The organism is Paenarthrobacter aromaticivorans, assembly GCF_019038615.1.
Lineage (GTDB): Bacteria > Actinomycetota > Actinomycetes > Actinomycetales > Micrococcaceae > Arthrobacter > Arthrobacter aromaticivorans.
On sequence record NZ_JAHOPC010000005.1, the window covers coordinates 1 to 56,474 of the forward strand.

Annotated in this window: 56 protein-coding genes and 1 pseudogene; 35 read left to right on the top strand and 22 right to left on the bottom strand. The window is 60.4% G+C overall.

Annotation, left to right across the window (positions count from 1 at the left end):
• From KSW38_RS09765 to KSW38_RS09780, 4 genes and pseudogenes are all read right to left on the bottom strand, one after another.
• A pseudogene (locus tag KSW38_RS09765) lies at positions 1 to 519 on the bottom strand (HNH endonuclease signature motif containing protein); the annotation flags it as partial.
• A 75-nt stretch (positions 520 to 594) separates the two neighbouring features.
• Positions 595 to 1,092 (bottom strand): DinB family protein, encoded by a 498-nt coding sequence (locus tag KSW38_RS09770; RefSeq protein ID WP_216924671.1) that lies wholly within the window; start codon positions 1,090 to 1,092, stop codon positions 595 to 597.
• Complete coding sequence (locus KSW38_RS09775) at positions 1,089 to 1,538, bottom strand: VOC family protein (RefSeq protein ID WP_216924673.1); 450 nt, start codon at positions 1,536 to 1,538, stop codon at positions 1,089 to 1,091. The genes KSW38_RS09770 and KSW38_RS09775 overlap by 4 nt, the downstream gene beginning before the upstream one ends.
• 35 nt (positions 1,539 to 1,573) lie before the next feature.
• On the bottom strand, positions 1,574 to 2,341 hold the full coding sequence (locus KSW38_RS09780) for an SDR family oxidoreductase (protein ID WP_216924674.1): 768 nt from the start codon (positions 2,339 to 2,341) through the stop codon (positions 1,574 to 1,576).
• A 164-nt stretch (positions 2,342 to 2,505) separates the two neighbouring features.
• On the opposite strand from KSW38_RS09780, the gene KSW38_RS09785 reads away from it, so the two are divergent.
• Positions 2,506 to 3,195, top strand: coding sequence for a hypothetical protein (locus KSW38_RS09785; RefSeq protein ID WP_216924676.1), 690 nt, complete (start codon positions 2,506 to 2,508; stop codon positions 3,193 to 3,195).
• Positions 3,196 to 3,291: 96 nt separating this feature from the next.
• On the opposite strand, the gene KSW38_RS09790 is transcribed toward KSW38_RS09785, so the two are convergent.
• Positions 3,292 to 3,765: a GNAT family N-acetyltransferase gene (locus KSW38_RS09790; RefSeq protein ID WP_254186318.1), complete on the bottom strand. Its 474-nt coding sequence runs from the start codon at positions 3,763 to 3,765 to the stop codon at positions 3,292 to 3,294.
• Positions 3,766 to 3,826: 61 nt separating this feature from the next.
• Positions 3,827 to 6,172, bottom strand: a complete 2,346-nt coding sequence (locus tag KSW38_RS09795; protein ID WP_216924684.1) for a glycoside hydrolase family 3 N-terminal domain-containing protein — start codon at positions 6,170 to 6,172, stop codon at positions 3,827 to 3,829.
• A gap of 200 nt (positions 6,173 to 6,372) precedes the next feature.
• Between KSW38_RS09795 and KSW38_RS09800 the strand changes: the two genes are divergently transcribed.
• From KSW38_RS09800 to KSW38_RS09815, 4 genes are read left to right on the top strand one after another with little or no spacing between them, the layout of a single operon-like run.
• Positions 6,373 to 7,479, top strand: a complete 1,107-nt coding sequence (locus KSW38_RS09800; protein WP_216924686.1) for a Gfo/Idh/MocA family protein — start codon at positions 6,373 to 6,375, stop codon at positions 7,477 to 7,479.
• A gap of 26 nt (positions 7,480 to 7,505) precedes the next feature.
• Positions 7,506 to 8,468, top strand: coding sequence for a DUF6807 domain-containing protein (locus KSW38_RS09805; RefSeq protein ID WP_216924688.1), 963 nt, complete (start codon positions 7,506 to 7,508; stop codon positions 8,466 to 8,468).
• Between the two features lie 38 nt (positions 8,469 to 8,506).
• The gene (locus tag KSW38_RS09810) at positions 8,507 to 9,214 is read left to right on the top strand and encodes a cupin domain-containing protein (protein ID WP_308169323.1); all 708 of its coding nucleotides are present in this window, start codon (positions 8,507 to 8,509) and stop codon (positions 9,212 to 9,214) included.
• A 24-nt stretch (positions 9,215 to 9,238) separates the two neighbouring features.
• Entirely contained in the window at positions 9,239 to 10,261 is a 1,023-nt protein-coding gene (locus KSW38_RS09815) for a LacI family DNA-binding transcriptional regulator (protein WP_216924692.1), read from the top strand.
• A gap of 133 nt (positions 10,262 to 10,394) precedes the next feature.
• On the opposite strand, the gene KSW38_RS09820 is transcribed toward KSW38_RS09815, so the two are convergent.
• Positions 10,395 to 10,808: a hypothetical protein gene (locus KSW38_RS09820; RefSeq protein ID WP_216924990.1), complete on the bottom strand. Its 414-nt coding sequence runs from the start codon at positions 10,806 to 10,808 to the stop codon at positions 10,395 to 10,397.
• Positions 10,809 to 11,078: 270 nt separating this feature from the next.
• On the opposite strand from KSW38_RS09820, the gene KSW38_RS09825 reads away from it, so the two are divergent.
• The 3 genes from KSW38_RS09825 (at position 11,079) to KSW38_RS09835 (ending at position 13,587) form a co-directional block, all read left to right on the top strand.
• Positions 11,079 to 11,816: an ANTAR domain-containing protein gene (locus tag KSW38_RS09825; protein ID WP_216924694.1), complete on the top strand. Its 738-nt coding sequence runs from the start codon at positions 11,079 to 11,081 to the stop codon at positions 11,814 to 11,816.
• 71 nt (positions 11,817 to 11,887) lie between these two features.
• Positions 11,888 to 13,261, top strand: coding sequence for an MFS transporter (locus KSW38_RS09830; RefSeq protein WP_216924696.1), 1,374 nt, complete (start codon positions 11,888 to 11,890; stop codon positions 13,259 to 13,261).
• Positions 13,262 to 13,359: 98 nt separating this feature from the next.
• Positions 13,360 to 13,587 carry a hypothetical protein gene (locus tag KSW38_RS09835; protein ID WP_216924698.1) on the top strand — a complete coding sequence of 76 codons (228 nt, stop codon included), beginning with the start codon at positions 13,360 to 13,362 and terminating at the stop codon, positions 13,585 to 13,587.
• 277 nt (positions 13,588 to 13,864) lie between these two features.
• Here the strand turns inward: KSW38_RS09835 and KSW38_RS09840 are convergent, their stop codons facing one another.
• Entirely contained in the window at positions 13,865 to 14,122 is a 258-nt protein-coding gene (locus KSW38_RS09840; protein WP_216924700.1) for a metal-sensitive transcriptional regulator, read from the bottom strand.
• Between the two features lie 130 nt (positions 14,123 to 14,252).
• On the opposite strand from KSW38_RS09840, the gene KSW38_RS09845 reads away from it, so the two are divergent.
• The 7 genes from KSW38_RS09845 (at position 14,253) to KSW38_RS09875 (ending at position 19,491) form a co-directional block, all read left to right on the top strand.
• Positions 14,253 to 14,870: a rhodanese-like domain-containing protein gene (locus tag KSW38_RS09845; protein WP_216924702.1), complete on the top strand. Its 618-nt coding sequence runs from the start codon at positions 14,253 to 14,255 to the stop codon at positions 14,868 to 14,870.
• On the top strand, positions 14,867 to 15,625 hold the full coding sequence (locus KSW38_RS09850; RefSeq protein ID WP_216924707.1) for a sulfite exporter TauE/SafE family protein: 759 nt from the start codon (positions 14,867 to 14,869) through the stop codon (positions 15,623 to 15,625). Before KSW38_RS09845 ends, KSW38_RS09850 begins: the two co-directional genes overlap by 4 nt.
• A 22-nt stretch (positions 15,626 to 15,647) precedes the next feature.
• Positions 15,648 to 15,989 carry a rhodanese-like domain-containing protein gene (locus tag KSW38_RS09855; protein ID WP_216924709.1) on the top strand — a complete coding sequence of 114 codons (342 nt, stop codon included), beginning with the start codon at positions 15,648 to 15,650 and terminating at the stop codon, positions 15,987 to 15,989.
• Positions 15,990 to 16,152: 163 nt separating this feature from the next.
• Positions 16,153 to 17,553, top strand: a complete 1,401-nt coding sequence (locus KSW38_RS09860) for an MBL fold metallo-hydrolase (RefSeq protein ID WP_216924711.1) — start codon at positions 16,153 to 16,155, stop codon at positions 17,551 to 17,553.
• Between the two features lie 195 nt (positions 17,554 to 17,748).
• Positions 17,749 to 18,105 (top strand): ArsR/SmtB family transcription factor, encoded by a 357-nt coding sequence (locus KSW38_RS09865; protein ID WP_308169324.1) that lies wholly within the window; start codon positions 17,749 to 17,751, stop codon positions 18,103 to 18,105.
• 23 nt (positions 18,106 to 18,128) lie between these two features.
• The gene (locus tag KSW38_RS09870; protein ID WP_216924714.1) at positions 18,129 to 19,109 is read left to right on the top strand and encodes a TIGR03086 family metal-binding protein; all 981 of its coding nucleotides are present in this window, start codon (positions 18,129 to 18,131) and stop codon (positions 19,107 to 19,109) included.
• A gap of 43 nt (positions 19,110 to 19,152) precedes the next feature.
• Positions 19,153 to 19,491, top strand: a complete 339-nt coding sequence (locus KSW38_RS09875; RefSeq protein ID WP_216924715.1) for a YciI family protein — start codon at positions 19,153 to 19,155, stop codon at positions 19,489 to 19,491.
• A 10-nt stretch (positions 19,492 to 19,501) separates the two neighbouring features.
• Here KSW38_RS09875 and helR read toward each other — a convergent pair whose 3' ends face one another.
• The gene (gene helR / locus KSW38_RS09880; RefSeq protein WP_216924717.1) at positions 19,502 to 21,694 is read right to left on the bottom strand and encodes an RNA polymerase recycling motor ATPase HelR; all 2,193 of its coding nucleotides are present in this window, start codon (positions 21,692 to 21,694) and stop codon (positions 19,502 to 19,504) included.
• Positions 21,695 to 21,985: 291 nt separating this feature from the next.
• On the opposite strand from helR, the gene KSW38_RS09885 reads away from it, so the two are divergent.
• The 3 genes from KSW38_RS09885 to KSW38_RS09895 are packed head-to-tail and all read left to right on the top strand — an operon-like array spanning position 21,986 to position 24,486.
• Complete coding sequence (locus KSW38_RS09885) at positions 21,986 to 22,978, top strand: NADP-dependent oxidoreductase (RefSeq protein WP_216924719.1); 993 nt, start codon at positions 21,986 to 21,988, stop codon at positions 22,976 to 22,978.
• Between the two features lie 41 nt (positions 22,979 to 23,019).
• Positions 23,020 to 23,865 (top strand): alpha/beta fold hydrolase, encoded by an 846-nt coding sequence (locus KSW38_RS09890; protein WP_216924720.1) that lies wholly within the window; start codon positions 23,020 to 23,022, stop codon positions 23,863 to 23,865.
• A 12-nt stretch (positions 23,866 to 23,877) separates the two neighbouring features.
• Positions 23,878 to 24,486 (top strand): TetR/AcrR family transcriptional regulator, encoded by a 609-nt coding sequence (locus KSW38_RS09895; RefSeq protein ID WP_216924722.1) that lies wholly within the window; start codon positions 23,878 to 23,880, stop codon positions 24,484 to 24,486.
• A gap of 18 nt (positions 24,487 to 24,504) precedes the next feature.
• Here the strand turns inward: KSW38_RS09895 and KSW38_RS09900 are convergent, their stop codons facing one another.
• Positions 24,505 to 24,912, bottom strand: coding sequence for a hypothetical protein (locus KSW38_RS09900; protein WP_216924724.1), 408 nt, complete (start codon positions 24,910 to 24,912; stop codon positions 24,505 to 24,507).
• Positions 24,913 to 25,165: 253 nt separating this feature from the next.
• On the opposite strand from KSW38_RS09900, the gene KSW38_RS09905 reads away from it, so the two are divergent.
• From KSW38_RS09905 to KSW38_RS09930, 6 genes are all read left to right on the top strand, one after another.
• Entirely contained in the window at positions 25,166 to 25,468 is a 303-nt protein-coding gene (locus KSW38_RS09905) for a heavy-metal-associated domain-containing protein (RefSeq protein WP_216924726.1), read from the top strand.
• A 65-nt stretch (positions 25,469 to 25,533) separates the two neighbouring features.
• Positions 25,534 to 27,717 (top strand): copper-translocating P-type ATPase, encoded by a 2,184-nt coding sequence (locus KSW38_RS09910; protein WP_216924728.1) that lies wholly within the window; start codon positions 25,534 to 25,536, stop codon positions 27,715 to 27,717.
• A 116-nt stretch (positions 27,718 to 27,833) separates the two neighbouring features.
• Entirely contained in the window at positions 27,834 to 28,295 is a 462-nt protein-coding gene (locus KSW38_RS09915) for a hypothetical protein (protein ID WP_216924730.1), read from the top strand.
• Positions 28,296 to 28,467: 172 nt separating this feature from the next.
• Positions 28,468 to 29,094: a DUF305 domain-containing protein gene (locus KSW38_RS09920; protein WP_216924733.1), complete on the top strand. Its 627-nt coding sequence runs from the start codon at positions 28,468 to 28,470 to the stop codon at positions 29,092 to 29,094.
• Positions 29,095 to 29,358: 264 nt separating this feature from the next.
• Positions 29,359 to 30,537 carry a serine hydrolase domain-containing protein gene (locus KSW38_RS09925; protein WP_216924735.1) on the top strand — a complete coding sequence of 393 codons (1,179 nt, stop codon included), beginning with the start codon at positions 29,359 to 29,361 and terminating at the stop codon, positions 30,535 to 30,537.
• 141 nt (positions 30,538 to 30,678) lie between these two features.
• Positions 30,679 to 30,951, top strand: a complete 273-nt coding sequence (locus KSW38_RS09930; protein ID WP_216924737.1) for a hypothetical protein — start codon at positions 30,679 to 30,681, stop codon at positions 30,949 to 30,951.
• A gap of 28 nt (positions 30,952 to 30,979) precedes the next feature.
• Here the strand turns inward: KSW38_RS09930 and KSW38_RS09935 are convergent, their stop codons facing one another.
• The 4 genes from KSW38_RS09935 to KSW38_RS09950 form a co-directional block, all read right to left on the bottom strand.
• Positions 30,980 to 31,345, bottom strand: a complete 366-nt coding sequence (locus KSW38_RS09935) for a hypothetical protein (RefSeq protein WP_216924739.1) — start codon at positions 31,343 to 31,345, stop codon at positions 30,980 to 30,982.
• A gap of 89 nt (positions 31,346 to 31,434) precedes the next feature.
• Positions 31,435 to 31,842, bottom strand: a complete 408-nt coding sequence (locus tag KSW38_RS09940) for an SRPBCC family protein (RefSeq protein ID WP_216924740.1) — start codon at positions 31,840 to 31,842, stop codon at positions 31,435 to 31,437.
• Positions 31,839 to 32,153 carry an ArsR/SmtB family transcription factor gene (locus KSW38_RS09945; protein ID WP_216924748.1) on the bottom strand — a complete coding sequence of 105 codons (315 nt, stop codon included), beginning with the start codon at positions 32,151 to 32,153 and terminating at the stop codon, positions 31,839 to 31,841. The genes KSW38_RS09940 and KSW38_RS09945 overlap by 4 nt, the downstream gene beginning before the upstream one ends.
• Positions 32,154 to 32,225: 72 nt before the next feature.
• Positions 32,226 to 33,086 carry an FG-GAP repeat domain-containing protein gene (locus KSW38_RS09950; RefSeq protein ID WP_216924750.1) on the bottom strand — a complete coding sequence of 287 codons (861 nt, stop codon included), beginning with the start codon at positions 33,084 to 33,086 and terminating at the stop codon, positions 32,226 to 32,228.
• A 226-nt stretch (positions 33,087 to 33,312) separates the two neighbouring features.
• Between KSW38_RS09950 and KSW38_RS09955 the strand changes: the two genes are divergently transcribed.
• Positions 33,313 to 34,653: a hypothetical protein gene (locus KSW38_RS09955; protein ID WP_254186320.1), complete on the top strand. Its 1,341-nt coding sequence runs from the start codon at positions 33,313 to 33,315 to the stop codon at positions 34,651 to 34,653.
• A 100-nt stretch (positions 34,654 to 34,753) separates the two neighbouring features.
• A complete protein-coding gene (locus KSW38_RS09960) occupies positions 34,754 to 37,654 on the top strand; it encodes an NPCBM/NEW2 domain-containing protein (RefSeq protein ID WP_216924752.1) in 2,901 nt (966 codons plus the stop codon).
• 74 nt (positions 37,655 to 37,728) lie between these two features.
• Here the strand turns inward: KSW38_RS09960 and KSW38_RS09965 are convergent, their stop codons facing one another.
• Positions 37,729 to 38,130: a hypothetical protein gene (locus KSW38_RS09965; protein WP_216924991.1), complete on the bottom strand. Its 402-nt coding sequence runs from the start codon at positions 38,128 to 38,130 to the stop codon at positions 37,729 to 37,731.
• A gap of 550 nt (positions 38,131 to 38,680) precedes the next feature.
• Between KSW38_RS09965 and KSW38_RS09970 the strand changes: the two genes are divergently transcribed.
• Entirely contained in the window at positions 38,681 to 39,649 is a 969-nt protein-coding gene (locus tag KSW38_RS09970; protein WP_256449712.1) for a TM2 domain-containing protein, read from the top strand.
• A gap of 276 nt (positions 39,650 to 39,925) precedes the next feature.
• A complete protein-coding gene (locus KSW38_RS09975; protein ID WP_216924753.1) occupies positions 39,926 to 40,897 on the top strand; it encodes a hypothetical protein in 972 nt (323 codons plus the stop codon).
• A 383-nt stretch (positions 40,898 to 41,280) separates the two neighbouring features.
• Here KSW38_RS09975 and KSW38_RS09980 read toward each other — a convergent pair whose 3' ends face one another.
• Together KSW38_RS09980 and KSW38_RS09985 are read right to left on the bottom strand one after the other, a co-directional pair.
• Positions 41,281 to 41,775: a hypothetical protein gene (locus KSW38_RS09980; RefSeq protein WP_216924755.1), complete on the bottom strand. Its 495-nt coding sequence runs from the start codon at positions 41,773 to 41,775 to the stop codon at positions 41,281 to 41,283.
• Between the two features lie 269 nt (positions 41,776 to 42,044).
• The gene (locus tag KSW38_RS09985; protein WP_216924757.1) at positions 42,045 to 42,623 is read right to left on the bottom strand and encodes a hypothetical protein; all 579 of its coding nucleotides are present in this window, start codon (positions 42,621 to 42,623) and stop codon (positions 42,045 to 42,047) included.
• A gap of 259 nt (positions 42,624 to 42,882) precedes the next feature.
• Between KSW38_RS09985 and KSW38_RS09990 the strand changes: the two genes are divergently transcribed.
• Positions 42,883 to 43,338, top strand: a complete 456-nt coding sequence (locus KSW38_RS09990; protein WP_216924759.1) for a hypothetical protein — start codon at positions 42,883 to 42,885, stop codon at positions 43,336 to 43,338.
• A 72-nt stretch (positions 43,339 to 43,410) separates the two neighbouring features.
• Here KSW38_RS09990 and KSW38_RS09995 read toward each other — a convergent pair whose 3' ends face one another.
• Entirely contained in the window at positions 43,411 to 43,914 is a 504-nt protein-coding gene (locus tag KSW38_RS09995) for a MarR family winged helix-turn-helix transcriptional regulator (RefSeq protein WP_216924761.1), read from the bottom strand.
• 87 nt (positions 43,915 to 44,001) lie between these two features.
• Here KSW38_RS09995 and KSW38_RS10000 point away from each other — a divergent pair, with 87 nt between their 5' ends.
• Positions 44,002 to 44,901: an EamA family transporter gene (locus KSW38_RS10000; RefSeq protein WP_216924763.1), complete on the top strand. Its 900-nt coding sequence runs from the start codon at positions 44,002 to 44,004 to the stop codon at positions 44,899 to 44,901.
• A 33-nt stretch (positions 44,902 to 44,934) separates the two neighbouring features.
• Here the strand turns inward: KSW38_RS10000 and KSW38_RS23815 are convergent, their stop codons facing one another.
• From KSW38_RS23815 to KSW38_RS10010, 3 genes are read right to left on the bottom strand one after another with little or no spacing between them, the layout of a single operon-like run.
• Complete coding sequence (locus tag KSW38_RS23815) at positions 44,935 to 45,282, bottom strand: DUF6308 family protein (RefSeq protein WP_428982378.1); 348 nt, start codon at positions 45,280 to 45,282, stop codon at positions 44,935 to 44,937.
• Complete coding sequence (locus KSW38_RS10005; RefSeq protein WP_216924765.1) at positions 45,245 to 46,861, bottom strand: SIR2 family protein; 1,617 nt, start codon at positions 46,859 to 46,861, stop codon at positions 45,245 to 45,247. Before KSW38_RS10005 ends, KSW38_RS23815 begins: the two co-directional genes overlap by 38 nt.
• Before the next feature lie 49 nt (positions 46,862 to 46,910).
• On the bottom strand, positions 46,911 to 47,489 hold the full coding sequence (locus tag KSW38_RS10010) for a DUF7255 family protein (RefSeq protein ID WP_216924767.1): 579 nt from the start codon (positions 47,487 to 47,489) through the stop codon (positions 46,911 to 46,913).
• Positions 47,490 to 47,727: 238 nt separating this feature from the next.
• Here KSW38_RS10010 and KSW38_RS10015 point away from each other — a divergent pair, with 238 nt between their 5' ends.
• Genes KSW38_RS10015 through KSW38_RS10035 form a run of 5 tightly spaced genes read left to right on the top strand, consistent with a single transcriptional unit; the run spans position 47,728 to position 54,877 of the window.
• Positions 47,728 to 50,400, top strand: coding sequence for a Z1 domain-containing protein (locus KSW38_RS10015; RefSeq protein ID WP_216924769.1), 2,673 nt, complete (start codon positions 47,728 to 47,730; stop codon positions 50,398 to 50,400).
• A complete protein-coding gene (locus KSW38_RS10020) occupies positions 50,397 to 51,389 on the top strand; it encodes a PD-(D/E)XK motif protein (RefSeq protein ID WP_216924770.1) in 993 nt (330 codons plus the stop codon). Before KSW38_RS10015 ends, KSW38_RS10020 begins: the two co-directional genes overlap by 4 nt.
• Complete coding sequence (locus KSW38_RS10025) at positions 51,386 to 53,227, top strand: hypothetical protein (RefSeq protein ID WP_216924772.1); 1,842 nt, start codon at positions 51,386 to 51,388, stop codon at positions 53,225 to 53,227. Before KSW38_RS10020 ends, KSW38_RS10025 begins: the two co-directional genes overlap by 4 nt.
• 55 nt (positions 53,228 to 53,282) lie before the next feature.
• Positions 53,283 to 54,101, top strand: a complete 819-nt coding sequence (locus KSW38_RS10030; protein ID WP_216924774.1) for a hypothetical protein — start codon at positions 53,283 to 53,285, stop codon at positions 54,099 to 54,101.
• Positions 54,098 to 54,877 (top strand): DUF6339 family protein, encoded by a 780-nt coding sequence (locus tag KSW38_RS10035; RefSeq protein ID WP_216924775.1) that lies wholly within the window; start codon positions 54,098 to 54,100, stop codon positions 54,875 to 54,877. Before KSW38_RS10030 ends, KSW38_RS10035 begins: the two co-directional genes overlap by 4 nt.
• 21 nt (positions 54,878 to 54,898) lie before the next feature.
• On the opposite strand, the gene KSW38_RS10040 is transcribed toward KSW38_RS10035, so the two are convergent.
• Complete coding sequence (locus tag KSW38_RS10040) at positions 54,899 to 56,383, bottom strand: DNA cytosine methyltransferase (RefSeq protein WP_308169328.1); 1,485 nt, start codon at positions 56,381 to 56,383, stop codon at positions 54,899 to 54,901.
• Between the last annotated feature and the right edge of the window lie 91 nt (positions 56,384 to 56,474).

A 56,474-nucleotide genomic window follows, 5' to 3' on the forward strand; every position in this document is an offset into this window, starting at 1 on the left:
CGTGGAGGGCCGTGCCTGCTGGGCTTGGGTACGGGTCCGTTCCACGGCGTGCGCCGCGATGACCTGCAGGTATTCCACGGTGCGGGAGATCTCCTCCACCCGCCCGGCGAACCCCGCGGCTTCGGCAAACCCGAACGACAGGGCACCGGCCACGGTGCAGGAACGCAGGCTTTCCAACGCCTCAACGCTGTCAGCCAGCGCTCCCTCAATTCCGAGAGAACCATCAATTCCCCGTGCATCCTCAAGTCCCCGCGCGTCCTCAAGCCCGTGGGAAACGCCGTGCCCAGGGGAATCGTCACGGTCCGCTTCGCCGGGTTCAGGGACGGGCAGTGGTTTGATGCCGCGAAGCAGCGCCATGGCCCTTAGGCTCTCCGAATCGGTGACTGCCGCCGTCGGGCTTTCACAGCCGTCCTGCCCGTGGGCAGGACCGGAGTGGCTTCCGAGGGAAACGCGTCGGGGGCGCAGCGAGGCGCCAGTCACTGCTGCCCGCCGCGCCAGAATATCCCCAATGCTTCCCATGAATAAACCCTCTCACCAGGGTCTGACATTATTAGCTCCCTCTCATTGGGAACCAGGAAACGCGGGAAATAGTGGCTATCTGCTGGTGACTTGCTCCCGCAGAATGTCCGCGTGGCCGCAGTGCTGTGCGAGCTCGCGTAGCATGTGCAGATACACCCAGCGGAGGGGGAGCGGGCCACGTCGATTTCCGAGCACGAGCTCGTCCAGCCCTAAAGCCGAAGCAGCCAGGCGCGAAGCCTCGCACGCTTCGCGATGTGCCTGCTGAATACTTGCGATCGTGTCGGTGTCCTCGAGAATAAACGACTCGTCAGGCGTGGCGGGGATGCCGATCTCGCTCCGGGACCGGCATGAGATGGCCTCATCGAACCACACCTTTTCCACGAACGTGGCGTGCTTCAGCAACCCTAAAAGCGTTGTTCGCGACGGGACCAACGAGCGCCGCGCTTGCTCTTCCGTTAACCCGTCCAGCGACTCGTAAAGTGCACGACGGTGCTCGTCAAGGAATGCATCGAACTGGGACCGGACGTCGTGGTTGATGACATCCTCAGCGAAGGTTGGCGGGAAGACACTCATCCGAAAACCACCGTGCCGTCGTCGTCGATTCTCCAGCCCGGGTTGTGCGCGATCTCCCAGACGATGCCGTTCGGATCCTTGACGTGGCCGTGGAAAATGCTCCCGAAAGCACTAGCCTGGGCGGGCTTCACCACGGTTGCCCCGGCAGATACCAGTTGGTCGATGGTGCTGGACACTTCGGCCGCACTATCGACGTTATGCGAAAGCGTCACGCCGCTGACGCTGCTGGTCGAAACTGTGCTGCTGGTCGAAATATCGCTGTTGAGGTCTTGGTTGAACTTTTCAGCATCGAACAGACCAAGCATCAAGCCCGGACCGACTTGGAAGAAGATGATCTCCCCGGGAACGTCCATCAGCGGATCCCAACCGAGCCCGTCCTTGTAGAACGAACGGGCTCGATCGAGATCTGCGGTGGCAAACGTGATGAAATGCAGTCGCTGGTCCATACGGACATGCTAGCGACAGGATACGACGTCGGGACTTAGCTAAGGTGCTGACGGGCTCCGTTGAGGTGGGAAGCCGGGGCCGAGAAGAGGGCAGAGACATGGTCGCCAAGCTCGTTGACGTGGGTGTAGCCCGGGAACTTGCGGTGCGGAGCAGCTGCCTTCATGGCATCGTCCAGCAGTGCCTTAACCACGAACACCACTGCGGCGGATGTCTGTTCCTTGGGCTCAGTCTTGTGGCCGGACTGGGCTGCCTCGAAGCCGTCTGCGACACCAAGGACCCAAGCCTCGGAAGCTGCCTTAATTGCAGCGTAGCTGGCGCCGGATGCTGTGGGCTTGGCGGCAGCGACAGCCGAGACGATGGCCAAGCGCCCACGCGGCGATGCTTCCAAGTCGGAGTAGAACGCACGCGAAGTGTTCCGGAGCGTCGTCATGATGCTGGTGTGCAGGACGTCCCAGTCCTCGTCCTTCTGGCCAACGATTCCTTCGCCGCCACGCCATCCGCCCACAAGGTGGATAAGACCATCCACAGATCCAAACTCGCTCCTGACGGAATCTGCCAGGGCCTCGACCGATTCCGGGTCCGAAAGGTTGCAGGTGTACGGCACCACACCGTCGTGGGAGGCAGCGAGTGCTTCAAGGCGGGCAGCGTCAAGATCGACGGCGGCTACACGGGCTCCCGCGGCAACCAGCGAGCCGACCACGGCTTGCCCGGCGGCGCTGGTGGAACCCGCAACGACGACGTTGAGGGGCTGAGTGGATTCTGTGCCGGATGCCACGTCGTTGTGGTCATTGGTGATTGGCATGTGTGTCCTTCCAAAGGAAAAAGCTGGTCAGGAAGGAGCCTATCGAGTGATACAGGCTGGCTTATCAATAAACGGGTTGAGAATAAGAATCTCTCATGCTCACGCGCCGCTGACTCAGCCTAAGCCCACGGACGAGGTGGGCCTGGAAGTGGGAGGATGAACCTGTGGAACCCCTCTTCGACTTCCTTGGCAGTTACTGGTGGCTCATTTTCCCCCTTGGCGGGATGGCCGGTGGGTGGGCAAGATCGTGGTCCAAAGCCAGTGAGGAGCGCCATCGCCGAAAGGTGGAGTTGTACAAGCTGAAGAACCAGCTTGCGGTGCACGAGCAGGCCAACCAAGCCGAGGTTGTCTCGCTGATGGCCACGCACGATGCCGTGAACCATAAGTGGCTGGACTACGAACTGGACGTTGGGAAGCTCATCGATTACCCATTGATGACTGACGTTCGCGAGCCGCTAACGGTAGCCTTCCTCCGCGCCAAAAAGGAAGCGGACGGACTGCGCCCGGCCACGCCGCAGGACATAACGACGCCGGCCCGGCTGGCTGAGTATCGTGCTGCTGTCCACAGCTTCGAACTTGCTTTCGATGTGGCCGAACGCGAAGCCAGACGCATCAAGGACAGCAACTTCACCGGCCCGGAACGTCAAAGACTGGCAACTGCAAGGAAGCTGCTACGTATCGCAGAAGACTCCGCTGCTACTCCGGCAGAACGGCAGACGGCGTACAAGCGTGCGCGCAAGGAACTGGATGGCCTGATCGTCCTTCCGGAGGCGACCGTTGCTGCTCTCGAAGGCAGAATCGCTGGAATGCTCGGCGCGCGACAAGATCCTGACACAGACGCACGGATCGCTTGACGCTCAGGGTGCGGCTTCCCGACCTTCTTTGAATCCAAGAGGGGCCTTCTGCAACCCAATTAGGCTGCAGAAGGACTGAGCTGGGCTCAAACAAGGTCAGGAAGCCCCTGAGTTCAGCTCAATCCCCATCACTGTCCGAACAATCGAGCCCGCGAGGTCGTCTTCCATATGGGTCATCCCGATGTGTTCGGCCACCCGCCGGGAGGCGATGTTGTCGGGATGGATGATGGCCACTAGACGTTCCACCCGAGCCTCGTCCCGTGCAAAATCAACGCAGGCTTGGGCAGCTTCCTTGGCGTAGCCTCGCCCCTGGAGGTCCGATCGCACGTGGTAGCCGACCTCCAGCTCGCGGCGCCCATTTACTGTTTGCCAGGTCAACCCGCAGTCGCCCACAAAACCGCCGTCGTGCGTTTCCAGGATCCACAACCCGTATCCGTCGCGGGCGTAATTGGCTTCGTTCCAAGCGATCCAAGCCGCAGCTTCTTCGCGCGACTTCGGCGCGGGGTAGTACGCCATGACGTGAGGATCGCCGAGCATGTCGGCCATAGCCTCAAGATCAGTCGGCGTCATCTCTCGGAACCGGAGTCTGGGAGTGGAAAGTGGGAGCACATTCACAGCCTACAGACGGCAATTAGTCCAATACCCGCACCTCCACCGGCGTCAGCATCTCCCGTTCAAACCCAACAACGCGCCGCGGCCCATGCAGGATCACCTCATGGGTTTGGACATCACAGGTACTGGACGTGGAGATATGCAGCTTTACTAAGCCAGGCGTCACCACACGGGCAAGGTCCAGCCCAGTGAAGGATGTCCGGTCGGCGTGGACAAGAAAGTCCACGACGCCGGATGCGCCGGCTCCCAGTTCCACCCGGGCGTAACCGATGAGCTCGCGGACGGGACGAACAACCTCGCCCACCGGGTCCTCCAAGTACAGCTGCACTACCTCAGCGCCAGCGCGCGCACCGGTATTCGACACCGTACAACTGATGGTGACCGAGTCCGCCGTCGTCATCGCGGGAGCGCTGCATTGGTGGTCTGAGAGCTCGAAGCTCGTATAGGACAAACCGTGCCCGAAGCCGAACAGCGGAGATGGGTCCAGCGCACTGACTTCGGTAGGTCCGGACAACCGAGAGTGAAGGTAGGTTCCTGGTTGTCCGCCGGGGGAGCGGGGTACAGAAACGGGAAGCTTTCCGGAGGGATTGACGACGCCGGTCAGCACGTCCCAGATTGCCTCGCCGCCCTCTTCGCCTGGGAAGAAGCCTTGCACCATCGCATCGGCGCGTTCCACGAAGTCGCCAAGTGCATACGGCCGGCCACTGAGTACCACCACCACGGAACGGGTCCCGAATTCGGCGCAGGCGCTGAGGACCCGGTCCAGCATGTGGTGCTGGTCCCCGGGGAGGCGGAGATCGGCGGCGTCGTTTCCTTCACCTGACGTGCCCCGGCCGAATAGCCCGGCGTTGTCGCCAACCACCACGACGCAGGTATCAACGGAGGCGGCGACCTCGCAGGCTGCGGAAATCTGAGCCTCAGTGGCTGACTCACAATTCCCTGTCACGGAACTCACCACGGAGTGGAAGCGCGAGGAAGCGACGCCAGCAACTGTAGGTACGGAAATGCCCATCGGTACGTCCGGATGGGAAGCCCCCACGTGGGCATCAAAGGAGTAGCAGCCCAGCATGCCGAAGGGGTCGTCAGCCAACGGTCCAACAATGCCGAGCGTTTCCGAACCGGAAAGTGGCAAAGCCGGCGAACCCGCAAATGGTCGGTTGCTCAGCAGCACCAGCGACTGCGCCGCGAGCTCACGGGCCAAGGCCCGATCCTCGGCAGGATCCAGTTCGATTGGGCCGGAAAGTGCAGTGGGCGTTGCCGAGAAGTCCGGCGACAAAAGACCCAGCTCGGCCTTCTGGGTCAGAACTCGTCGAAGTGCCAAGTCGACAACGGATTCGTCCACGGCACCCTCGCGAACGCGTGCGGCCAGCGGCCCGCCAAAGCAATTGACAGTTGGAAGTTCAACGTCGACGCCGGCCCGCAGCGCCAGCACCGCGGCGTCACCGGAATCGGCCGCCACACCGTGCGTGACGTCCAGGAACGCGACCCCAAAGTAGTCGGCCACTACCGTGCCGGCAAAACCCCACTCCTCACGAAGCAGCCCAGTGAGGAGGGCATGGTTCGCGGCGGCAGGTACGCCGTCGACGTCGGTATATGCGTGCATTACGGAACGGGCCCCGCCGTGGCGGATCGCCATTTCAAACGGCGGCAGCATAACGTCGGCGAGTTCGCGCGGCCCCATCGAGACGGGGGCGTGGTTGCGGCCTGCCTGCGACGCCGAGTAGCCCACGAAGTGCTTGAGGGTGGCCACAATACCGGTGGATTCGAGCCCCTGGACGTAGGTGGTAGCGATCGTGCCCACCAGGTAGGGGTCCTCGCCAATGGTTTCCTCAACGCGGCCCCACCGGAAATCGCGGACGACGTCGAGCACGGGTGCAAGGCCTTGATGGACGCCCAAGCTTCGCATCGATGAGCCAATCCTGACTGCCATTTCACGGACCAAAGTTGGGTTGAACGTGGCACCCCACGCCAGTGGGACCGGGAAAGCTGTTGCCTTCCACGCCGCCAAACCGGCCAGGCATTCCTCATGCACCTGCGCAGGGATGCCGAATCGGGAGGCTGACATGATCTGTTCCTGTGCGGCGGCAAGTCGCCGGGCGCCTTCGGATGGATCCACTGGGACGGTGCCGTACATGCGCGTGATCTGGCCCAGCCCGTGGGAGATGACCTCGCCCCAGGAACGCGTATCGCCTGCCATCTGGCTCTGCAGGGGTGCCACGGAATCGCCGTCGCTGGATGCGTTGACCCAAACGCCTACCAGTTGGGCGAGCTTTTCTTCCAAGGTCATTTCGCTGATGAGGTGTTCCACGACGTCCGGACCGGGGACGCGGGCAAGTGCTTGCTGTTCAGCGGCGCCGCTGCTCACAGGCTTCTCCTTGGGTTGATTGGCGATTTTTAGAAACTATCAGAAACTTAGAAGTACTTTCTAGGGACAAAAAGTGTTGATTTACGAGCAGATTCTTCATAGCGTTGACGAAGTGCGGTGCGCAAGCGGGTAGTTTGCACCACAACAGATCAGAAACTTTCGGACATTATCCAAGCCAAAAATTATGGGAGAACCCTCATATGCAGACGTACAGAGTGGCCATCGTGGGAACGGGTGGGATCGCGGCTGTGCACGCATCCAACCTGGCCCGCACCGATAACAGGGCAGAGCTGGTGGCTGCATGCGACGTCGACGACGCGCGGCTGCAGGCTTTTGCCAATGAACATGGAATCGCTGGCCGATACCAAAGCCTCACGGACCTGCTCGCCGAAGCCAAACCGGACATCGTGCACCTTTGCACTCCGCCGATGATGCACATCGATCAAGCCATCGAATGCCTCGAAGCAGGTGTGCATGTCCTGTCCGAGAAGCCGCCAGCCCTCAGCCTTGCGGACTTCGATCGCCTCAACAACGCCGAAGCCCAAGGCGGTGCGCAGTTCTCCTGCGTATTCCAACACCGCTTTGGTGATGCCTCGGCCGCAGCACGCGCCTTGATCGGCGGAAACGCCTTCGGACGTCCGCTCGTTGCCCGCTGCGATACCCTCTGGTACCGGCCGGATGAGTATTTCGACCTGCCATGGCGCGGCACCTGGAAGGCCGAAGGCGGCGGTCCGACCATGGGCCACGGCATCCATCAGTTCGATCTCCTCCTGCACCTGCTTGGCCCGTGGGAAGAAGTCACTGCCATCGCCTCGCGCCAGGCCCGGGCAACGTCAACCGAGGACCTCTCGGCTGCCTTGGTTCGCTTCGAAAATGGCGCTGCTGCAACGGTCATCAACTCCCTGCTCTCGCCCCGGGAAACCTCGGATATCCGCGTCGACTGCGAGTTCGCCACCATCGAGCTCAGTCACCTGTACGGCTACGGCACCAAGGACTGGACCATCACTGCGGCACCCGGCCATGAGGACCAAGTGACGGCTGCTTGGACTGCCGAACCTTTGGAACGAGGCAGCGGCCACTCGGCACAATTCCTGGCCATGTATGACGCGCTCGACGCCGGACTCCCGCTTCCAGCGGGCGCGGACTCAGCGAGGCAGACACTTGAGTTCGCTGCCGCAATTTACGCCTCCGCGTTCACCGGAAAGCCGGTGCGGCGCGGGGAGATCGTTCCCGGCCACGCTTTCTACGCAGGCATGGATGGAGAGGGCCGCGGCAGCCGCGTCCTGGCCTCCACGGCCCGCTCCTGAACCCGACCCGAATCAACGGAGAATCCATGACCACCTCAGCCCAGACCGCCCAGACCACCACGCTCAGTTATGCCGACGACGGCCGTTCCCTGACATTCACGGCGGGCGGCCAGGACATTGCGAGCTATACATACCGTCCCACTGACGATCAATATGAAAGCCCGCGTCCCTTCTTCCATCCCCTCACCACCTTGGAAGGCGATGAGGTAACCATCTCCCGTCCGTGGGACCACGTCTGGCACAAGGGACTCTCTTGGGCGTTGCCGAATGTGGGAGAGCACAACTTCTGGGGTGGTGCGACCTACACCCGCGAGACCGGCTACGCGAACCTGGACAACAACGGGGCCATGAACCATGAAACCTTCAGTTACATCGAGGAATCGGCGTCTACGATTACCGCCGCTGAGGATTTGCTCTGGACTTCACAGCCAACAGAACCGGGCCAACAAGGCACGCCACTCATCCGCGAGCAGCGCCGCTTCGCCATCCAATTGCTGCCATCCGGAAACTCGTGGGCGCTCCTATTCGAAACGGAGATGACCAACGTTTCGGGCGCTGAGATCGGTCTCGGAAGCCCCACCACGGAAGGCAGGGACAACGCCGGGTACGGCGGTCTGTTCTGGCGCGGTCCGAGGTCCTTCACAGGCGGGGAGTTCCGCTCTGAAGCCGGCACCGGAGCCGACGAGTTCATGGGCACGCGATCACCATGGATCGCGTTCACCGGCCAACACGACGTCACCTGCCGGAAGTCAACCGTCATGTTCGTGGAGGACCAATCCAACGCGGGTGCGCCCAACCAATGGTTCGCCCGCTCATCGATGTTCGCTTGCTTGGGTTCGGCTCCGTTCTTCAGCGAAGTAGTCCCGCTAAAGGTCGGCGAACCGCTCAAGTACAGGTACGCCGTCGTGATCTCCGACGGCGACATCGATGCAGACTCGGCCAGTGCGCTCGCCGGCGCAGCTCGCGACGCACTGGATGGTTGGGCCTAGTGTGCACTTCATTTCCCGGCGCGACTGCAGTGTCAGAAGTGAGCATCTACAACTGGCCAAGTCAGGACGGCATGGCCGGGGGATCCCCTCACGTGCACACGGCGTCGACGGAGGCATACGTAGTTGTGGAAGGAACCGGCCGTCTGGAGACCCTGGATTCGCGCGGCTTCACCGTTACGCCGCTGACGCCAGGCGTGGTGGTCTGGTTCACGCCCGGAACTGTGCACCGCGCCATCAACGATTCCGGGAACCTCAGGGTGCTCATTGTCATGCAGAATGCCGGGCTGCCTGAAAACGGCGATGCGGTGATGACGTTCCCGCCAGAGCATTTAGGGGACGTCGACGCGTACTCGCGCGCCGCTTCGCTTCCGTCAAGGGACGCCGACGGCGGTGATGCGGCTGCCGAGGCGGCTGCGCGTCGTCGTCGTGACCTGGCTTTGGAGGGCTATCTGGAGTTGAAGCATGGTGTCATCACATCCGGAGTTTCCGCACTGGCCGGGTTTCATGCCGCGGCTGTTCGATTGGTGAGTGGCAGGGCCGGAACGTGGCGCGGCTATTTGGACGATGGAGCGGCGCGTCAGGCCGGGCTTACCAAGGACAATCTGGACTCTATCGAGTCCATGGAAAGTTTCTACTTGCAAGACTCGAGGACTACGATAGGCGAACGGAAAACCCGCAGGATTTACGGCATGTGCGGCCGAATCCAAGCCTGGGAACTTTCCGAAACTATTGCTGCGGGGAGGTGATCCCGGCCGAAAGGGGTGCGTTCCATGGTGACCAAGCAGGACTCTGGGCGGGCGACGATCGGCGAGATCGCCCGGGAAGCCGGAGTGTCCGTACCCACGGTTTCCAAAGTCCTGAACGGGCATGCCCATGTCGCCGCGGCAACGCGCGCCCGGGTGGAAGAAATCATCGCCAAGCGGGACTACGCCCGTCGGCCGGCCAAAAGGAGCAAGAAGGCCGGTCTGGTGGATCTTGTGTTCCCAGGCATGGCTTCGGAGTGGGCGTGCGAAATCATTGAGGGCGTTGAGCGCGTTGCCCAGGAAGCCGGATACGGCACGGTGGTCAGCAGCCTGTCCCTGGACGGATCACGGATTCGGCCGTGGCTGGCGAACCTCGCCGAGCGGAAGTCCGACGGCGTGATACTGGCGGTTTACGAACTGGACTCGAAGCAGATCCAGCGCATCAAGGCGCTCGGAATCCCCGTGATCCTAATCGATCCCGTAGGCCAGCCAGGCCCGGACCTCACGACTGTTGGTGCTGCAAACTGGGACGGTGCCTTCTCGGCAACCCAGCACCTCTTGAAACTCGGTCACAAGCGTATTGGCATGATCGGCGGCCGCGAGGACCTTCAGTGCAGCGGGGCCCGCGAGGACGGCTACTTGGCTGCGCTCCGCCGGGCCGGTGTCGACGCGGATCCTTCGTTGATGGTGCCCGGTGATTTCTCCACGGAATCCGGCGCCCGGGGAACTGAGACTCTTCTGGCCCTGGATAACCGGCCCACAGCCATCTTCACGGGCAACGATGCCCAAGCCCTCGGTGCCTACCGTGCCGCTCGTTCTGCCGGGCTGCGTATTCCGGAAGATCTCTCGATCATCGGCTTCGACGATATCCCTGCCGCTGAATGGATCGAACCTGGGCTGACCACGGTCCGCCAGCCCGTGGTGCAGATGGCTGAGACGGCCATGCGGGCGCTACTACGGCATCTTGAAGGTGACGAGGAATTGCCGCAGCGGATCGAACTCGGAACGGAGCTTGTAGTGCGGGGTTCCACTGCGTCCCCTGCAACCTAAGCGCAAGGCTGTGGCTTCCCGACCTTCTTTGAATCCAAGGCAGCCCTTTTGCAACCCAAATAGGCTGCAGAAGAGTTGAACTCGGCCCGAACAAGGTCAGGAAGCCACAGGGCTAGGCCAAAGCGCCCTCCAATTAGCCTCGACCCATGCTCGTCGACGGGTCCTGGTCACCTTCGGAAGGGTCTGCACGGAGTTCGTCCGGGGTGCCATCCGGCAGACCTGCGGGTCCGGGGACGTCGCCCGTGGAGGCCGGAAGGTTGTCGTCGGTTTCCATGCGTTGGCCAGCACCGGCGTCGAGACCTGGCTCGTTCTGGCGTTCGCCGGCGTCGCTCGCAGTCGCATTGTGACGCGGGGTTGTCTGAGCAGCCTTGTCAGGCGATTCGGAGTCCATCGCGTTGGAACCTTCGCTGATGGAGGAGCGGACCTGGATGTCGTCATCCTTCTCGTTCGGCTCCGGAACCTGCCCTTTGTCAACGGGATCAGACGTGCTAGCCAGGTCTTCCATCGCGTTTTCGGCGGCTTTGCGGATGCTGTCTTCAACGCCCATCAGATGTTCTCCTTTGCACGAATCGTCCGGTGTCCGGACTCGGATAATAAAGTAAGCCTACTTACTTTCTGTTCGATGTGACACCCTGCCCGGATTGACAAACCGGGTCCGATTTGGTTCATGAATCTGCTGGTTAACGCATGTCGTGCCGCACTTTGTACCGTTGATCGTTGAACGATATGGTGTCTTCAGACCGTTTTGCAGAGGGCGGCGATATTCGCTCCTTTGCTGTCTGCTGGGGACGCTTTTCAGTCAGTAGGAACGTGCCACATGGTCAACCCCCGCCCCGAGCAGGAAGCTCTCCAGAATGGATATTTTCTGGACCTCGTCCTGGGTAGCGAAGACGTCGAGGCTTTTCTCGGCGATCTGGCTTCTTTCTCGGCAGAAAGCCTCTCACACCGCAACACCGCTGTTTATTGCGGCATCACAGTCCTTCGGCGCAAGAAGTCAGCCACCGCCGCAAGCAGTGATGACCGGGCCCGCGTCATGGACGAACTCCAAAACGCCTTCGAAGGGCCTTGTCTCACGGCCATGGACAAGCTGACCTCCGTGCTGGTCCCGGACCTTCTTCGCGAACACCGTTGGCCGGAATATGTGCAGGCCGCCTCCCATCAGGGGCTTCGGTCCATCCTGAGCGTGCCGCTGCTGGTCGAGGGAGATACCCGAGCTGCCCTGAACCTCTACTCAGAGCGGACCCATGCATTCAGCGAGGATGACGTGGAACGCGCCGAGGTGTTCGCATCGCACGCCGCCAAGTCGCTACGCCTCGCGCTGAAGATCGCGCAACTCAGCGATGCGCGGAATGATCTTGCCGCGGCGATGCAATCGCGCACGGTGATCGACCTGGCGGTGGGCGCCATCATGGCGCAGAACCACTGCAGCCAGGAAGAAGCGTTCACCATCCTGAGGACTGCCTCCAGCAATCGGAACATCAAGCTGCGGCATTTGGCCCAGTCGATCATCGCCGCCGTGTCCTCCGGGAAGGTTACGACGCACTTCGAGGAGTAGGGCCCGCCTGGAATGTCCGCCCCGCGAACGCGTTTCGTAACCCGAAGCAACTATGGAGCAGACTTGGGTGAGTGACGACGAATAGACCCCGGCCCGGCCTCGCGATTGCTGCACTGAGCCTCGGGACGGCGCTGAACCCGCTGAACTCGTCCATGATTGCGGTGGCGTTGGTGGTCCTGCGGGAGGATTTCGCGCTCGACGTCGCCAAGGTCACCTGGGTGATCACGTCGTTTTACCTCGCCTCCGCGGCCGGACAGCCGCTCATGGGCAGGCTCGCTGACCGCTTCGGCCCTCGCCGGTTGTTCACGTTCGGCATGGCCCTGGTGGCGGTCACCTGCGCGATCGCACCGTTCCTTCCCAGCTTCGCCCTGGTGTGTGTGGCCCGCGCGCTGATGGCTGTGGGGACTGCGACCGCATATCCCTCGGCCGTCGTGATGGTCACCCAGCTGAGCAAGCTCGCCAATTTGCCGTCGACGAGGCCGCTGGGCAGGATCCAGATGGCAAACACGTCGGCCGCTGCCGTGGGTCCGGTGGTGGGCGGTTTGTTGGTGAGCCTGGTCGGCTGGCAGGCCTTGTTCGCGATCAACGTGCCAATCGCGCTGGTTGCACTCGTTGTGGTGCACAAGGCTGCGCCAGCTGACTCCGGCCGCGAAACGGGCAAGCTATCGGCGCTGATCCGCGACTCCGACATCCCCGGAATCCTCGCATTCGTTATGTCGCTCATGCTCGCCATGATGGCGCTGCTCAACGTGATGCCGGCCTACCGTTGGTGGCTCCTGGGTGCTGCGACAGTGATCGGCGCGCTCTTCGCCTGGCGCGAGCTGCACTTCCGGCCGCCGTTCCTGGACCTCCGCCTGCTGGGCAGGAACCGGCCGTTGCTGCTGGTGTATTTGCTGTTCATTGTTTTCAGCGGCGTCTACTACTTTGCCTTCTTCGGACTGCCGCAGTTGCTGCAGGAGGCAGGCCATTACGACGCCGGGGTGGTGGGCCTGCTGATGCTGCCCCTTGCGGCGTTGTCGGTTGTGGTGACGCCACTGACGGTGCGGCTGATGGAGCGGTTCGGCGTGCGTTCCGTCCTGATCACAGGCGTGCTGGTTCTGACTGTCGCTGCAGCGGGTCTTGGCGCGCTCACGTTGTCGCTGTGGGCGCCGTTGGTGTTCGTGCTGACTGCAATGATGGGCATACCCTACGGAATGGTGAGCACGGCCTCGAACCAAGGGCTCTACGTTTCGGCCCGCCCGGAAGAACGAGGTGTAGCTGCCGGAATCTTCCAGACGTGCCGTTACCTCGGAGCGATCACTGCCACTGTGCTGATTGGCGTTCTATATGGCTCGGGCGTGAACCAAGCGAACTGGGGACTCATGGTCCTAGTGATGCTGGGCTTGAACGTGCTGGTGTTGGTGCTCGCCGTGATGTGGCGGAAGCCCACTGCGGACACGCGATAAAACAACCGACGCAAAGAATCGGGCCTTCCGCGACACGTTCCGGCATTCACTCGTACTCACCACTGCAATAGTTACGCCCCGGATTGCAGGAGAAGTAGATGCTTGGACTCGAAAATACCCCGGAAATTCTTAGTGGCTCGCCCATGCCCGAACTGTGGCTGCTGCTGGTCACCATTGCCGTTCTTGTGACTCTGGTTGCTCTCGCCGCCGTGGTGGCTTCCCGCTTGGTGCTGCCACTCTCTGCGTTGTTGCAACGACGACGGCGTGGGAGGGGGCCGCGGCATCGCAACTCCCGCAAGCGGGAGTTGTCCCAGGGGAAGCACTAGGCCAAGGCCCCTTGCTTAATGCGTGGACGGTCCGGTTTCAGGCGCTCGATGAACGCGATGGTTTCTGCTGCCCCTGGACCGCCCCGTGCCAGCGTTCAAGCGTGCGCAGGTGACTCCTCGACTCCCGTGCCAGCTCGGCGAGGGGGATCTGATCTTCGACTTGCACCGAAGGATCCGACACCGCTCTGCGCCATTCATGAACCCGGCTACATCGTCGTGCTCTCGCGGTCGGCGAGGGCCCGCTGATGACGGTAAAGCGTTGCCCCGGCGGGGGTGGTCAGGCCAGGGATAGGAAGAGCTTTTCCAGTTCTTTCTTGTCCATGGTCGCGTCCTGCTGGACGATGCATTGCTCAAGCCCGGTGGCGATAACTGCAAACCCTGCCCGGTCGAGTGCCTTGGATACGGCGGCGAGCTGGGTGACGACGTCTTTGCAGTCCCGGCCTTCTTCGAGCATGCGGGTCACGGCGGCGAGCTGCCCCTGTGCGCGCTTTAGTCGGTTGATGACGGGGGTCAGTTCTGAGGGATTGAGTTGCATGGGTCTCTCCAAGGAGGGGGCGTCTGAAGCTTTCACTCCAGCCTATACCCCTGCGGGTGTTTTGACTACCCCCGGGGGTATCTGTAATACTCGGTGGGGTATCCACCCGACCCCTTTCGAGAGGCCAGTCATGACTTCTTCTTACCCGGCGTCAGCCGTTACCGCACTCGCTCCCGAGGCTCTGCAGTCCTGGATCAAAGAACACCAGGATCTCGTGGTCATTGATGTCCGCTCCGCTGCCGAATTCGAGTCCATGCACATCCGCGGCTCCTACAACGTGCCGCTTCCGCTGCTGTCCGAGCACACCGACGAACTCGCAGCCCGGCTGGGCTCCCGTGTTGTCCTGGTGTGCCAGTCCGGCGTCCGCGCCGAGCAGGCACGCCAACGCCTCGCCTCGGCCGGAATCGACACCGCCTACGTGCTCACCGGCGGGGCACCCGGGTTCGCTGCTGCCGGCGGTGACGTGGTCAAGGGCAAGGGCCGCTGGGACCTCGAACGACAGGTCCGCCTGGTGGCAGGCTCCCTCGTAATGCTGGGCCTTGCCGGCGGCAAGTTCGTCTCCCCAAAAATCAGGACGGTTGCCGGCGTTATCGGCGCCGGCCTGACCTTCTCGGCCGCGACCAACACCTGCGCCATGGGCAAAGCCATCTCAGCATTGCCATGGAACAAGGCAACCAAGGAACCCACTCGCGAAAGCGCCATCCTGCAACTTCCCGCACAGACGGCCGTAGAGGACGCCGCGGCATGATCCCGGCCCTGGGTCTGGGGCTCGTCGTCGGCGTCGTACTGGGTGTTGTGGGCGGCGGCGGGTCCATCATCGCCGTGCCGGCCCTGGTGTACGCCGTGGGCATGAGCCCCGCCCAGGCCATTCCCACCTCGCTGGTGGTAGTGGGCGTATCCTCGCTTGCCGCCCTGCTGCCCCGGATCCGCGAGGGCCTGAACTGGCCCGTGATCGCGCTGGTCGGGGCTGCCGGGATCCCGGCAGCCTGGACCGGCGCGGCCGTGGGCAAGCTGCTGGATCCCAACATCCTGATGCTGGCGTTCGCCGTGATCATGGTGGCCGCGGGCATCCGTATGCTCATGAAATCCCGCGAAACTGAGGAATCCTGCAGCACCGGGCCACACCGGGCGTTCCGGTCCTGCGCCCCGAAGGCCGTGGGAGTGGGCCTGCTTGTCGGGTTCCTGACCGGACTGCTCGGCGTGGGCGGCGGCTTCCTCATCACACCCGCACTGACCATCTTCCTGGGTCTGCGCATGAAACAGGCCATCGGCACCTCGCTGGCAATCATCGTCGTCAACTCCGCCGCCGGCTTTAGCGCTCACGCCGCCGGCTACACCATCGACTGGGCCACCACCCTGGCATTCGCGGTCCCTGCTGTCCTGGGGTCCATCGTCGCGGCCCGGTTCGCCCGTCGGCTGCACGACAAACACATCCGCATCTCATTCGCGGTGCTCATCTTCGCCGTCGCGGCATGGGTCACCGCCGGCACCGTCACCGCCTGACTCAACCCGACAGGAGAACACCATGGGACTGATCGACTCCCTCAAGAAGGCCTTCAACAAGCCATACAAGACCGTTTCGGTGGCGCAGGCCAAAGAACTCCTGACCGCTGGCGCCACACTCCTCGACGTCAGGTCTACCCAGGAGTGGCGGACCGGCCGGGCGCAGCAGGCCAAGCACATTCCCCTGGACCGGCTGCAAACCAACACCTCCGGGATCCAGAAGACCGGACCGGTCATAGCCATCTGCGCCTCCGGCGTACGCTCCGCGTCCGCCGCCCGGCTCCTCGCCGACAAGGGGTACGACGCCTACTCCGTGCGCGGCGGCATGGCCGCCTGGCGCCAAGCCGGCGAACCCGTCCGCTAACAACCCACAACGAAACCACAAGCTCCGCGCCGGTGCTGGCCACGAGCACACCTGACCCCTGGGTCGAGCATGCCCATAGCTCCGGCTACATGAGACCCCGCAGGGTATCCAAACTCGTTTCAGAACAACCTCCAAATCCCCTTTCACTGAAGGAGAGCACCAGATGCTTATCGAGCGCATTTACGACGAAGACCTCGCGCAGGCCAGCTACGTCATTGGCTGCCAGGCCAAAGGTGAAGCCATCGTGGTGGACGGCCGCCGCGACATCGCCGTCTACCAGGACCTGGCCGCGAAGAACGGCATGAAGATCGTGGCCGTCACCGAAACCCACATCCACGCCGACTACCTCTCCGGCACCCGCGAACTGGCCGCAGCCACCGGCGCCACTATCTATGTTTCCGGCGAGGGCGGCGCGGACTGGCAGTACGGGTTCGACGGCGAGCGGCTCTACGACGGCGACACCATCACCCTGGGCAACATCAGCATCAAGGCCCTCCACACTCCGGGCCACACCCCGGAGCACCTGTCCTTCCTGGTGACCGACGGCGCATTCAGCGACCAGCCCGGCTACCTGCTCTCCGGAGACTTCGTGTTCTCCGGCGACCTTGGCCGGCCGGACCTGCTGGACGAAGCAGCCGGCGGCATCGACACGCGCTTCGAAGGGGCCAAGCAGCTCTTCGCCAGCCTGCGGGAAAAGTTCCTGACCCTTCCGGATTACGTCCAGGTCCACCCCGCCCACGGCGCAGGCAGTGCCTGTGGCAAGGCCCTCGGCGCCATTCCGTCATCCACCGTGGGCTACGAACGTCTCTACGCCTGGTGGGGCCCATACCTCGCCGCCAACGATGAACAGGGCTTCATCGACGAACTCCTCGACGGCCAGCCCGACGCGCACGCCTACTTCGGCCGGATGAAGCGCGAAAACCGCGAAGGCCCTGCCGTTTTGGGCGAACGCTCCCCGTTGCCGGAGCTGTCAACCGACACCGTCGCGGCGGGACTGGCTGCTGAAACCCTGACCTTCATCGACACCCGCTCCAACAACGAGGTCCACGAGGGCACTGTTGTCCGGTCCCTGAACATCCCCGCCGGCAAGTCCGTTGCCAGCTTTGGCGCCTGGGTGGTCAACCCGGAGACTGACAAGAACCCTCTCGTGCTGCTGGCCCGGGATCAGAAACAGGCACAGGACATGTGGGACCACCTGATACGCGTGGGCATCGACAACGTCGCCGGCTACGTCACCGGCATCCAAGGCCTTCCCACGTTCACGCCCAAGCTGATCCGGGCCGAAGACCTCAAGGATTTCGACCCGGCCATGGTTCTGGATGTGCGCAACCGCAGCGAGCACATCGGGGGCAACATCCCCGGCTCCTACCAGCTCAGTGGCGGCCGCGTGATGTGGCACCTGGACAAGCTCCCCGCCGATGGCACCATCGTGACGTACTGTCAGTCGGGCGTCCGTAACTCCGTGGCCGCCAGCGCCCTGCGCCGCGCCGGGTACGACGTCGTCGAACTCGACGGCAGCTACGCGGCCTGGAGCGCGTGGAAGAACAGCGTGCCCGCAGCCTAACCAGGCACGTAAACCTCAAGACCGCCCGGGCAGGATCCCCTCCTGCCCGGGCCTCCTACATGCCCGCAATGCCCGGCAGAACATTTCCCCGCCACACCACCGGTTCGACAAGGGCTCTGCTTGGTTTGCGGCAGAACCTGGCCCAGTTCATGCTGCTGGCCGCCCACAAGGTCAATCCCCTTGCTTAATGCGTTAGTGATTACTAACGTATTATTTGTGTTGGATGCCCTGGAGATAGCTGCCGAGCCGAATCGGCGTCGGCTGCTTCACCTCCTGGCGGGCAGCGAACAGGCGGTCAGCGATCTGGCGGCTCATTTCGACGTCAGCCGATCCGCGGTTTCACAGCACCTGTTGTTGTTGGAGAAAGCGGGCTTGGTGATGGCCCGCAAGGAAGGGAGAAACAGGTACTACAGACTCGATCCCCAGGGGATGGGCAGACTCCGTGATCTTGTTTCGCAGTTCTGGACCAACGAACTGGACCTCCTTGCATCCGATGCCGCCGCTCTTGCCCAACGGCGGGGCAACCAGCATCAACAACATCCCGACTACTAATAACTTCCAAGGCGAGGACGCACATGAGTTTCGATAAAACCATCCACCTGCCGGTCACAGCCGACGAGGCCTTCGCCCTCATCACCCAGCCCGAACGACTACGGCGCTGGCAAACGGTCGCAGCCCGGGTGGACCTCCGGATCGGTGGGGATTTCCGCTGGACCGTTACTCCCGGCCACAATGCCTCCGGAACCTTCCAGGAAATCGAACCGGGCAAGCGCGTCGTCTTCACGTGGGGTTGGGAGGGCGGGGGCGATCTGCCGCCGGGTGCCTCGACCGTTAGCATCACTTTGGAGCCCGACGCCGACGGTACTTCCCTCCGTTTCCAGCATGAGGGGCTCACCGAGGAGCAGGAAACATCCCACGCGATGGGCTGGAACCACTACCTGGATCGTCTGCTGGCTGAGGCTTCAGCGAAGGACGGCGCTGGCCGCGACGACTGGGCATGGGCACCCGATCCCATCAACCAGCTGAGCTCGGCTGATGCATCCTTGGCGATCCTTCTTGGCGTTCTGCGCAACGTCACGCCTGAAGACACAGCGAAGGCAACGCCATGCGAGGACTTCAACGTCAACCAGTTGCTGGACCACCTGGCCGGATCGCTGAAGGGCATCGGCCGTGCGCTCGGTGCAGCACCCGTGGACCACAAGGACGCGCCCCCAGAGGTGCGGATTGCTGAGCTTGCCCAGCCTGCGCTGGAAGCTTTCAGCAACCGCGGCCTTGAAGGCGCCGTCGATATGGGCTTCGCCGAATTGCCGGCAACCACGGTTGCCGGAATCCTAAACCTCGAACTACTCGTCCATGCCTGGGACTTCGCTAAGGCGACGGGACAGCAAGTGGAGGTGTCCGACGTCGTCAGCGATTACGTGACGGAACTTGCCCGGCAGACCATCTCCGAGCAGGTCCGCTCCGGCGGCAGCTTCGCGCCAGAGCAGCCGACGGCGGAGACAGCCAGCAGCCTGGAACGGCTCGTAGCCTTCACCGGCCGCACTGTCACCCTCTAAACCCTCCTCAACCCAAGAACAAAAGCAGGAAAGAAGGACCATCATGTCCAAGTTCGTTTTCATCTATCACGCACCCATGACCCCCGCAGAGGCCGCCCCGCCGTCACCGGATGACATGGCAGCCGTCATGGGGGAGTGGAACGCCTGGGGTGCCAAGGTGGGCGATCGTCTGGTGGACTTCGGCACGCCGCTGGCCAACGGAGTCCGCGTGGCCTCCGATGGCAGCACGTCGCCCAGCCAGCGTGAAGTGGCGGGCTACAGCATCATCGAAGCCGACAACATGGATGCCGCCGTCGAGCTCGCCAAAGTCCACCCGCACCTGAACATGCCCGGTGGCTGCGAGATCGAAGTCCACGAAGCGCAGGAGATCCCCGGGATGTAGCTCGCGTTCCTCAGCGGGTGCCGTGGGTCCGCTCAGCCGTAGTGAGGATGATCAGCTGCTGGGTGGCCCTGGTCATCGCGACATAGCGGTCCACGGCTCCTTCGATGCCCGTACCGAAATCCTCCGGATCAATGAGGACTACGAGGTCGAACTCCAGTCCCTTAGATAGTTCCGGTGCAAGCAAGCGGAGGCGTGGCGACGCTGGGAGCGAGCTGTGTCCGGCGTCGTTCTTGCTGATGACGCAAGCGATTCCTTCGGCGTGCGCATCGAGCCACGTGGTGAGGATTGAGTCCAGGTCTGCAACGGATCCGTGGATGACCGGGAGGTCGCTACTGCGGATGGACGTGGGGACGTTGGCGTCGGGGAGGGCGGCCTTGATGACGGGTTCGGCCTCGGCCATGACTTCCTCGGGGGTGCGGTAGTTGATGCTGAGATGCGTCAGGTTCACGTTGCTCAGCCCGACGCGCTCCAAGCGTTCCTGCCAGGACTCAGTGAATCCGTGCCTGGCCTGCGCGCGGTCACCGACGATCGTGAAGCTCCGGGACGGGCAGCGTTGCAGGAGCATCTGCCACTGGGCGTCGGTCAGTTCCTGGGCCTCGTCCACCACCACATGGGCGAACGGGCCCGCGAGCTGGTCCGGGTCCGCGATCAACACTGAGTCGTCCATGAGCTTCTCCTGCATGTCCTCGCCGCGCAGCATGGACATGACCAGCATCTCGGAATCGTCAGCAGCCACGAGGTCTTCCACCACGCGGTCCATGAGCTCACGCTCGGCAGCGGCTTCCGCCTTCTGGCGTCGCCTTCGCTTGGACGCCTCAGGATCGCCCAGCCGTTGGCGGGCTGCGTCCAGGAGGGGCAAATCCGACACAGTCCAAGCATTCGGTTCGGACCGCTGAAGCTTTCCCAGTTCATCGGCACTGAGCCAAGGGGCGCACAGACGCAGGTACGCCGGTACCCGCCAAAGGTCGGCCACGAGATCCGTGTAATGAAGCAGCGGCCATGCCCGGCTGAACGCTTCCACCAGATCCGGATTCTGCGCAAAGGACCGCCGAAGCAAGTTCTCGGGAACTTCGTCCGTATCGAACTTGTCCACCAAAATGGTGAGCAGTTCCTCCCAGACTTCCTCGCGCGCCTCATTGTGGGGAGTGCCTGGTGTCGGCACGTCGAACGCCTCCGACCAGTCATCTGCGCTCAGCCAGACGTCGGCCCAGGGCGTCTCGACTTCCATGCCCTCCTTCGGCGGTGACTCGTAGAACCTCACCGCCGGCTCGATCGCCTTCACCAGATTCGCCGAAGATTTCAGGCCGGCAACCTCGTTGTCCTCGAGGGCAGCGTCGGCGCCCTCAGGCACGAGGTCCCGCAGGGTGCAGGTCTGCACGCCCTCTTCACCAAGGCTGGGCAGGACATCTGCAACGTACGCCAGGAACGGCCGGTGAGGGCCAACAAACAGCACGCCGCCCCTGCGGTGACCGAGCCGGGGGTCTGCGTAAAGGAGATACGCGGCGCGGTGCAAGGCGACCACAGTCTTACCCGTACCAGGACCGCCGTCGACCACTAAAGCACCCCGGGAAGAGGCGCGGATAATGGCGTCCTGGTCCGCTTGGATGGTGCCCAGCACGTCCCGCATCCGTGCAGACCGGCTGCTGCCCAGGCTGGCGATGAACGCCGAAAGATCTTCAAGCGCAGCGGTGCCGCCGGGCAGTTCTGCCGTGGCCGGGTCCGCGGTGAAAGCCTCGTCCCAGTAGTCGGTGATCCGGCCGCGGGTCCAGCGGTAACGACGTCGGGCTGCCAGGCCCATGGGGTTGGCGTGGGTGGCTCCGAAGAACGGCTCGGCGGCGGGGGAGCGCCAATCGACAAGCAGCCTGCGGCCGTCACTGTCCGTGAGCCCGAGTCGGCCAATGTAGAGCGGTTCCGTGTCGCCGGCGGGGACAACGCGACCCAGGCAGAGGTCCAGCCCGAAGCGACGCAGTGCACGAAGCCTCCCGGTTAGCCGGCGGGTTTCAACGTCCTTCTCCACGGCCTCCTGACCGAAGCGGCTTGGGGCTTTGCGTATGGCATCGAGCTGATCGGACAGCTCGGAGATGGTCTGCTCAAGGCTTTCAGCGATGGCTGCGAAGTGCTGCTCATCGGCAGCAATCAGTGCTGGATCCGCTTTGGGGGCGAGGTGCTCGGGAAGGTTGAACGCGCTGGTTGTAAGAGGCACGCTGTCAGCTCCTTTCTGGGCTGATGGCGCCGGAACCGCGCGTCTGAAACAGCGCGTACTCCCGGCGTCGGCTCTCCATTTTGCAGCAACCCCCGGGCCTTGCGGCAAGCCCCCCAGTGCCGTATAGATTGAAAGTGAGGAGGCACAACGTGTCTCCTTTTTTCGTGCCTTTTTGGCCGGGAGGCACTGTTGATCATGAGGCGGGTGGCTTCCGGACCCAGGCCCTCTTGACTTAAGAACTGAGTATGCTCAGAATTGAGTTAACTCAGTTATCTAATCGGGAGCGCACCAATGAGAGCCTTCGTCCTCAACAAATACAAAGAACTCCTGCAAGAGGTTGACGTTCCGGAGCCCGGAGTTGGCGAACATGACGTGCTGGTGCAGGTGAAGGCAGCCGGCCTGAACCAGTTGGACGAGAAGATCCGGCAAGGGGAGTTCAAGCAGGTTCTCCCGTACAGGCTGCCGCTGATCCTTGGCAATGACCTCGCCGGAGTCGTGGTCGGTGTTGGTGCCAAAGTACGGTCCTTCAAGCCGGGGGATGAGGTGTTCGCCCGTCCGGACAAGGACCGCATCGGCACGTTTGCTGAGCAGATCGCTGTGGCCGAGGCGGACCTTGCCATCAAGCCGGCGTCGATCAGCATGGACGAGGCTGGATCACTTCCACTGGTGGCCTTGACCGCCTGGCAGGCGCTCGTTGAACGCGGCAAAGTTGGCCCGGGCCAGAAGGTCCTGATCCATGCGGGAGCCGGGGGAGTGGGCTCCATCGCGATCCAGCTGGCCAAGTACCTGGGGGCCGCCGTTGCCACGACCGTCAGCGCCGGAAACGCGGACTTTGTCCGCGAGCTCGGGGCGGACGTGGTGATTGATTACCGGACGGAGGACTTTGCGGAGATCCTCCATGGCTACGATCTCGTTCTGGATAGCCTCGGCGGCGAGAATCTGGAGCGGTCGCTGAAGGTCCTCAAACCGGGCGGTAAGGCCATCGGCATCTCAGGCCCGCCGGACCCCGGCTTTGCCCAAGAGCTCGGAGCGAACGCCGTGTTGAAGGGCGCTGTCGCACTCATTAGTGCGGGCATCCGGCGTAAAGCCCGTCGTCTCGGCGTCACCTACGAGTTCCTGTTCATGCGCGCCAACGGCAGCCAGCTCCGGGAGATTGCCGCGCTCATCGACGCCGGGGAAATCCGCCCCGTCGTCGGCCGGGTAGTCCCGTTCGACCAGACGCCGGACGTCCTTGCCGAGCTGGACAAGGGCGGCGTCCGCGGCAAAACAGTCGTCAGCCACTAGGCCAACCAAATAGTGCCAATCAACAAGTCAGGACAAACCTCATGAGCAAAGTCATCACCGCTTACAAGGACGCGCCGGTCAGCACAGTTACCGCTGGCGGCGTCACCTACAGTTACCGTGAGCTGGGTCAGAAGGGTGGAATCCCCGTCGTTTTCCTGGTCCACCTCGCCGCGACAATGGACAACTGGGATCCGCGCGTCATCGACCCCATCGCCGAGAAGCACCACGTGATCACCTTCAGCAACCGGGGTGTCGGTGCCACAACCGGCAACGTTCCGGGCACCATCGAGGAGATGGCTGAGGACGCGGCGACCTTCATCAAAGCGCTCGGGTACGAGAAAGTAGACCTCTTTGGATTCTCGCTCGGAGGCATGATTGCCCAGGCTTTGGTGGTCAAATACCCGGAGTTGGTGCGGAAGCTGGTCCTTGCCGGCACAGGTCCTGCAGGTGGGAAGGGCATCGACAAGGTGGCTCGCGTCACCTACTACGACGTCCTGCGAGCCACGCTGACCCGGCAGGACCCGAAGGAATTTCTGTTTTTCAACCGCAATGCCGCGGGCAAGCCCGCCGCGAGGGCATTTATCCAGCGCCTCAACGAGCGCACCGCCAATCGGGACGCACCCATCAAAACCAACGCTTTCCAGACGCAGCTGAAGGCCATCAAGAAGTGGGGCCGTTCAGAACCGGCCAATCTGGGCGCGATCTCCCAGCCGACACTCATCGCCAACGGCGACAACGACCGCATGGTTCCGTCCCGGCTCTCCGACGATATGCACCTCCGGATTCCGGGCAGTGAACTGGTCATCTACCCGGATTCAGGGCATGGCGGCATCTTCCAGTACCACCAGGAGTTCGTCCCCGTCGCCCTCGAATTCCTAGGCCGCTGATACGGTATTTGAATGCAGGCTGTGCCCCAGACCCTTGGCCGACGTGAGCGGAATAAGCAGGAAAAGCTTGACCGGATCACCGCCGCGGCCCGCGAGCTCTTCACCCAGTACGGCGTAGACGAGGTCACCACCCAGCAAGTGGCGGAAAAGGCCGACGTCGGATCGGGAACCTTGTTCTTGTACGCCAAGACGAAGGCGGAGCTGCTTCTCCTGGTCCACAACGTCAAATACGCCGAAGCGCTCAACTCGGGCGTCGCCGCCGCGGAACAGGAAGAAGCTGTCCTTGACGGGATCATGGCGATCATCCGGCCCATCATCAAATGCAACCGGGTCCAGATCGAGAACGGCCGGACCTACCTGAAAGAGATCGTCTTCGGCGATCCGACCGAACCCCACCATGCGGAGGCACTTGCGCTGACCATCCGCACGGAAGCCGCCATCGCGGAGGTGTTGGGCCGGGATGAGCAATTGACGGCTCGGGACCCAGGGAAAATTGCCCGCGTCATCTCGGCGATCATGTTCGTCAGCATGAGCTCTTCCGCCAACAGTGGTCTCACTGACGAGCAAGTCGGAGATGAGATCCGCGATCAGATCAACGCGGTTTTGTCCACGCGAAGCTAGCCGCCGCAGGGGCGGTCTTTAGTGGGAGTGCCCGTGTCCGTGGTGGTCGTGGTCGCCTTCGGTCTTCATTCCCGCAGCCGCTGCAAGATGGCTCCAGCCTGCGTCGCTCAGCGCATGGTAGGCGATGTGGAGTTCCTTGGCAGGCTCGGCAACGGCGGCCGTGTCACGCCTTTCAAGGACAGCGATCAGCTCTTCGGCCGCATGGGTGAACCGGTCGGCAGCGGCCTGAAGGTCCACCGGCCAAGTAGTCGCTGCGACGGCGATGTGTGCGTTGCGGATCAACGCAGCCCAGTTCCGGTCGATCTTTGGGTCCGGGCCGGTGAGAGTCGTTGCGATCCCGTGGAATCCAACGTTGTCGATATAAGCCAGCGAGGCCAGCAACCCGGCCGGTGTCACCGGCTGTGCGCCTGTGTCTGACGAGTCCATCGCAGCCTCCAACACGTTCTCCCTCCAAGGATGCCTCCAAGGCTTCACCTGCTCAAGAGCCGCAGGACGGGCGTGCTCAAAGCGGCTCTTCGGAGAGAGGCGTATTACGCTTGGGGAACCTTGCATGAATATACCCCCTAGGGGTATATTCATGGTGTTGTCAGTGAAGTGGTATGTCCCGGAGGGTTCTCCCTCTTTCACAGCCGTTCAACCCCAGCACTCCATCGCACATCTGCAAAGGAATGGAACTGACATGCAAATAACCTCCCGCACTGAATTGCCGCTGACTTCGACGTCCCCCGGTTGCGGTTGCTGCTCCACGGAAGCGCGCGTCGCTCCGCCCACTTCAACGGATGTTGAACTCGGAGTAGAAGGGCTGACCTGTGGAGGCTGCGTCGGCCGCCTCGAGCGCGCGGTCAAGGACGTGCACGGCGTTGACGCCGCCGCGATCGAGCTCGTCGCCGGCGGAGTTTCCCGCCTGCTGATTACCGGATCCCCCGAATTGGCTGCGGTCCATGACGCTGTCAGGGACGCCGGTTACACCCTCACCCGCTAGTCCACGCGTCACGGCCTGCGCGGCCTGAGAGGGCGATGCGCGCCATCGTTTCTGCAGGAGCACACATGAAAGAGCACATCCATTCGGCTTCACCGGCCGGCGAAGCTGACCCACACCACGCCAACCACCATCACCAGCAACCCGGAGCTACCTCGGGAGAACACAGCGAACATCAGGACCATTCCGGTGGCCATGGTGGCCATGGTGGCCATGAGGGCCACGGCGCTGCGCGGGGTCAGGACGACCACGCAGTGCATAGCCACGGCCAGCACGCCGGGCACAGCACGGCCATGTTCAAGGACCGCTTCTGGCTGACTCTGGCCCTATCCGTCCCAGTGGTGTTTTTCAGCCCGATGTTCGCCCACCTTCTGGGCTACATGCCTCCGGAGTTCCCCGGATCCGCCTGGATTCCACCGGTACTGGGCACTGTAATCTTCCTCTACGGGGGCCAGCCGTTCCTTAGGGGAGGACTCAGCGAGCTGAAGTCCCACAAACCCGGCATGATGCTGCTGATTGCCATGGCCATTAGCGTTGCGTTCGTCGCTTCGTGGGCGACCAGCCTGCGGATCGGAAACTTCGACTTGGACTTCTGGTGGGAACTGGCGCTGCTGGTAGCCATCATGCTGCTCGGGCACTGGATCGAGATGCGCGCCCTCGGCTCTGCCCAAGGCGCGTTGGATGCACTCGCGGCCCTGCTGCCGGACGAGGCCGAACGCATCACTGGAGCGGGCGTGGAAACTGTGCCCGTCGCAGCCCTGCAAGCTGGTGACGTTGTACTGGTACGCTCCGGAGCCCGCTTGCCGGCCGACGGCACAGTAGTCGACGGACAGGCCGAATTCGACGAATCCATGATCACCGGGGAATCCAAGACCGTCCTCCGGGTGGCAGGGGACTCTGTGGTTGCCGGAACTGTCGCCACCGACAACACTGTCAGGGTCCAGGTCACCGCCGTCGGGGAAGACACCGCACTCGCCGGGATCCAGCGTCTTGTTGCTGAAGCGCAGGCCTCATCATCCAAGGCTCAGGCACTGGCGGACCGGGCGGCGGCATTCCTGTTCTATTTCGCGACCATCGCAGGTGTCATCACCTTCATTGCATGGTTCCTGATGGGCAACCTGCCGGAAGCCGTTACCCGCACCGTCACCGTGCTCGTGATCGCCTGCCCTCACGCCCTGGGATTGGCGATCCCGCTGGTCATCGCGATTTCAACCGAACAGGCCGCACGTGCCGGGGTCTTGATCAAGAACCGGATGGCCCGGGAACGGATGCGCACCGTCGACGTCGTCCTGTTCGACAAGACCGGAACCCTGACCGAGGGCGAGCCCGCACTCAAGGACGCCGTCGCCGCTGAAGGCACCACCGTCGAGGAGCTGCTGGCTCTGGCCGCGGCCGTGGAGTCCGACAGCGAACACCCTGTGGCCCGCGCGATCGTTCGGGCCGCGAACGCGAAGGGGCTTCAGCAGCCGGCAGCGACGGGCTTCAGCTCGATGACGGGCAGAGGCGTGCGGGCAACCGTTGACGGCCGGACTGTCCAGGTGGGCGGGCCGGCCCTGCTCCGGGAGCTGGGCCTCACTGAACCTGAATGGCTCAGCGCCGCGACCCGGGCCTGGATGGATAGGGGTGCCGCCGTGTTGCACGTGGTTGACGAGGGCCGGATCTTGGGCGCGGTCAGCCTGGAAGACGCGATCCGCTGGGAATCCCGGCAGGCGGTCCAGGCCCTGCAAAGCCGGGGCGTGAGAGTTGGCATGATCACTGGTGACGCCAAACAGGTGGCCGACGCCGTTGGATCCGAATTGAACATTGACGAAGTTTTCGCTGAAGTCCTCCCGGCGGACAAGGACAAGAAAGTCGCCGAACTGCAGGCCCGTGGATTGAAGGTCGCGATGGTCGGCGATGGCGTGAACGACTCTCCCGCATTGGCCCGGGCTGAAGTTGGCATCGCCATCGGAGCCGGCACGGACGTGGCCATGGAATCGGCCGGAGTGATCCTGGCCGGAAACGACCCACGTGCCGTACTGTCCATGGTGGATCTGTCCAAGGCCAGTTACACCAAGATGTGGCAGAACCTGGTGTGGGCAACCGGGTACAACATCATCGCCGTGCCACTGGCTGCAGGCGTGCTGGCCTTCGCGGGGATCGTCCTGTCTCCCGCCGCTGGGGCGGTACTGATGTCGGTCTCCACGATCGTGGTTGCATTGAACGCCCAGCTGCTGCGCCGGGTGAAACTGAACCCCTCCGAGGTTTGTTAGCAGAGCCACCGGCCCCGGCACCCTGCACAGAGCGGGGTGCCATGGGCCGGTAGGCTGAAACCGACCACGTTGACTCGGCACCATCATTGACTCGGCACGGACAAGGAAGGACTGCTGTGGGACCATATCCGACCATAACCAAATTCTTCCTTAGGGCAGGCCTCCTGGCGGCGACGCTGGCATTGATCGCCGGTTTGTTGGGCATGCACATCATGATCGGCCCCCACTCCATGCACGTGGGCGTCATCAACACCGCGGCGGACACGGCCCCTACGGCCGTCGCCGCCACTGGAGATGCCGCCGCTCACACCGGTCATATGGGCGCGGCGCAGTCCATGGGCGGAGAATCAGGCACGGTGCCGCTGGCGCAGTGTTCCTGCTCCGGGAACTGCCCAACTGCGCATGTGGCGGGCGGTTCCTGCATCCCTTCAGTCGGGACCGGTGGTCTGGCTGCGCCGCTTCGAGACAGCACAACCACGCCTTCCACCTTCCAGGTCTACGCCGAGTCTTCCGGCACACTGTGGTCTTACCTGCCCGGAAGTCCTTCACCGGGTGAATTGTCGATCAGCAGGACATAAACGGGCACCTCACGCCCGATGACAGGCTGCCCGCATGGTTGGGCTGCCCGGATGACCGGGCCTGCTCTTCTGCTGCTCGCAGGCAGCCACTGCCCAGCGGATTCTGCTGAGCATCACCAAAACTTTTCGCGTGGGCGCCTCGACGCCCACCCCTCCTTGTGAAGGACCATTTATGAACACCCGAAAGCTCTTGCCCCTGTCTGCAGTTGCCCTCGCGGCGGCTTTGGCCCTTGCCGGTTGCAGTACCGGAACCCCCGGATCGTCCGCGACCTCCATGCCGGGGATGGATCACGGCGCCATGAGCTCCTCCAGCCCCTCAGCGTCTGAGTCCTCCCAAGCTGTGGGCGACCACAATGCAGCGGACGTGATGTTTGCCCAGATGATGATTCCCCACCATGCGCAGGCCGTGGAAATGAGCGACATGATCCTGGCCAGGCAGGGCATCCCCAATGAAGTCAGCGCCCTCGCCACCCGAATTAAGGACGCTCAGGGACCCGAGATCGAGAAAATGACCTCTTGGTTGTCCGGCTGGAACCAGTCGACGCAGATGCCCGGCGGCCACAGCATGGAAGGCATGATGGGCGCCGACGACATGGCGAAACTCCAAGCAGCCCAAGGTGCAGACGCCGCAAAGCTGTTCCTGACCCAGATGATCGCCCACCACAAGGGTGCAGTGGTGATGGCCCAGACCGAAACCGCCGGTGGGCAAAATGCCGATGCGGTGCAATTGGCCAAGGACATCGTGGCCGGGCAGGAAGCTGAAATCAAGGAGATGCAGCAACTGCTGACGACCCTCTAGCAATGCCTTGGCTGTCGGCCCGAAAAGGGCCGACAGCCTCTTGCTGCCTTGCTCCTCTGGCCCATTCACGGTCCAGCCCACTCGACGGCGCCCGGAGACAACGGGCGGCTAATAGAAAACGGCTCGGCGAGCTCCCGAAACCTCCTGCGCGTGCCCTTGCCGTTGTTGACATCACGTGGTGCGCTGAGGAGCATCGAAGATGTCGGCGCGAGTGGCGGTTTCTTGGGAGCCCAGCTGCGGACCGGCACATGGAAGGTCCAGGAAATGAAGGCAGTACCACGCCGTATCATCTCGTTCCGCTTGGCAGCCATGGCCATGGCCATCCTGTTCGTGCCTTCATTCGGAGCCTGCACGAACGCGCCGGATCCGCCCGACCAGCTGTCTCCGACGGCACGGCCCTCAACGGGGCCGGCTTTCGTCTCCGTTTTGGAAAAGTACAGCGAAGATATGCGTGATGCTGGAGCTCCCGCCGTCTTGATCCAGATGAAGTCACGGGTAGGGGAATGGTCCACGGCCGTCGGCGTACGGAGTCTGACGAATCAAGAACCAGTCCACTTGGCGGATCAGGTCCATGTCGGTGCCCTCACAACCTCCATGGTGGCGGTGTCCGTCCTGAAGCTAGTGGAGGAAGGGCGGGTCCGACTGGACGAACCCATCACACGGTATGTGCCCGAACTCGAGAATCTGATCCACCCGCCTCCGTCTGTCACCGTTCGCAGCTTGCTGAGCCACCGATCCGGCATGCCCAGTTATTGGGAAGGTGACGTCGCCCCATCCCTTCGCGACGGACTTGCCAAACGCTTCAGCCACGAGGACCGCTTGGCCATCGCTGCGGCCTCCCCCTGGAATTCAAAAGGCTCGACCGGAACCTTCATCTACTCGGAGTCCGACTATTCGGCATTGGCACTCCTCGTCGAGAAGTTGCGCGGCCGGAACCTCGGAGAGGTCCTCCAAACCGACATTATGGAACCCTTAGGGCTGCGCGACACCTTGATGATGGGTGAACAAACTGCTCCGCAGAAGATGATCCACGGCTACATTCTCGAAAAGGACGAACGGATCGACACCACTCTGTCCGCTTTCAATATCGGTTCCGCAGACACCGGGATGATTTCCTCCATCCCGGACATCAATGCTTTCTTTGCCGCGCTGACACAAGGTAAATTGCTCAAGCCAAGGACCTTCACGGAAATGCAAAGTCCAAATCAGGACTACGGCCTAGGCCTCATGAAACGCTACGATCCCTGCTCCAATAACTACTACTACGGCCACAGTGGAGTCACCCTGGGATACGGGACCCTCGCCCTGACGAGCGCGGACGGTTCCCGCCAAATAGCCATCGCAGTATCGCGGCCACTATCACCAGAACTGGTCGGATACGATGACGGGCCCGCATTCCAGATGATGCAGGTTGCCCTCGAGGCGCTCAATAAGGCCTGCTAGCCGCCAACCCTATTGCGGCGAAGGCCCATGGGACCATCGATTCGAGCAGGCGCCTGGCCTTGACGAGACCACCAACAATCACCAGTCCGCATCTCGCAACGCGGCCTTCCGGACGGCAGGCAAATGTGAAATGTTCAGACCATGACCGACGATGATTTGGCCGAACTTCGGGCGCAGGCAGGCCAAGGCAGCCAGGACGCCCTAGACCAGCTTGTGGAACTGGCCGCCGAGCGGCGCGACCTTGAGGAACTGCGTCGTTTTGCCGCGCAGGGGAGTACCGACGCGGTGGACCTCCTCATTGAGCTTGCCTCAGAACGTGGCGATGTGGAGGAACTTCGACGCCTCGCGGACGGCGGAAGCCGGACGGCTGCCGAGGTTCTCGCGGAACTCGAAGAAGAATACGGCCCGGAATGAAACCGCTTAGCGTCAGACTTCCCGTGAGCTAGAGCCGAGGCAATTTGCGGTCAACGCGGTATGCCGAGAACACAAGGACGCTCAAACCCGCGAGTACCGCACCGTAATAGTAGAGAACGCCTGGAAATCCAAGGTGCATCCCTAGGACCCCGCTGAGAAGCAGCTGCGCGGCGATACCGACCAGAATGAAAATGGCTGCGACGCGTCCAATCTTCGTGCCCTTGGACAGGCCGGTGCCGCGGGGTACGCCAGCCACGAAGTCAGGCACACTGAACTGATCACCGAGGCTCAGACTCTTTTCATTGGCTTTTTCGAGGAGTCCGGGAATCTTGTCTTCGGCGACTCCCCGCCGCCTCAATGAATACACAAGATCTTGTTGTGTGCTGGTTTCCATCGACTTACTCCATCCCCGCGTAACGCGGATTAGACAACATCCTTGGTTCGGTTTCTCTTTGGGCCGTACCAAGCCTTCCTGAAAGAGCCTTAACTAACGCTGACCAGCACTTGATCGATACGGGCCAGGAGGCCCGGCCAGCCATTGCCCATGCCTTCAATGGCTTGCCGCCCCATGGGGGTGTCCAGGTTGAAGCCGGCGTGCTCGAAGTGAAGGACGGTGCCGGATTCGGTGGCTTCCAAGGTCCAAGTGATGGTGGTGTCCAGGGCGCCCTCTGCGAACACGAATGTGATGGAGGTACCGGGTTCGACGGTGGTGACTTCGCATTGCTGCTGACCCCAACCGCCCATGTCCATGGTGAAGCGGTGGCCCACCACGGGTGCGATGTCGCCGGCAGCCCACCAGCGGGCGAGGAGTTCAGGTGTGGTCAGTGCGGCCCAGACGGCCTCGGGGGAGTGGGGAAAGGTGCGCTCAAGGCGGATGGCGTTCTCGGTCATGGGGTGTTTTCCTCATCCAGTAGTTCGGCCAGGGCGTCGAGCCGCTGGTTCCAATATTGCTCGTAGTTCTTCAGCCAATTGCTTGCATCCCGCAGGCCATCGGCCTCAAGGTGGTAGATCCTGTTCCGGCCTTGCCGTTCCTCCCGGATCAAGCCGACTTCCCGCAGGACTGCCAAATGCTCGGACGCTGCAGAGCGGCTGAGGTCCAGGCGGCCAGTGAGATCGCCCGCCGTCAATGGGCCCTCACGGAGGCTGTCGAGGATGGTACGCCTCGAAGGGTTCGCGAGGGCGCCGAAGACGTCAGGAAGCACTCGATGATGATATGTCGGAAATTTCCGAAATGACAACCCGGGCGGTTATTGCCGGGCCCAACAGAAGGGAGATCAGACCAGCGCGGTCATGACGTTCCAGCCTTCTCCGATCTGCTTCCGCGGCTCCAGGTGGCGGCTTCCAATCCCGGGATAGAGCCAGAGGATGCCGTTGGTATCCCGGGCGATGATCTGCGAGTATCCCTGGTAATTGTTGTCGAAGTTGCCGGTGGCGATGATTGCTGTCATGGTGTTCCAGCCTTCGCCGACTTGCATCCGCGGCAGCCACCCACCAGTTCCGTTTCCGGGATAGAGCCAAAGGCGGCCGCTGGTGTCCCGGGCAAGGAGGTCCATTTTCCGGTCCTCGTTGAAATCGCCGCGACCAATAAGGGCCGTCATCACGTTCCAGCCTTCGCCGATTTGGAACCGGGGGAGCCACCCGCCGTGGTGATCTCCCGGATACAGCCAGAGCCGCCCGTCGGCATCACGGGCCATGAGATCTGCCATGTAGTCGCCGTTGAAGTCCCCAGGTCCCACCAACGCAGTCATGACGTTCCAGCCGACGCCCACCTGCATGCGCGGCTTGAGAATTCCAGCGCCAGTGCCAGGGTAGAGCCACAGGTCGCCATTGGCGTCCCGGGCCAGGAGGTCGTCCGTGAACTCGCTTTGGAACTTGCCCGGACCGACGATGGCGGTCATGACATTCCAGCCCTCACCCATCTTGAAACGAGGTTTCTTCCAACCGCCAAGGCCGTCACCCGGATACACCCACAGATCGCCTGCTGCGTCGCGGACAAGAACGTCGTGAAAGTAGCCCGTATTGATGGTGACGTAATCCCAGTTGTTGTTGGGGGCGCTCAAAGGCCGCGCCCCCATCTGGTCTGCCTGGGCAGGAACGTTTGTCAGCCCGGCAACCACAACTGCGGCAGTTGCCAAGGCCGTCGCCACGAAAAGTGGGCGTCGCCGACGTCGGGCCTCCCTCGCTTTGAGCTGCGCATCAGTAGTCCACCTTGATCGGAACATCACCGTTACCCCCATTAGCAACATAGCCATCACGCGATGGACCGGAGCTTAGCCGGATCGCCGAAGTTTTGTTAGGGGCTGGAGGAAAGCCCTGTCATCCTATAGACAGGTTTCACGATCGGGACGGAATCGAGGAGCAATGAGGCGGGTTCGCTACTTCACAGCGGCAGCAGCGGTTGCCGTCCTGTTACTCACCGGCTGCACCGGAACAGCGGACCCCAGCGCCCCGCTGTCGGGCTCGTCAGCAACCCCCACAGGCACGGCCTCCGCCTCATCGACAGGCTCGCCATCCGCAACGCCCCCGGCGGTGTTGGCCAAACTCCCCAGGATTCCCTGGGACGGTGGTCCTGATTTCTATAAGAAGTTCAGCAAGGCCGATGCCGCAGGGTGGGACGATCCCAACTTCTTCCCCATCGGAGTTTGGTACGCATCCGCGAACGGCGAACAGATGCAGTTCGACAAAGCGCATGGCATCAACTTCTACGTCCAATTCAACCCGGACACTGACTATGCCCTGTTCGATCAGCACGGCATGTTCTCGCTGATGAAACCAAAGAACGCACCCGACAACTGGGCGCAACTACCAGGTAACTACGTTGACGATGAGGTAGATGGCAGGTTCGGTTGGGACGAGGGCGTTGCCCACATGAACCAGACGATCAAAGAGTTGAACGCCAAGGAGGCGGGCCGGTTCACCTACGCCAACTGGACTCCCTCCCTCATCAGCTACGACGCGCCGATGGACATCACCAAGCGTTATTGGGAGACCGTGGACGTGTCCTCGACGTCCAACTATTACTACGCAGGTGCCTGCCGCGATTGGCGGCTCCGCACACCCCAGGGATACAACCCGACGACGACGGCCACTTGCCAGACGTCGTCCGCGTACGCGAAAGCCATGCAGGTGATGCAGGAGGTCAACGCCGCGAGGGGCGTCTACACGCCCATCTGGATGGTTCCCACAGTGCTTAGTCCTGAGGGGGAGCATGACCTCTCCGACCAGATGACGCCGGACAGGGTGAAGGCCCAGGTGTGGGCGATGCTCATCCACGAGTCGCGCGGAATCGTGTGGTTCACGCAGTCACCTGGGGGTGGGGACGACAACCCGTGCATGTCCGGAGATACGCTCGCCGATGTCCGCATTCACAACACCGCCTGCTCCCGGGATCAAGTGCAAGCCATGGGTGAGGTCAACGCGGAAGTGAAGGCTTTGGCGCCGGTTCTGAACACGCAGAGCTATGTGTGGAACTTCGGTGATGGGCTGGACACCATGCTGAAAAGCTACAACGGGGACGCCTACATTTTCGCGATGACGCAGGACGCGCTGACCGGGCAGCGGACCTTCACCCTGCCAACGGGTGTCACTCCCAAGACGGTTGACGTAGTGGGCGAGAACCGCACCATCGCCGTGAAAGACGGGAAGTTCACGGATGACTTCCCCGTTGAATCCACCCACCACGTCTATAAGGTGAGGCTGTAAGGGCGCTGAGCCCGCGTGTTCAATCCTGTGCATTTCGTTGCTCTTCGCAGTGCCACCACAAGAGACTCCTTGAGGAAACCCACTCAATGAGGAGCCTCACTTGCACCCACAAACCTTGGCCATGCGATTGGCCGCAACCACCGCATCCGCGGCCCTGGCAGCCGCCACGCTGGTAGCCGCCGGACTCGCAGCCAGCCCCACAGCAACCGCAGCCGAACTGCCTCCACCGCCCACCGGCGTCGTATATGCCAGCGACGTTCCATGGTCAAGCATGACCAACGGTTGGGGTCCCGCCGAACTGGACATGAGCAACGGCGGCCAAGCGCTCGCGGACGCCAACCGCGCGCCGCTGACCATCGGCGGCACCGTGTATGCGAAGGGTCTCGGCACGCACGCGGCGTCGTCCATTACGTATAACCTCGGCGGGCAGTGCCGGCAGTTCCTCGCCCAGGTGGGTGTGGACGATACCCAGGGTGACCGCGGCCGTGTGGACTTCAAGGTCCTGGTGGACGGCGTGGAGCGTTTCGCGGGGGAGCGGAAGGGAACCGACGGAGCCTTGCCCGTCAACGTGGATCTTCGGGGCGGCACCACGCTGCAGCTGAAGGTGGAGGCCGGTCCGGAAGGGAACGGCAACGACCACGCCGACTGGGCTGATGCCAAGATCAACTGCTCCGACGCATTCCTCGCCGCGCCGCTGCGTATCGAGGGCTCAGCCGGGACGAACCTTAACTCGCTTGTCCCCGGGACCCCGGCTACCGTCGTCGTGCGCGACCTGCAGCCGTTGAGCTCCGTGAGCCTGAGCCTCCAGGGCGAAAACGTGGCCGACGCCGTTGCTGACGCCACCGGCGTTGCGACCATCACCTTCGTGGTGCCTGCTGGAGCCACAGGCGGGTCGACGGAGCTGGTCGCCACCGGCACTGGCCCGTTTGATGTGGCCACCACGGGCAGGATTGGCGCGCTGATCGTGCAGCTCAGTGATGCGAAGTTCTACGTGGACTGCTCGGCCGCTACTCCTGGTGATGGCACCCAGGCCAGCCCGTTCAACTCGATCGCCCAGGTCAACGGCCACGGCGCGTTCAACGCCGGCGAATCGGTCCTTTTCCGGGCTGGCACGGATTGCACAGGCGCGCTCACGCCAGCGGGCACCGGCGTCGCGGACCACCCGATCACTCTGTCCTCTTATGGCGACGGTGGCAAGCCCACTATCAACGGTAACGGCGCGGTGGCAGCCATCCAGATCACCAATGCCAGTCACTGGACGGTCAGCGGACTGCATGTGGTGAACCCGTCGGACACTCCCGTGCGCAGGGTGGGCATCCTCTTTGAGAACAGCGGAACGGCACAGACCGCCGGAATCGTGGTCAGCGGAAACCATGTGGAAGACGTGGCCGGCTGGCGCAACAAGGCTACGAACGGCGCCGGGTTTGCCCAGTCGGCCGGCATCATGGTGCGCACCTGGGGCAAGGGCTCCGTGGACGGCATCACCATCACCGACAACGAGGTGAACGATGCCGCCGGCGGTGGCGTGAAGATCTCCGCTCCGGACACCACCGAGCGCTACAACACCAAGGTCTACGTAGCCCGGAACAAGATCCACGACGTGGGCGGCGACGCGATCGTGATCCACAACTCCGACGCGCCTCTCATCGAGTACAACAGCGGACTCAACCTCGGCCAAGGCGCCCACCCCTATGAAGGTGGCAACTTCGCCGGCATGTGGCCGTACAACTCCAAGAACCCTGTATTCCAGTTCAACGTTGTGGGCAACAGCAGCACCTCTGTGTACGACTCCACGGCCTGGGACTGCGACATGAAGATCGTGGGAACCTGCCTCTTCCAGTACAACTACTCGTACGGGAACGCGGGCGGCTTCTACCTGAACTGCGTCTCGAACTGCGGCGGTGGTGCCACCGCGGCGAATGTGGTGCTCCGGTACAACATCGCCCAGGACGACTGCCGGTTGGGCGGAAGCAGCAGCGGCACGGGCAAGCACTACATCTACAACAACACCTTCTACTGCCCGTCGCGCGTCTTCCTGGACGACATGACCGGCTCGCGCGAGGTCCGCAACAACCTCTTCGTGGCGCCGGGCGGTGGTTTGAAAGCCGCGTCGGCTGTGTATGCGAACAATGCGTACTTCGGCGGTATTTTGCCTCCTGCTGGTGAGACTGGTTCGGTGCTGGGGGATCCTCGGTTGGTTGCTGGCGGGAGTGGGCAGACTACGCTTTCTGTTCCGGGGTACCGGCTGCTGTCCGGGTCGCCGCTGCTTGGTGCCGGTGTGCAGATTAACGACGACGGCGGCCGGGACTTCTTCGGTAACCCCACCTCTGGTGCCGGGTCCGTTGGGGCTCCGAACATCGGTGCTTACCAAGGGCCTGGGGTTGCGCCTGCCGCGCTGCCTTTCTCTTCTCTTGTGAACCAGACGTCCGTAGCGAATGCGGCCAATCCGCGGAATGGGGCTGTTACGGCTGATCGACGGACGTTCTCGGAGGAGGCTTTGGCTGCGGCTGGGTTTGGCTCGGGCGAGCGGTACTCGGCATTTGGGGTGTCATCCGTTTGGCATCCGACGGCGGTGGGGACGCCGGATACCTTGAAGGCTGCCGGGCAGGAAGTTGCTGTTTCGGGCAAGGGGCGAACCTTGCTGGTGACGGGGTTTTCCACGGGGAACGTGTCCTCGGGCGTCGCGACCGTGCACTTCACGAACGGGCAGAGCCGTCAGGTGACGCTTTCTCTGCCGAACTGGCTCTCCGGGGTCGCTTCGGATACCAGCGTTGTGGTGGCTACGTCGGCCTATCACCAGCGGCACACGCAGGCTTACATCGGTGGGTCTTCGACGGTGGTGCGGGTGGATGAGCCGGCTCGCGTGTTCGCCACGAAGATCGACATTCCCCCGGCGTTCGAGGTATCCAGCGTGACGCTGCCGCAGGGGAGTGCCCTGGTGGACGAGGGGCTGAACATCATGGATATTGCGGTGGGGAATCTGCCGGTGGGGTTGGGGTGATTCCTAGGTGAGCTGAATGAGTCGGTAGAGGCAGCACGGCACCAACGATTCAGAATCGTTGGTGCCGTGCTCAATTACTTGGTCACGTGAACAACGACAGCCTTGCTGGTTGCTTGCTCCATGCCAGGATTATCGATGCCCGTCACGGTCCAGTTGCTGAGCAAGAGTACGGTCTTGCCGGTATCTGAGTTGTACACGACTTTCTTGAAGCCGAGAGCCTGCAACTCATCATCGAGAGCCTCGGCGTTCATCCCGGCCACATTGGCGGGAATGATCGCAGTGGTTGCCGGAGCAGGCACCGGTGTTGCAGGCGCCTGAGCCACAACTGGGGCAGGGGCCGGTGTGGCCGTTACAGTCGCTGTGGCCGTGACTGTTGCGGTCATGGTTTCCGTGACCGCAGGGGCCGCCGAAGGTGTTCCAGCGCAGCCAGCCAGTGCAAGGCACGACAAAGCCATGGCAAGGACGGTTTTCTTCAAGATTCCCCATTTCAATTTCGACGACCTTTGGTCGCCGCCCCCATTTCGCTCGCGGATTGCGAGCACCAGAGGAAGTGTAAGCTTCAACGAACGCGCCCAGGATTTGTTACGTTCTCCAGTCTGACACTTGTGCATTGATGAATCATTCGCGTTTGACCTACGTTTGTCACGGCTTCCGCCAACCGCAAGAAACGAGATAGTAAGGTCACTTAGGTGTCTTGCCAATATTTCTGAAGGCTGTAATATCCGATTACCGGGCACAGGGCTCGGCGATTTGGGGAGTATTACTGGGGGTATTTACCGGCGCACAGTCGACGTTTCGCCATACTCACTGCCAGAGACCAAAGGCACTCCACTCGTATCAAATCCATTCGCATTATTTTGTCGCGCCCAAAAACCGGGCACCGAAAGGAACCTCATGAGCCAGGATCACGAAGGCTATACGCCTCCGCCGCAGGGGCATACCCCGCCTCCAACCCCTCAGGGCTACCAGATGGCTCATCCGCAAGGGTACGCGCCTCAATCCGCCGCGCACGGTTCTCAGGTACCTATGCCGCAAGGGCAACCCTTCCAGCAGCCTGTTCCTCCTCAGAAGTCTTTCCTAGTGACATGGATACTTGCTCTGCTGGTGGGTGTATTTGGCGTGGACCGTTTCTACCTGGGCAAGGTGGGAACTGGCATTGCAAAGCTGCTGACATTCGGTGGATTGGGAGTATGGGCGCTTGTTGACCTCATACTCGTTCTTGCCAACAAGCAAACCGACAAGTACCGCAGACCCCTCGAAGGTTACGACAAGCACAAAGTTGTCGCCCTCATCGTCACAGCGGCGTTCTTCGTTGTAAGTATCGCCCTGAACGCAGCACGTGGACCCGTGACACCGCCAGCTGCGGTCCCAATCCCTGCCGCCACATCATCAGCCAATTCAGAACCGGCCGCTTCCTCAGCGTCGGCGCCTTCTCCTATACCGTCACCAGCACAGACCACGCCCGCAGCAACGCCGGCCGCGCCAAAGGTCGCGACCCAAACATTCAATGGTGTCGGCGATGACGTGGTGACCGCGGCCCTATCCGGAGCTCCGGCCATCGTGACGTTCACTTGCGATCCGTGTAGTAGAAACACAATTCTTGAAACCAATGGAGGGGACAGCCTTCTGGTCAACACAATCGGTTCTTACACCGGAACGCACATCATTGACACATCCACGGGTTCGACCACTTCTGAGTTCACAGTTCAGGCGCAAGGCAGCTGGACACTGACGGTGGCCGACATCAGCACGATTCCCTCCACGACGGGTCCCGTAAGCGGGCACGGGGACCAAGTGATTCTCTTGGGCGGAAAGTCGACCAAAGCCGCCATCACTTACGTGGGCGAGCGCAATTTTGTAGTTCAGGGATACGGAGGGAGCCGCTCCGAGCTGGCTGTCAACACCATCGGCTCCTACACCGGTACCGTCAAATTGACAGGCCCAGGGTTCGTGCAGGTCACATCAAGTGGCGACTGGACGATCACACCCGGCTAGCCTCTATATCGTATGAGTCCATTGGCACCGCTTCGAAGATTCTCCCGCCCTGCGCGAAACAAAATCCGGCGCTGGCGGGTGAGTTAGCTGGCTTGGTGAGTGAGCAGGGTGGGATCTGCGGAAGCGGGTCCCATCCATCCTTCTTTGAACGACACCGCTTTCATCAGCTACGCACGACTCGTTGCTTACCCTGATGCCTGGGAGGATGATGATCCTCACAGATCGCCAGTCGGTACCGGGACCAGTTCTAATGCACTTCTTCTGTGGGGAGGGTAAGTGAAACAGGCGCGCGACGATGTTGCCGAAGCGGCAAACACTGAAAAGGAATCACGGCCCGCTCGAATTCCCACCGCATTCTGGATGACAGCGGGCGCGGCTTTGGGAGCAATAGCCGCGTCCTTGGGCATCAGCCGGCTCCAGAGCCCGAGCCCTCCCATCCCGACTGAAACACCCCCTGTTGCGAAGGACGACGACAAAGGCAGTCCGCAAACACCTCCAGGGGTTTGGGTAGCGATTGCTGCAGCCGTGGCGATCATTGCCACGATCTTCACCACGCTCGGTGTGGAAGGCGACACGCTCCGGCGTATGGTGCGGAACGAGCCTGATGCCACGGGGACAGCGATTTCTTGGGTCATCTTTGGCGCAGCGATCTTCCTTTTGCCCGTCTTGGTTAAGCTTCTACCGATCACGGGACGATGGATCTCGATCGTGCTAGCGGTCTGCTATTTCGCATCAGCAGTGGCGGTTGTGTACGGGCTGATCCGCGTGCTGAACGTCGCCGCCGACAGCCTCAATTCGAGGGACATGCCGGGTCTATCTCTCAAGGTCACAAAGTCATCCTCGAACGCAGCAACAATCGAGTCTGAGGCTACCGCAGCAAGCATCAGGAGTTCGGACAAGATGCTCCTCCGGATATACGGAGTTGGAGCGGAATTCACAGGGGACCTAAGGGACGCCTGCCAGGACGGACAGCTACCGACTGTCGATACGCCGCCCGCTGGGTCACGTCTGCTTCAGTGGGGAGAGGCTGGACCCGACAAGGCTGGTGCTGTGAAGATTAGCGACACCCTCGTGGTCGACACCACAAACGTCAGGCACGTCTGTGCCTACGCCGCCTTGATTCGTGAACACAACAGCACTGAGCCTTACCAGTTGGCTTGGAGCATCATTGACGTGCAGAACCTGACGTCCGTGCCCTCCGGTGCGGGGCAAACGACAGCCGCGCCTGGGCCCGCCTCGGTTCCCTAGGCTGCTACATTCAGTCGGCGCAATGCGGACCCATACGGGCTTCGTCGTAATCGAGTCCCGGAGGGGGCGTCCTCGGGGACGCGTCGGCCGCGGCGTTGGAGTTCGTTGAATACGGTGGGCGCCCATTTCGTCGCTCAAGGCAAAGATCGCGGTGAGGCCTGGGGCCGAGGTCCACGGGGCCGTCGTTAAGCAACCGCTCGTCCGCCTCTATGCTCTCTCATGGGCGTTTCGCAGAATCAGCTCTTAAATGGAAAATGGCCTCTATTTCGGATGTTCCGAAATAGGAAGCCTGGAAGCTGAGTGAGGTAAGTCGGTCTTAGAGCTGAGGGTGGGGCGATGCCCCCAGCTTCCGATCACTTAGTGATCGGTTCTTTTGATGGACCTCACGTGCCGCAAGGAACGTTCGTCAGTTCGTCGTAAGCCGCTGCAGAGTAGCGAGTACCACCCAAATAGACTTCGCCGTATGTCTCAGTCCGGTATGAAGTGTTGTTACCGTTCGCGCACCAATACGCATAGTCATTCGTGAACGAGCTTGCAGGGCCGGAGTACGTCACGTTCGAAGCAACGTGGTTGTTGTAGCTGAACCACGCACAGAAACCTAGCCACGAGTCCATGTCCGCGGTGCTGAACGTGAAAGGACACGACGTGAGGTTACTGGAGATAATCCTTCCGCCGTCTTGGTAGACCCAGACGGACAAACCGCAACCTGATGGGTAGAGCATGGGTGCGATGGCCACATCTGAATTCTTGTTCTCCTTGTCCTTCTTCTCTCTCGCGTCTGCGTCGACGAAGTGCGTAGTAGTGGCTGAAGGGACTTTTACTCCGGACTTCCGGATCTTGGCGTCGTGCGCCGCTACGTTCGGATCACTGAGATCCAAGGGGCCACCTTTTACTGGTTTCTGTGAATGTGACCTGCCGATTGGAGATGCATTCGAAGCGTGCTCTCCTGGCGCGGCGTTCGCGGACGGAGCGGTAACTACCGCCCCCAACAGTAAGGCCGTCGTTGCGGCCGTCATCAGTCTTAGTGCTTTCAAGATGATCCCTCTCATTGCGTATGAGGGATCGTTAGCAGCCAACTTTGACTGCTTTATCCACGCCCAATGGGGGCATCCTTATGGAGAAACCATAAGTGAGACAAGACCTTGACTTAATCTTTTATGTTCATCAGTGAGCGAACATGTTCGCCATAGTCTGCTGTTGTGACGGCGGGCGCGGATGCGGAGCTGCCGGTGCGGAGCCACATGAAAATACGATCAAGATGATGCAGCGCCGCCCCGCTAACGAGAGGCGTTTGAAGGAGCCATCCCTCCAGATTGGCTGAGTCGAGCCTGAATCCACAGGGGAGGGCGCTCTCTTGGCGGAGTTGCCTGAGCAGGTCCGCGTTGCTTTCAACGCTCAAATGACTTTGCGCGAAGGCAGCCAGCTCATACGAGAGTAGTTCGATTATCCGCCCAGCCCCAAGCGCAACATCCCGGCTTGGCAGTAAAGTCAGGAGGTGCTCTGTCCCCGGGTGCAATAGCGAATTGTTACGCGCCGATTCGTATTTTGTTACAACCAGGGTGCCGTTGGGCGTGTCCCTTGGGCCTGACACAGAGGAAGGCTCTCCCGAGCGCGTTGACACCCGAACGGCGAATTTGCCGAAGGCGCTTGCAGACGCGAGGGCGCGCGTGCGTCGTGCGCTGGCGTCCTGGTTTTCAATTTCAGGAACGAAAATTGATCCACCCATGCCATATATTCTGCTCGCTGAATGCGCAAATCACGGGACGCGTAGGGAGTGGCGGCGTTTTGTAATGAATGGAGTGCGCGAAACGAAGTCGATCTGCTGCGGCGGCAGACCAAAGGCTGACAGTAGTACCCGCCTCCCGAGATACGCACGCCCATTTTCCGGTCAGTGAGCAACCGTCACTTCTCCAGTGTTGGGGCCGAACTGATGACCGACGTCGTGATCGCGTCCATGCGATTGTTGTGTTGATGGGGCGTTTGGGGTGTCATCCGTTTGGCATCCGACGGCGGTGGGGACGCCGGATACCTTGAAGGCTGCGGGGCAGGAAGTCCTTGTTTCCGGTAAGGGGCGGACCTTACTGGTGACGGGGTTCTCCACTGGCAGCGTGTCCTCGGGCGTCGCGACCGTGCACTTCACGAATGGGCAGAAGCGCGACGTGGTTCTGTCGTTGCCGAACTGGCTCTCCGGTGTCGCTTCGGATACCAGCGTTGTGGTTGCTTCGTCGGCTTATCACCAGCGGCACACGCAGGCTTACATCGGAGGACCATCGACGGTTGTGCGGGTGGATGAGCCGGCCCGCGTGTTTGCCACGAAGATCGACATCCCGCCGGCGTTCGAGGTCTCGAGCGTAACGCTGCCGCAGGGGAGTGCCCTGGTGGACGAGGGGCTGAACATCATGGATATTGCGGTGGGGAATCTGCCGGTGGGGTTGGGGTGATTCCTGCCAGCTGATTGAAGGAGGAAAGGTGTGGGACCTGCTTGGAGAAGCGGGTCCCACTCTGCTTTGTTCCTAACTTGGCTCGCCGTCGTTGTTTGACAGCAGGAACTTGCGCAGGAGGTTCGCCAGCTGTGCCTGTTCTGTCTTGGATAGCCCTTCCAGCATTCGCTGCTGATTCTCCACGTGATGGTCAACCACCTCGTCAACGAGGGCTAGTCCTTCGGGCGTGAGGCTGACGAGGAGCTGACGGCGGTTCTCAGGGTTGGTCTCGCGGTGAATCAGGCCGCGGTTTACGAGGCGGTCCACACAATTGGTCATGGCTGCGGAGCCGATCATGGTCAGGCTGGCCAGTCGGCCGGGCGTCAGTGGCGCCTCAGCCGCCGACCGACGCAGTGTGGCCAGGACGTCGAACTCCCACGGCTCCAGCCCGAACTGGTTCATGAATTTCTGGACATCGAGTGACGCCAGGCGACTCGCCCTGTTGAGACGACCAAGGACGCCCATGGAACTGACGTTCAGATCGGGGCGCTCCCTGTTCCACTGGTCAAGAATCGTGTCCACTGCGTCGCGGTTCATTGCCCTCCCATGCTTGACCTCAAACAGTACAGCACCTAGATTGTCTTACGTTAAATAGTTCGACATCAAAATGTATGGAAGTGAACAATGGCCATGGCATCCCCTCGCGACCTCTTCATCACCGCCCTCGCTCCGGTGGTTTGGGGTTCCACCTATCTGGTGACCACGCAGTTCCTCCCTGCCGACCGGCCGCTCCTGGCTGCCACAGTGAGGGCCCTGCCGGCGGGCATTGTGCTCATGCTCGCCACCCGAACGTGGCCGCGGGGAACCTGGTGGTTCAAGGCCGCGGCGCTGGGCGCACTCAACATCGGGCTGTTCTTCTTCCTCCTGTTCTTCACCGCGTACCAGCTCCCGGGTGGGCTGGCGGCCTTGGTCGGGTCGATTCAGCCCCTGTTCGTGCTGCTCCTTGGCGTGCCGCTGCTGGGGGAGAAGATCCGTATGACGCACGTGGTTGCCTGCGCTGTTGGAGCCGCCGGAGTCGGGTTGCTCGTCCTGCGCTCCGACGCGACGCTGACCGTGATTGGTGTGCTTGCCGGGATAGCGGCTGCGCTGAGCATGGCTGCCGGAATCGTCTTCACTAAACGTTGGGGAAGGCCCGACGGCGTGGGCCTGCTTGGGTTCACTGGGATGCAGCTTGCGATGGGCGGAGTGATGCTCCTGCCGGTGACGCTGCTGATTGAAGGACTACCGGGATCGGTTTCTGCGTCCAATCTTGGGGGCCTCGCCTACCTCAGCCTCATCGGGGCGTTGGTCGCCTATGCCGTGTGGTTCCGGGGGATCCAACGGCTGCCGACGATGGTGGTCTCATTCTTGGGATTCCTGAGCCCGCTTGTGGCTACGGTGCTCGGGTTCGTGTTTCTCGGGGAGGCGTTGTCGGAGTGGCAGATGGTGGGTGCGGTGCTGGTGCTGGGGTCGGTGTTTTTGGTGCAGCGGGCGAGCGCTGATGCGGGCCCAAATATCGTGCCAAAGGCGGAGATGCTCAGGTAAGTGGCAAAGAGATACCAGGGGCTTCGTCAGGTGTTACTCGTCCAAATCCGGAGCGGCCGCGACAGTCATGCCAAGCTTCTTGCCATGCATCCAAAGTACAACGTCCATGGCGCGAAGTTCTGAGATCCGCGGATCGACACCTGATATCTCTCGAATCGTCCGAAGTCGTTCAGGAAGGCCTGTTCCATCACTGAGCGCAGTGTGCCAGACCCTCCACTGACTGTCGCTAGTGTTCAGGCCCATAAGGGGACCCACCACAGAGTCATTGATGGGAATAAGCCGGGGAAGCCTTCGTGCCATGATTTTGCTGGCTGAAGGCGCTAATGTCGCCACGGCGGTCGACTCAATTCTCGCGGTTGACCCTGTCCGTGTAGGTCGCATCGGGGTCGAAGCCCAAATTGATCAACGTCTTACTTATTACACCCCATACCTCCGCCGTAGCCGGCGTTTGGTGGTGCTTTGCCAGTGCCAACAAGTGCCGCCGCAGTTGGACCTCGTCCTCGCTCAGGCCTTGAGTGTAGGCCGGAGCGAGCAGGTATGAGTGATCGTCGGCGGCGTAGGCAGCCGTCATATCGAGGAAGATCTCCATGTCACGACCGGCCTCTTGCCTGGCTGCATTCCGTTCTTCTTCGGTCATGTTGCCATCGGGGAACCGTCCGGCCATGGGGAGGATATCGAGCTTGCCGGACCACACAAGACGTTGGTGCGGCTCATTGAATAGGGAAAGGACGGTTCCCATCTGCTGCCTTACTGGATCGTGGCTCGACAACGCCTGTCGGACGTCGTGGACGATCTCATGAAAGTGATCATCCGCGAGACCAAATCCGACGAACAGCAAGTGATGCGTAAGCAAGTGCGCTTTCACCAAAGCGGACAGCGCCGCACGAGTGCTATTGAAGCCGAGGTAGTCGTCTCTCGTCAGTACAATTGTCTCCGGCTTGCTCACAGAACCATGAAGCTTCAGCAGCCACTCGCCGCCGACAGTCGGGACATTCTCCGGAAGCACCGTTCGTGGCCTTTGGGCATCCGCGCAAGCCATTTCGAAGAGACGATCGTAATTGAGTGTGATGGCACCAGCGGAGGGCAAAGTCGCCAAAAGTGCCGGCGCCAATCCATAGCGCGGAAGATCGACAAGGTCGGCCACCGCGTTTTCGAATTCGGAGCGGGAACCGTTTTGATCCACGTACATCTGTTCGAGGACGCTGGCATGATCTAAGGGACCTAGCCTGCTGAAGTCAACATCTGCGGCATCGTTTAGATCGATACCATCGCGGAGGCGTTCCAAAAGTTGCCCCCATGTAGGAGCGCCTGCACTAACGCTGATGCCGGCTCCCAAAAAGGGCACTAGATGGCCGGCCTTCGCTTTCTCACCGAGTGTGATGGCTTTGCCCTGAAGCTGCGGATTCAATGGAGCCCAGCCACACCCCTTGGCTAGGGCTTCACGGCGGAGCTTTTGGGCCAGCGAGAAAGCGGCCCGATCACGGAGAACCAAGACAACGTCTATTGAATAGCGCGAGGAAAGGTCCGAAATACAGTCGAGAATATCCCTCAATGCCGCGCCAAGATGTTGCCCGGCTCCGCCGCCTGCGGTGCCAAAGAACGGTATAGCCAGCAGAGGATAGGGTCTGCGCGAAGACCGTCCTCCTAGGGCTTCTTTTGCCGCCACAACGAAGGCTTCCAGTCGTTCGGCAACGACGTGTGGACCCCAAACATTGTTATGTGGTACCGCGGTGAGCACGGGCTGGGGCGACTGCTGGTCCCAGTTCCGGATGGCTTGGGCGAGGACCCGGCCAGCGCGGAAGTCATTTCCGCACGAGGCGTTCGCAAGTTTCTGAAGGTCTCTATGGGCACTGAGCCAATGGCGCCTGATGCTCAAGAAGGAATCTGTTGGAAGAAGCCACGCATCGCATTCCAAGTTCAGGATGTCTGCCATCGTGACGAAAACATGTGGAGAGGTCATGGGAGCGGATCATCCAAAAGGTGAGGTGTGACGTGGGCGAGTTTGGCCTTCAACCGAGGGCATCCAAGATACGCTCGCGATTACGTTCGAAGGCGGCTTTGCCGTTGCCATCCACCGCTGGGACGCGAACGAGGGGAGGATGTCCCATGGCGGGTGTCGCGAGATCGCGTAGAGCGTCGTAATACGCGCGCTGTCGTTGCCTGCCACCAATGCCAAAAGCGATGGCAGGTTTCGTTTGCCTGTACTTGTCAGCTGAACGTGCGTATCGCTTACAGATGGACGCATATTCGTCCACGTCATAGCCCAGTGGCGAGTCGACACCGTAGCAGCTGAACGTCTGCAGTCGAAAGCTGGTGAAGTGCTGCATCTCGTCTACTTCGATCAGCGTGCCAGTTTCTTCATGCATGAAGTCGCCAGGAAGGGGTGTTAACCGCTTAGCGGATTGCTCGGCGACGTTACCTCCGAGCAAAGTGAAGATCTGCTCCAGCGGAAGTGCAACGGCGGACGCGGAATCGGGGAGGCCGAAGTGTCCACGTTGGTTCAGCCACGGTTTCTTATAACGGACAAGCTGAACACCGCGCTTGCGTGCAGCCTCAAAAAATGCATTCTCACAATCCCCAACAGGCATGGGCTCATCATAAGGGCCAACGTAGGCAGAAACGAGAAAGGCTGCGAAGCTCGCTCCTGGACGCCGCAGGCGGTTGTGGACTTTGCATCTAATCCTGAGGCCATGGGTATGCGGTCCGTCGAGTGCGCACGACGCAATCTGACCGAGTAGGGCTGAGACATTGTGACTCTGCCAGGAGCTGGCGATAGCATCTCATTTACACCAGCTTCTAATATGACTTACCGAAAATGGGGACCAAATGGGGGCAACGCAGTACTCCGACAACGACGTCGACGCTATGGCCGATACGCTTGCCGCATTGGTGGCAGGTGGGATGACACTGCAGGGCGCACAGAGTGCTCTGTCCCATGCGCCTGAAGGTCTCGTGCACGCTGCTCGACTCACCTACGAGACGCGCCTCAACCTCATCAGGGAGATTCCGGACCCTGGTGTCTTGGCCGAGATCGAGCGGAAGAGAGGCTTTTGGTATCCAGGTCCTCGCCGCGAGGATGTTATCTGGCCGACCCTAAAATCCAGGTTGCTTCAAGAGCTTCCCGAGACCGCTGTTGCAGGGGTAGATGCGGCATCCTCTAAAGTGATTGGCTTGGGCAGTCCGCCTGGAAGGGAAGTTATTAGAACCCGCGGATTGGTTCTGGGCTATGTTCAAAGCGGCAAAACCACGAATTTCATGTCGGTGGTCGCTAAGGCTGCCGATGTGGGTTACAGGCTAATCATTGTCCTCACAGGAACCACTGAGAATCTGCGGAATCAAACCCAAGCAAGAATCAATGAATACTTGATAGATCCTTGTACCCCGCATGTGCATCCATTGACATCCATTGATGCTGACTTCAGTGCGACGACTACGGCTGACGCAATTCTAAATTCGCAGGCGCTGCGCTCGATTGCTGTTGTTAAGAAGAATCCAGCAAGATTGCGCCGACTACACAAATGGATTAAGACAGCTTCGGCGACAACACTTCAGAATTGCCCAATCCTAATTATCGATGATGAAGCGGATCAGGCATCCATTGATGTTGGAACATCGCGGCAGTCCACGATCAATGGATTGATTCGTGACCTTTTATCCAATCCTAAGGCTGCATATATCGCATACACCGCAACACCCTTTGCCAACTTATTGATCGATCCCAGCGTTGAGCAGGACCTATATCCCCGAGATTTTATCGTTGATTTACCCCGTCCAACGAACTACTTTGGTGCAGAGCGGATCTTTGGTCAGATGGAAAGCGCCGATATAGATGATGATGGTCTCGACGTCGTCAGAATGATGGCGGAGTCCGAGGTGGAATCCGTTCGACCACCGCGTGGAAAGGGCCTATTGGACGAGTGGGTGCCCGACGTCCCCGAAGCAATGGACGCTGCCATTCGGTGGTTTCTGTTGGCCACAACGGCACGTCGTCTTCGTGCAGGCAGGGCCACCCATTCGTCAATGCTCATACACACATCCATGTTGGCAGCCGCACATGAAAAGACCGCGGAGGCTGTTATAGACCACTTGGATGCCCTGGGCGCCGAGCTCGCCAACGAGGAGGGCGCAGCCCAAGTCTTTCGTACGCTCTGGGATGCGGAGTCGGATCGAGTCGACGCCAAATCGTTTGGCAACAGAAATATATCCTTTGCTGAACTCGTTCCACACCTCCTTGTGACGCTACGTGAGACGAAAGTTATTGTTGACAACTATCAATCTAGTGACCGCTTAAAATATGATAAAGAGCATCCACAGACTGCCATTGTGATTGGCGGCAACACCCTGTCTCGCGGATTGACGCTCGAAGGTCTCATCTCGAGCTATTTTGTCCGTGCTTCATCGGCCTACGACACTCTGCTACAGATGGGCCGTTGGTTTGGATATCGGGCGGGATATGAGGACCTGATACGTATTTGGATGAGTGCTGAACTTAAAAATTGGTTCTTGATGTTGTCCATTGTGGAAGCCGAAATCAGGCAAGAGATTAGAATATATGAGGTTGAAGGCAAGACACCGGCCGAACTGCCCGTAAAAATCCGTACGCATCCCCAGATGTCTGTTACCTCAGCAGCTAAGATGCGAGCAGCTGTTAAAGCTCAAGTTAGCTATTCTGGCCGTCGGGTACAGACCATCATGTTCAAGGAAAATGATTCCAACTGGCTGCGAAATAATATCGCAGCTACGCGCCAGCTGTTTGAGCGGCTTATTTCCGAGGGCCATGTGGAGTCGGAGTTACCAGGCTCCCGACGTGGATTCATGGACGTGACCGCGAGTAGTATTCTCAACTATTTAGAATCTTATGAGATACACGAGGCTGCAAAGTCGATCGACAAGGATGCCATAAAACGCTATATCCAGCAGGAACAAGCGGCCGGTGACTTGACGCGATGGAACGTGGTGGTCATGGAGCCGTTGAGCGGTGAAGGTGAACTGAACCTAGGACTGACGGGAAAAGTTCGGCTGCTGCGTCGTAAGAAGATGTACATCCCTAATAATGAGGGAACCGCCAACCTAAAGGCGATTGCTTCTACTTCCGACCGTATCGCAGACTTGGAAGTTGGTCTCGACTTGGTCCGTCAGTCGCTGGGAATGAAGGCCAGTGATCAACTTTCTGACCGTCAGCTGCTTCAATACAGACAACTGCGGGAGACCAACCGGGTCGGGTTGCTCTGTATATATCCTATTGCCAAAGAGTCGGACCCTAGTCGAGAGCCTGCTTCCCTGGAGCGAATCGAAAATGGCAGGGCACCTTTGTTCGCTGCCGACCATGTCATCGGTCTCTGCTTCATGTTCCCCGAGTCACGCAATCCCAAGTCCGCGGTGGACTATGTTGCTGCCCCGGTCGACGCAGGGTACCTCGAGACAGTTGAAGATGAGCTTAGAGCGGCAGATGAGCTGGATGAAGCCAAAGCCATCGAAGACGAGAAGGTGAAGTCATGAGAGAAACCTCTGGCTCGGTATTCGATTACTTGGCCAAGGATGTTTCGACATCGGGCAGGTTTCATTCGAGGAAGTCAGGCGTAGTCGCAGCAAATGGCGATGTTCTGCACGCTGTCGATACCAGCGGGCACCCGACGGTACTAGTTCCGCTCGGCGAAACTAAGGACGGTCCGTTGGCGTGGCAGAGTAAGTCTTTACAATTGCAAACCCTGGAACTCGCTGCCGAGGAGACCCAGACTCCATTTGTCGTTCTGAGATGCCTTGACAGCAATTTGAACCACCAGTTCGGACTCTTGGTGGACGACATCCTCGATGCTATTGAGTTGGAGCCAGATCGGGCAGCTAACGCCGTAAGTGTCTCCCTTCATCGATGGAGGAACCTGTTTGAAGTAGCGGTCGATGCGATCTTGGGAACAACGCAGCTGTCGGGTCTGCTGGCAGAGTTGATATTTCTCGGGGAGTTGGTGGCCATACACGGTCCAACAGCCATCACGGCATGGAAAGGGCCGGAAGGCAGCCGGCATGACTTCGTCTTCAAAGATTGTTCAGTGGAGGTTAAAGCCACCACCAATCACAACAATTTGGTGGTGACTATCCATGGCGGGCGTCAGCTGTCTCTTCTTGAGTCTGGAAATCTTTATCTGCGTGCCTTTCAACTCGAACCATCACCAAACGGGATTTCGGTTCCTGAAAAGATTGAACATCTTATCGCGGCTGGTATTTCGCGGATCGCGCTCTTCACCGCATTACGAAACATTCACTACTATGATGCGGATTCTACAGCCTACGAAAAAATTAGATTTCTCGTGCTGTCGGAAAAGTCCTATCTGGTAAATGAGGACTTTCCGAGGATCGCTCCAGAGACCTTGGTCCCCGCTGGAATAATCGATCGCTTGAGCAATATTTCCTACTCCCTTGATTTGGGACAACTCGAACACATCGATCACGATGTGAGCACAGTTGCACTAGCAAGCACTGGTGCGCCATGATGCTTTCGCTTTACAGACAGCAGTACGGAGCTGACGGCGGGCTGGATGCGCGCTCTGCTGACAATGCCATTGGTCGGACGTCGTTGGGGCTGTGGGACCTCGTCTTGAGAGAGTCTCTACAGAACAGCTGGGATGCCCGGACAGAAAAGACCGGACACATCTGCTACTCCGTAGATGAATATGAGATGTCTGAAGACCAGACGAGTGTCTTGACCGAGCAGGTTTTTGCTGAGTTGCCGCCTAAGTGTAAGTCAACAGGACTGCATCGGTTTATTCATTCCAAACGAATTCGAGTCTTGGTGATCTCTGATTCAGGAACTAGAGGCCTGGGGGGTCCTGTGCGAGCCGACGTATCAAGCGCCCATGGCGAACATCGTGACTTCGTGGACTTCATCCGAAATCTTGGACGTTCGACGTCCAAAGGTTTGGAAGGAGGCACTTACGGGCTTGGCAAGGGAGTGCTCTACCGGGCGAGCCAAGTAGGCTTGTGTCTGATCTATTCCCAGGCGCATCATAACGGGATCCTAGAGCCGCGTCTGATTGGCGTTTCCGGCGGTGATGGAGATTACGACGACGGCGCTAGCCGGTACACGGGCCGTAACTGGTGGGGCGTTCCTGGCGAAGATGGGATTGTGGATCCTGTTGTGGGGCAGGATGCTCGACACTTGGCTGAACGTCTGGGGATGAGGATCCCGAAGGAAGATGCAACGGGGACCAGCATAATGGTCATTGCACCCGACTTCGATGGGGTCAAGAATGGACGAGAGCGAGTGGCTGCTATTGCCGATGCCGCGTTGAAATGGGCTTGGCCCCATGCCTTGGACTTCGGAAAAGGGCAGAATATTCGGTTTGAATTCACAGCTGATGGCGAATCTGTGGCAATGACGCAGCCCCTATCTCATCCTGTCTATCATGAATTTGCGGCAGCCTACATCGAAGCACGCCAACGCATCTTGGACCCTGACCATGAGGGCAATTGGCAAACGGTGTTCACCCCTATCCGGATCCAGCGCCCAAAGTTGACTTCCGGCCTCCTTACGCACCGGATAAGCCACACCCCAGTCTCAACAGGTTCAGAACTTGAAAACACAGTGGCCTTGCTAAGAGATCCAAGAATGGTCGTAAAGTATCTGTCCGTCGCTGCCCAACCAAATGGGGTGCCTGTGTTCGGCGTATTTATCTCTACCCCTGGCATGAACGAGAAGTTTGCTCTATCTGAGCCTGTGACACACGATGATTGGGTTTACCAAAAGGCGGCCACGGAAAAGAATGCGCCCAATCCTGTCAGAATCACCTTGGACAGGATTCGTGAGACATTTCGTATCCTCTCCACCCAAGGTGCCAAAGCCGGCAGTGGGGTTGCTTCCAAAGGCGCGTCCCGGGTCTCAGCCGCCTTGGGGAGTCTGCTCAGCGGTTTTTCGGGGACTGGAGCCGAGGAACAAGAAGCATCCAGTGGGGCGGGCCTCGCAGGAAGCAGGAGACCGAGAAAGGCGTCAATCCGACAAATTGCTGCTTCGTCACTAGATTTCCTAGGCACGGAAGTGGTTGCAAAATATCCGTTCTCCCTAAGTGGGGGACGCCCTGGAAATATCGCAAAGGTTCGTGTTACGGCACGGGTTGTCACTGAATCTGGAGGCAACGAATCGTCTAGCCCTGAACGGGCTGCAATGCCGCGCTTTGCAGGCTGGGTTACACCTAGTGGTCAGCGGTCTTTGGAGGAAATCTTCACTGTGGCTGTGCCGAATGAGGACGTGATTATCGCGATGTTCACCCAGCCGGCCGACACCGCCATTCGGGTGACGGCTTCTGTGGAGGAGTTTGAAAATGCGGGGAGTTAGTCTAGGGCACTTAACGTTGCCTGCTCATAGGATTTCTGAACCCTCATGGGAAATCTTGATCGGTGATGTCTCTTTAGGTGAAGAAGAAATTCTGGCAAAGGACTGGACATATTATGATGATATCTTAGTCAAGTTATCCTTTGAACTGGATCTCGATGAAACCCAAGAACTATTGGGGCTCGACCAAGCAGCCGTTTTAGGTGCGGTGATTGTGGCCCGTTCTACGGGTACGCCACTCATTGTTACGTCTGACGTACTTGAGGTTCGAAGTGGTCGCCAGCAGATCTATTTATCTATCCCTGGTTATCAAATCTCTGGAACGCTTTCCTTGGAGTTTCAAATCTCACTCCTTGAAGTCAAAGGAATTTCAAATAGCCCATTTGCCCCGAAGAAGCTTGGAAACACGGTTTTTGAGCTTACGCGAAAAATTGTTCTTGAAGGGACGGCGCCCCGACTTCCTATGCTTCCGGTGAGTTTTGCCGAGCACGGGTTTGCTGGATCGAGTAACGCACTCTGGTGGCTGCGACTGACGACCCATGATTTGGCAACGAGTGCGTCGGCGGCCATTTGGTTGTGGCTAAATTCCGATAATGACTATATCACTCGTATGCTTCAGGATTCCGAGTCTGCCGAGGCGGAGACTTGGCTTCGTTTCCTCGAGATGGATTTCATGCGGCAATTGTTGCGCGAAGCCTTAAATTCAGAGGAGCTAAGTCTCGAAATGGACTACCCAGAGGAATCCCTGGGGCACGTATTGTCGAGTGTCGTGCGCCTTCTGGGAGGGACCATTGATCAGGTCCAGCAGCGCTACCGGGAGGATCCGGGGCGGGTAGAAGCGGAGCTCCAAGCAAAGGTGAGTGGCAAATCGAAATGAACACATCAGCTGCTCTCATGTGCTACCCGCGCATGCCGCTGCACGATGCTGCCAGGGCTTGGGAGCTTCTTCGCTCCCAGAGTCTGTCCGAAATTTCGACAGCACTTGATCTCGATGTGAGAGCCGCGCAATATTATCCGCTGGCTAGGCAGCGTGCAGGGTCGTCCGAACTCCACAATCTCCGGACAAAGATACTGGGTATCGCCGGAGAATTCGGCTTCCCATCGAAGGTTAGCAACAAGGTTTTGGTCGAGTTTGACCGGAGTGTGGGCCCGGAGATTCACGCACAGATGGCAATTATGCCCGCGGATGCCTCTTCGATTGATGTCTGGAATTTCGTTAACACTGCCGTCGTGCCTGACATAGTGCTTTGGCGCTATGGACAGTTCAGTCCCGAACATAGGCGTTGGTCGATTTCCGAAGACCGGTTGTTCGACTTTACGAGAACAACTGTCGGGCGATTGTGGTGGAGAGTTCATCTGCTGGGACCTGAGTTGGCTGGGGAACTCGGAGAAGACGAAGTTGTTAACCTTTTGGAGAAGCCTCGCATAGGGGGCTACCCCTTGCTAGCAAGATCAATGGGTCGGCAATTGTTAGCGGTTGCGGCTGCTGCAAAGACCGGGAGGCGGATGGATCTCTTTCGCGATGCGACTAAGCGTCTGCTCAGGCAGATGGCTGTGCAGTCAGTTTTTGTTATGACCCCTGAACAGATAGACGCATTTGTGGCATCTCTGTTTAGCGATTCTGCGGATGCTTTGGGCATTTCCGGCGAGTGACATCTTAAAGCGAATTGCCTATTACGACAATAGGTCAGCCACGGCGGCGCCAATTTTGAAGGCTAATAGTGGAGGTACGGCATTCCCGACTTGCGTGTATTGCTGTGTTCGATTCCCAACGAAAAAGTAATTGTCGGGAAATGTTTGCAGCCGCGCTGCTTCCCTGACGGTTAAGCTGCGCATCTGGGTCGGGTCGGGGTGAATGTAGTAGTGCCCGTCCTTGGCGATATGCGAGACGATCGTCGTGGACGGTTTGTTCCATACCTGGACTCGGAAGCGATCTTCGAATGGCATGGAAGCAGCTTCCACGTTCTTGTGATTGGGCCAGTAGCTCCGAGGTAGTTGCCGCACCTTAGGACTATCGGCCAGCGAATGGGCCAAGCCGCTAAGCAAATAGTAGCGTTGCAAGTCTTCAATCATGTGGCCCCTTGCTTCATGCTGCAGAGTTGCGCGACCGGCTCTTTCAGAAATCCACTCGTGGTATGTTTTTGCGGAAATGTTCGACATTATGTCGTCATTAAGCGAGGCTGCCGGGGATGAAGACGATGTGTCCAATTTACTTTTAGGTGTGAAGGAAAGCGTCTCCTGCAGGATACCCTTCTTTCCACGTTCGTGAATGCTCCGTCGAACGTCGGCCCAGAGCTGACCTCCAGGGTCCGATGTCCTCGAAACCGAGGAACGGATCCTCGGAAGGTTACCAATCGCCTCAGCGACAGTCACTGGAAGTGATTTTTCTAAGATGGCGGGAGCGCCAAGATTTAAATCTGTCCTTATCCCCACAATAATCACACGGTGGCGTTTCTGTGGGATTCCGAATTCTTCGGCTCGAATTATGAAGTCTTGCGGCCCGGGACCATCAGGGCCGGTTTCGACCACCATGGAGTGCAGCGTGTAATGGAGGTCCTCCGCTGGGCTAGTAAGGTCTTTCCGAATGAGCTCAAACATCTTGCTTCCACCATTCGTAGCGGACAACAGACCTTTGACGTTTTCCATGACGTATACGGCAGGCTTGAAGCGCTTGATGATGTGGAGATATTCCCTGTAGAGGAAGTGCTTGTGGTCATTCTCAAATTCGACGTCGTTTGTCCGCCGCGACCGTCCCGCAAGTGAATATGCTTGGCACGGCGGCCCGCCTATCAAGACCCAGGTCGAGGGATTCTCACCGAGTGCATCTTGAATGATTTGATCTGACTCCGCGCGCGACTTCTCTGAGAGCTCGAACTGGCGAACTTCCTTTTGAGCCGCTTGATACGCCGATGCAAAACGGGCGTCGTCATGTAGCTCGGCGAGGGAACGCTTCCCATCAAGGAAGTCTTTGTAAACCGGGGGAAGTCCACCGTCGGAGTGAAGCAGGTGACGGTATGCAGCCCGGAGCGTCAGGGTTCGGACAGCAGACTCTTCCATCTCGATGGAAACGGCTGTCTTGAAGACTGGCTTGTTGGTTATTGCGTCCAACACATTGGAGAAGCCTTCGTTGAGCCCTCCAGGCCCTGCAAAAATGTCCACTACCGGAATCAAACTGGCCTCCACCTGAAACTGCCGACGATACAGGTTACCAGGTTACGTAGTGATTCGACGGCATCGCCATCGTTGGTCG

Excerpts from the sequence above, each read along its gene's own strand:
- KSW38_RS09770 (WP_216924671.1), bottom strand. The coding sequence starts at position 1,092 with ATGAGTGTCTTCCCGCCAACCTTCGCTGAGGATGTCATCAACCACGAC.
- KSW38_RS09775 (WP_216924673.1), bottom strand. The coding sequence starts at position 1,538 with ATGGACCAGCGACTGCATTTCATCACGTTTGCCACCGCAGATCTCGAT.
- KSW38_RS09780 (WP_216924674.1), bottom strand. The coding sequence starts at position 2,341 with ATGCCAATCACCAATGACCACAACGACGTGGCATCCGGCACAGAATCC.
- KSW38_RS09790 (WP_254186318.1), bottom strand. The coding sequence starts at position 3,765 with ATGACGCCGACTGATCTTGAGGCTATGGCCGACATGCTCGGCGATCCT.
- KSW38_RS09800 (WP_216924686.1), top strand. The coding sequence starts at position 6,373 with ATGCAGACGTACAGAGTGGCCATCGTGGGAACGGGTGGGATCGCGGCT.
- KSW38_RS09805 (WP_216924688.1), top strand. The coding sequence starts at position 7,506 with ATGACCACCTCAGCCCAGACCGCCCAGACCACCACGCTCAGTTATGCC.
- KSW38_RS09815 (WP_216924692.1), top strand. The coding sequence starts at position 9,239 with ATGGTGACCAAGCAGGACTCTGGGCGGGCGACGATCGGCGAGATCGCC.
- KSW38_RS09820 (WP_216924990.1), bottom strand. The coding sequence starts at position 10,808 with ATGGGCGTTGAAGACAGCATCCGCAAAGCCGCCGAAAACGCGATGGAA.
- KSW38_RS09825 (WP_216924694.1), top strand. The coding sequence starts at position 11,079 with ATGGTCAACCCCCGCCCCGAGCAGGAAGCTCTCCAGAATGGATATTTT.
- KSW38_RS09835 (WP_216924698.1), top strand. The coding sequence starts at position 13,360 with ATGCTTGGACTCGAAAATACCCCGGAAATTCTTAGTGGCTCGCCCATG.
- KSW38_RS09840 (WP_216924700.1), bottom strand. The coding sequence starts at position 14,122 with ATGCAACTCAATCCCTCAGAACTGACCCCCGTCATCAACCGACTAAAG.
- KSW38_RS09845 (WP_216924702.1), top strand. The coding sequence starts at position 14,253 with ATGACTTCTTCTTACCCGGCGTCAGCCGTTACCGCACTCGCTCCCGAG.
- KSW38_RS09850 (WP_216924707.1), top strand. The coding sequence starts at position 14,867 with ATGATCCCGGCCCTGGGTCTGGGGCTCGTCGTCGGCGTCGTACTGGGT.
- KSW38_RS09855 (WP_216924709.1), top strand. The coding sequence starts at position 15,648 with ATGGGACTGATCGACTCCCTCAAGAAGGCCTTCAACAAGCCATACAAG.
- KSW38_RS09860 (WP_216924711.1), top strand. The coding sequence starts at position 16,153 with ATGCTTATCGAGCGCATTTACGACGAAGACCTCGCGCAGGCCAGCTAC.
- KSW38_RS09870 (WP_216924714.1), top strand. The coding sequence starts at position 18,129 with ATGAGTTTCGATAAAACCATCCACCTGCCGGTCACAGCCGACGAGGCC.
- KSW38_RS09875 (WP_216924715.1), top strand. The coding sequence starts at position 19,153 with ATGTCCAAGTTCGTTTTCATCTATCACGCACCCATGACCCCCGCAGAG.
- KSW38_RS09885 (WP_216924719.1), top strand. The coding sequence starts at position 21,986 with ATGAGAGCCTTCGTCCTCAACAAATACAAAGAACTCCTGCAAGAGGTT.
- KSW38_RS09890 (WP_216924720.1), top strand. The coding sequence starts at position 23,020 with ATGAGCAAAGTCATCACCGCTTACAAGGACGCGCCGGTCAGCACAGTT.
- KSW38_RS09895 (WP_216924722.1), top strand. The coding sequence starts at position 23,878 with ATGCAGGCTGTGCCCCAGACCCTTGGCCGACGTGAGCGGAATAAGCAG.
- KSW38_RS09900 (WP_216924724.1), bottom strand. The coding sequence starts at position 24,912 with ATGGACTCGTCAGACACAGGCGCACAGCCGGTGACACCGGCCGGGTTG.
- KSW38_RS09905 (WP_216924726.1), top strand. The coding sequence starts at position 25,166 with ATGCAAATAACCTCCCGCACTGAATTGCCGCTGACTTCGACGTCCCCC.
- KSW38_RS09910 (WP_216924728.1), top strand. The coding sequence starts at position 25,534 with ATGAAAGAGCACATCCATTCGGCTTCACCGGCCGGCGAAGCTGACCCA.
- KSW38_RS09920 (WP_216924733.1), top strand. The coding sequence starts at position 28,468 with ATGAACACCCGAAAGCTCTTGCCCCTGTCTGCAGTTGCCCTCGCGGCG.
- KSW38_RS09925 (WP_216924735.1), top strand. The coding sequence starts at position 29,359 with ATGAAGGCAGTACCACGCCGTATCATCTCGTTCCGCTTGGCAGCCATG.
- KSW38_RS09930 (WP_216924737.1), top strand. The coding sequence starts at position 30,679 with ATGACCGACGATGATTTGGCCGAACTTCGGGCGCAGGCAGGCCAAGGC.
- KSW38_RS09935 (WP_216924739.1), bottom strand. The coding sequence starts at position 31,345 with ATGGAAACCAGCACACAACAAGATCTTGTGTATTCATTGAGGCGGCGG.
- KSW38_RS09940 (WP_216924740.1), bottom strand. The coding sequence starts at position 31,842 with ATGACCGAGAACGCCATCCGCCTTGAGCGCACCTTTCCCCACTCCCCC.
- KSW38_RS09955 (WP_254186320.1), top strand. The coding sequence starts at position 33,313 with ATGAGGCGGGTTCGCTACTTCACAGCGGCAGCAGCGGTTGCCGTCCTG.
- KSW38_RS09970 (WP_256449712.1), top strand. The coding sequence starts at position 38,681 with ATGCCGCAAGGGCAACCCTTCCAGCAGCCTGTTCCTCCTCAGAAGTCT.
- KSW38_RS09985 (WP_216924757.1), bottom strand. The coding sequence starts at position 42,623 with ATGGGTGGATCAATTTTCGTTCCTGAAATTGAAAACCAGGACGCCAGC.
- KSW38_RS09995 (WP_216924761.1), bottom strand. The coding sequence starts at position 43,914 with ATGAACCGCGACGCAGTGGACACGATTCTTGACCAGTGGAACAGGGAG.
- KSW38_RS10000 (WP_216924763.1), top strand. The coding sequence starts at position 44,002 with ATGGCCATGGCATCCCCTCGCGACCTCTTCATCACCGCCCTCGCTCCG.
- KSW38_RS23815 (WP_428982378.1), bottom strand. The coding sequence starts at position 45,282 with ATGCGACCTACACGGACAGGGTCAACCGCGAGAATTGAGTCGACCGCC.
- KSW38_RS10005 (WP_216924765.1), bottom strand. The coding sequence starts at position 46,861 with ATGACCTCTCCACATGTTTTCGTCACGATGGCAGACATCCTGAACTTG.
- KSW38_RS10010 (WP_216924767.1), bottom strand. The coding sequence starts at position 47,489 with ATGCCTGTTGGGGATTGTGAGAATGCATTTTTTGAGGCTGCACGCAAG.
- KSW38_RS10015 (WP_216924769.1), top strand. The coding sequence starts at position 47,728 with ATGGGGGCAACGCAGTACTCCGACAACGACGTCGACGCTATGGCCGAT.
- KSW38_RS10020 (WP_216924770.1), top strand. The coding sequence starts at position 50,397 with ATGAGAGAAACCTCTGGCTCGGTATTCGATTACTTGGCCAAGGATGTT.
- KSW38_RS10025 (WP_216924772.1), top strand. The coding sequence starts at position 51,386 with ATGATGCTTTCGCTTTACAGACAGCAGTACGGAGCTGACGGCGGGCTG.
- KSW38_RS10035 (WP_216924775.1), top strand. The coding sequence starts at position 54,098 with ATGAACACATCAGCTGCTCTCATGTGCTACCCGCGCATGCCGCTGCAC.